Below are 57,671 nucleotides of genomic sequence, written 5' to 3'. Positions count from 1 at the left end.
CCATTGGTAGCGAGCGATGACGAGGTTGGCATTGGCGTTGTCGAGCTTGTTTTTAGCTATCAGGTATTCCACGGAATTGATGGCGCCGGCATTGAAGCGTACTTCGGCAATGCGGAATGACTCGGCGTAGTTTGCGACCTGTTCGAGCAAGTTTTCGTACTGTGTTTTGGCAGCATCAAGGTTAAACAACGCTTGGCTTGTGGTTTGTTGCAGCTCATTCCGGCGCGTCCGTGAAATGTTTTCGGCATCGAACAGGTTAAGCTTGGCCCGCGCGACATTGTTGCGTACTTGAAATCGATTTAATATTGGTATTGAAAGCGTAAATCCCAGATTTTGTCCAACGCGATCACGTACCTGGTCGATGTAAATGCCGTTGCCGTGTATGTAGCTGCTCGTCAAACCTCCGCCCACGGAGAGCGAGGGGAAATAGGACGAACGAGCCGTTTTCAATCCGAACTGGGCTTCTTTTACCCAGTTATCGGCGGCTTTAATGACACTTAGCCGCTCAGCCGCGGTTTGGTAGAGTGCGTCATCCGTCAAGGTACCTCCGTTTGCCGGCAGTTCCTGGAGAGAAACGAGCTGGGTCTCGGCGTCAAAAGGGAGATTGATCAGCTGGAAAAGATTAACCAGTGCTTCATTGAAACGGGTCTTAGCGTCGTTCAAGTTGTTGAGGTCATTGGCGTATTGGCCTTTCAAATCATAATAGTCGGCAGGTGCTTCGGCACCCTGCTCAAAAAGCAATGTTCGCCGTTCTACCTGACGGCGGGTGACGGCAACCAGGCTGTCAGTCTGTGCAACCACATCTCGGGCGGCAAGGGTCTGAATGTAGGCGCTCGCCACGTTGAGCGCTATCTGTTCCTTGGCGTATCGTTCATCCAATTGGGTTGCGCGGTACGCATAAGCTTGTTGCGTGATGGCGCGGAACATCCGTAGTCCGTCAAACAAAACCACGGAGCTGCTGAGGCTTTGGTTTCCGTATCGATTGGTCACGTTGTTCAGGTATTGGTTGGTTTCCGGATCGATGGCCCGTCCTACCTCAAAAGAATGACCAAGACGTGCTGTCAAATCAGGTATTAAGTTTTGCCTGGCTTGCCTTAAATTGATGGCTTGGTTTTGGGTCCGAATTTCGCTTTGCTGGACGTCCAGGTTGTTTTCAAGAGCCAATTCGATACAGCGTTCCAAAGTCAGGGTGTCTTGTGCAATGGCGGCATGGTTGCCCAATCCAAGAGCCACGCCTAAATAAATTATATAACGTATTCTGTCAAACATTTCGTTGCGCTATTTTTGGCATAGGGTACACATAGTCTGCGCCAAAGTTATAACTACAAGATTATAAGTAGATTGTGAATAGCCTTTTTGGAAAGGCTTGTCCGATATCGGGCAGTGAGTGTTCGGAAACGAACAGTTTGCCCTATGGTTTGGTCGAAAGCTGCTTAATCGTGGCCATATAGGATGAACCCACTGGCAGTATGCTGTCGCCTACAGTCAGTTGATGTCGTTCGATTTTCTGTACTTTATCAATAGCGGCGATAAACGAGCGATGTATACGGATGAAGCGGTGCGCAGGTAATAACTCCTCGCACTCGGTGATGGTCATCCGGCTGAGGATATGGCGATCGCCCAGTACAAAATTGACATAGTTGCCGGTAGCTTCCAAGTAGTCGATGTCGGTAAATGCTATTTTCACCTGTTCATACCCCGTTTTGACAAAGAGGTATTCCGGCTTGCTGCCATTGGTACCCCGCAATTGAAGCCATTCCTGCGCCTTATTGCACGCCTTGAGAAACCGGGCGAGCGAAAATGGTTTGAGTAGGTAGTCCACCGCATCAAGCTCAAAACCGGCCACTGCATGTTCAGAATAAGCGGTGGTGAAAATGACCAGTGGCTTTTTGCTGAGGCTTCTGAAAAATTCGATACCTGAAATATCGGGCATCTTGATATCCAGAAAGAGGAGTTCAACGGGGTGTTGCCTCAAGTAGTCCATCGCCTCAAAGGCGTTGATAAACGTAGCCTTTAAATCCAAGAAAGGTACCTTGGCAGCATGGCTACGGATGACCTCTAAGGCGAGGGGTTCGTCGTCAATGGCAATGGTGGTCATTGGTTAAGATATTTGTCTAATTGAGCATACAACGCTTCTTTTTCACTGGGCCGTCTAACGGGCTCGGCTACTAAGTTACCGTTTTTATCGAATAAAAAGTAGCTGGGATAGTAGCCATGCCGACTTTGATCAGCAGGCAGCAACTCGCTCCAAATGGCTTGTATGTCGGCATTGTTTTTGCGCAGATGTACCCCTGTTAGCGCATTTATCCGGATGTATTCCCGCCATTCAGCATCTTTCTTATCGTCGTCCATATCAAGGTACAAAAATACGATGTCCTTGCCCTCGAAACGTTCTTTCAGCGGTTGTACATGCCTCATTTCCACCTTGCAGGGCCCACACCATGTCCCCCAGACATCCAAATACACCAGTTTTCCTGCAAACTGCTTGACAAACGCGTTGATGCTTTGAAAACTCCGGTAGTCAGCGGGGATGACGATTTGGTCGTTCTGTACCACAGACCGTTCTATTAAGCTGTCCATGCTGCGTTCCAGGGTGGATAGGTAGCCGCTTTGGCCAAACGAAGTACGTAGTGCATCCAGCAGGTTTTTCCCTTCGGTAAGCTCGCCACCATGGAACTTGGTTTTAACTTGTTTGGCGAGATAGTGCTCGGCGGTTTTGGCATCGAACGTTTGCTTTACGGCCAGCCAGTTGATGTACGTTTCGCCATATTGCTCATAGATGGCATTCAAGCTGTCAAAGCTCTCTATGCCATAGGTGGCATGCAGCAACGTCTTGAACAAAGGCAGCTTATCCCTCGCCGAAAACGCACGCGTTTCCAGAAAATCGACGTACGTATCAACGAAAGCATAGTACATCGGCCCCCGGAGTGCCGACTTGGGCTCCGGTGTCTCCTCGCTGATAACGTCTTGTATGAGTGTGCTCCAGGTGTCGGTCGGCCACTTAGCCGTACGCACATACAGGTCGAAGTAAACCACAAAATGATAATGCAACTCGGCCTTCAGAAATTCCTTCTCGCCTGCGCTCAGTGGACTGGCATCTATCAGATTGGTTTTTGTCGTTAGCTGCTCCATGTGGGGGCGGATGATGCTGTCTTTTACCGCCGCCGCGTTCGCCCGTCTATGGTCTATATAGAAAAGCGGAGCCTTCTGCAATTCCAATCGATGAAGGAGGAGGTTGGCATTGGCCATGGTACCACCGAAAACGATTTCGCCGCTGGCAGCATCCAATTCTACGGTCAAGTCTTCACCGGGCCTCATCCACAAAAAAACTTCATGGTTTCCCCATTGGAGATAGCCTATTTTTTCTTCATTCAACGGCAGTATGGTATTGAAGTACCCTGCTGCATCGGTAGCCAGTTGCTTATTGGCATCTTCAAAATACCCAAATGCCAACGGTACATTGACGACCACTGACCCCAGCTTTGGACCATCCGGCAGATTGGAGACATGCCCGCTCAGCTTAAGTTGCGCATAAGACCAGATATGCACGCCCATGGCTATACACAAGAGGAGCTTTTTTTTCATGGCGATTTAGCAAATTACAGTTAAGTGGATAAAAAACTCCTGCGTTGTTTCGCGAATGACCAGATCATGCCTGCCCGGGTATAGCATCGCCAACCGTTGTTTCACATTTTCCAAGCCGATGCCTGAGTGGCGCCGCTCGGGGTCGGAGTCCGGTTTGCGGTGGATGCTGTTGTGTACGTCGAAAAACAGCCGTCCGTCAGCTTCGTAAAGGCTGATTTTTATCCACGATTTTTCCTGCAAGCTAATGCCATGTTTGAAGGCGTTCTCTACGAAGGGGATAAGCAGCATTGGAGCGATGTACGTGTTGCTTAGCGCGTCGTGGATAGTATGCTCTACTGTGATACCCGGGGAGGTTGCTGTACGCAACAGTTGCAGGTCAATATAGTTGCGGAGATATTCTACCTCGTGGGAGAGTAAAATCTTGTCCTGGTTGTTTTCATGTAGCATGAAACGCATCATGTCGCCAAGCTTTTGGATGCTCGAAGCGGTGCGATCGGCTTTTTCTTGCAACGCCGTGCCATACAGCGTATTGAGGATATTGAACAAGAAATGCGGGTTGATCTGTGAGCGGAGGAAGCTGAGATCTGCCGAAGTCTGCCCAAGTTCCAGTTGGAGATTAACCAGCTGAGCGATGCGCTCCTTTTGGCGGCGGTAGACCAAATTGGCCAGCGGTATTACGATGAGGATAATGCATATCCATTCGAAAAAAAACACCGCACCGGCCGCCCGCGAGACATTTAGAAAGAAGATACCGAAAGGAATGAAAATCACGAATGACAACCCGATTGCGATAGCGAGGTACAAAACCAACGAATGATGCCGTTTTTCCCGCAGAGGCAGTAACCAGTAGATGTTGAGCGCGTAAATGGTGTATGCGTAAGGGACAGCCGACAGCCATAAGGCCGCCAAGCTTTCCGCTAAGCTCAGCAAGAACAAAAAGATGGCTATGCCGCCGCCGAGTACAACCAGCGATTCTTGAATGATCCGTTTGGAAAGTCCCCTGCCACTGGTTCGTACTAAAACAATACTATGCCTGAGCCCTTCATAGGCAAACAGTGACAGGAAGAGCAACAACGATACAGCGAGGGATTCGCCTCGAGTAAGGTGAGGCCAAAAGGCCGTTGATTGATACACCGCATAATGTCTTATCCACACGCAGACGGAAAGACCTATCCAGGAAAAGAAAAAAAGCAACAGGGTCAATACCGCTCCCAGCTCGATTTTTCTTTTGCGGAAATAACAAGGCCATATCCATTGTGTAAATAAAGCGAAAACACCATAAATTACCGTGGCACACCCCATGTATGACGCAACATAACGCTCGCCCCAGTGATCGATGCTATTGCTGTAAATAAAAATGAGGCTGAATAGATAAATAGCCGTAGCGATGATAAATTCAATGCGATGCCAATTCATAATGAAAAAGATTTTCCGGCAAAGAATGTCAATTCAGAATCCCCGGACAATAAAAAGGGATAAAAAGCGCGAAATGCGTGATTAAGCATAAACCCTACAAGGTCTCATTCTCCCATAGCTGGGCTTTACGTTTTTCGGCGGTTTGCGTTACGTGCGTATCGTAGAGGCTATCAACGATGGCGATTTCAGCATCCCGGTTCTTGCCGGAGCGATAAATATCCGCTGTTTGTTGGTCACGCAGGGCGATATCATAGGCGTCTCGCACGCTCATCAGTTTCACAAAAACCGGCAGGCACTCAAAAAAGATGAAGAGCAGCATAATAAACGTGATGGACCAATAGTTGGCCTCATTTACGGTGCCGTCTGGATGATACTTCAGGTCACCGAGCGCGGCGTTCCGGTCGGCAAAACCGGCCAGATTAACGGCGCTGTCAAGCTGCACGCCGGTGAGTAGCCGTTCATCAAGTAATCCTTCAAATTGTTTGCGTTGTTGGATAAAAGCTTCCTGCAATTGAATGCGGTTGCGGAGCGTATCCAGGTATTGCTCCTGCTTTTCGAGTTCGGCTTGGCGCTGTTTGGCATAGGGGCCATAGCCGACGATGCCGGACGTCTCCACCGTTTTTTCGCCGAATGTCTCCATTTTGAGCTTGATCCGATCGGTCTTAATCATGGCTTCCAGGGAATCCCGCTCGGTTTTCAGTTCGGCAGTCTTTTCCAGTTCAATGGCGTATTTGCTTTCAAAGGCTTTATTGAGCGTATCGATAGCCGCCCGTTGCCTATCCAAATAGGTTACCCGCAGTTGTTCGCGTATTTCCTTGTCAAACACTTTGAGTTCCAGCGGGCGGGCAATGACGATGCCGATAAGTACGGCCAGCAGGATGCGTGGAGTAGCTTGCATCAACTGCTTGAAACCGGACGCATGTTTGTTGATGCTTAAGACGATATAGCGGTCCATATTGAAGATTGCCAAGCCCCACAATAGCCCAAATAACAGTGCAAACAATGCCGCGAACTCACCACCGCTGAATACGAAATACAGTGCATACCCGCCGGACAGGGCCGCAAATAGACCGGTGAAAAAAATGGTAGCGCCAATGCCGACGTATTTGTTATGTTCGGCTGGGTATTTTGCCAAAGTCGCTTGGTGCACACCGCAGCACCACCAAAAAAATCGCATCAGTTTCTCCATCACGTTCGGATATCCATAGATAAGACGGGCTGTATCCCAATTTGTTACACCGCGCTCTTACTTCGTCCCTGGCAAAAGTAGTGCCTGCGTGATTAACGAGAGGATGGTTGGGATGAAACTGCCAAAATGTGGGGTGAATATATGGCAAAGATAGGTTTGCTCATTCGATATCAACCGTTCCAATAGCCATCTCTCAATTGATGACCCGCGCCGCCTATTATGGGTGGCAACGTCAGATTACGTTGTTACAGTTGCCCGCTATGGGTATAGCTCGATCCAATTGTTGTTTTTTGCTGCTTCTATCTTGGCCTTCTCGTAAAGGCGTTGTCTCGTTCCTTCATCTGGAAATGAAATTTTACCAGCTGCTTCATTGATTTGCATCCTATTATCTTTGTAATGCAGTTTGCGTTCGTAAAATTCCAATTTATCCATCGCCTCGGCATCGTTCAGAAAAGCAAGGTCAAAAGTAAAGCTCGGCACCCGCTCGATCCCCTTCAGATCGAACACCCACGAACCGGTCTTGTCCCGCATGCGGATGATCAATCCCGGCAATCCTTGAAATTTATACGGTCCGTTGCTAAGCGGGATGTCCGGGCAGAACCAAGCCTCCCATGACCGGTTACCGTAATCCAGGAGCGCTTTCTGGCATGGCAAATTACTAATCGTCAAGGTATCTCTCATTAATATCCAATCCATGTCGTTCTGTAATTCAGTATACGTACAGATCGGACCTCCCAATAATTCAATCTGCTCATAATAGTAAACCATTTCGTCAGCGCGGTCTTTGATGATGCGGTATCTCGCATTAGTGTGGATGTATGGCCGTATCTCTAAATGCTTATGGAATTCATTGGTGTCCTTTTCGCCTTGTGCTACGGTCCGGAACAGTGATTTATCTCCGCTGATTAGTAGTTCGGTCAATTCAGAAGTAGTGGCTGAATTGGTACTGTCCTTCCGGAATGTCATCTCGTAATAAATTTTGTAACCCTCATCACTTTGCCGCGCCTCAACGCAAAAGAGTAGCAGTAAACTGTTAAGTGTTATAAGTGTTGCCTTATTTTTTCTACCGGGCATATCAGCTGGTTTATTGACTATAAAGTTAGCCAGCAAATCACCAGCCAGTCATAAGGCTGGTGGCTCGAGATCGATGGTTCAGCCAGAGACTAGATATAACGATGCGTCCTAACCTAGTTATCTCCAGAGCATCCGAAACAGTTTTCGCCATAAACTTCGGTACATTCTTCTACGCATACACTTGAGCTGTCGTGAGAGCAATAGTAGCTATCACCGTCTACAAGATCACATTTTGGTTTAACATTTCCGCCTATAATAAGTCTCATTTGGTCCCTATCAAGGGGCTTTCCGAAATTAAAATTCATGATACTCATTTTCTGGAATTTTAGTTGGGTTCCAATGTTGATCGAACTACGGAACCAATACGATTTAAACCCCACTTTTTATTTTTGTTCGCGTGAAGATAAGATGCTGGTATTTGCTTAGCAAAAACTTTACGAAAACCTTGCGGTTTTTTACGAAAACTGACATTCATAAAATGTCATTTATCTGCTGTCTGAGCGTCGTCCACGCAAGCAAGGTCAAATGTGAAAGACGACACATGCCTTTTAGCCAAAGAACTCGGATTTACAAACTCAGCCGTACCTTTATCATTTCAGCATGCGATCGGCTCGACTTGAAGCGCGGGCTATCAGCAGCTTCCATCACAAAGGTATACGAGCCATTGAACCCCTTTCGGACTTCGGCGATGCCATCCATGTTGATAAGCGTGCTTCGATGTATACGCAAGAAGTTAGCCGGCAATTGATTCTCCAAATCGGCGAGCGTGTAGTCCGTTAGGTGGCGTTTGCCATCTTTGGTGTGTAGCATGACGTATTTGTCTTCGGCCTCGGCTGCTACAATGTCAGCCGTCTTAATGAGCAGTATCCGATCCCCCAATTTGACAGTAAGGCTCAGCGTTTGTTTTGCCGGATACAAACCTTCCAATAACCGCTGCAGGTCGAATATCGCTGCGGCAGCCATGTTGGGTTGCGTGATTTTCTGGATGGTTTTCTTCAGCCGTTCGGCTTCCACCGGCTTCAAGAGGTAGTCGATGGAGTTTTCTTCAAAGGCCTTCAGCGCATATTGATCGTAGGCCGTCACAAAGACCACCTGCGGCTGTTGGCCCCTCAACTGCTTGAGCATATCGAACCCATCTGACACAGGCATTTCGATGTCCAAGAATAGTAGGTCCGGTTTAAGCGATTCAATAAGTGACAGCCCTTCTACGCCGTTGCCAGCCTCGCCTACCACGTTGATAGCCGGGTATGGCCTGAGCAATTGGTGGAGCCGGTGCCGGGCGAGCGGCTCGTCGTCGATAATCAGGGTGTTGTAGGTCGTCATGCGTCAACGGGTATGTTAATGCTTAATTGCTTGTGCGGCGTGTTGCGTAAGCTTATCTGGTAGTCCTCGCCATAGAGCAGTTGCAGCTTATCATAGGTGCTCTGTAAGCCGTGGCCCGCTTTCAGCTCGTCGGGGAAAGGCTGCCCGTTGTCCGCCACGGTAATGACCACGCGTTCGCCTTGCCGTTTGATTTGTACTTCGAGCTGGCCGCCCTCGGTGACATCCTTCAGCCCATGCTTAAGCGCATTCTCCACCAACGGCTGGATAAGGAAACGGGGTACACGGACTGCTTCCAGCCCGTCTTCCGCCCTCGCCGCAAAGCGGATGCGCTCACCAAACCGTACCCGTTCAATGTCCATGTAGGTGTTGACAATATCCAGCTCACTGGCCACTGTACCCCAATGCCCTTGTTCTTGGTTGATGCTCTGCCGGAACAAGCTGGACAGTTTCACGGTCATTTCTTCGGCCTTCACCGGATTGGAAGGAATAAGACTGGCGATGGAATTGAGCGCGTTGTACAGAAAATGTGGATTAATCTTGGATTGCAATGCCGCTAGCTCCGCCTCGGTTTTGAGTTTGCCCATCCGCATGATGTCCATTTCTTTTTGTTGCAATGCGGCCTGCTGCCGTTCTTTCATGCTGAAATAAATATAGACGATCGTGCAGATAATCAATACGATGATTGCGTTGAATTGCAGGTCTGCCCAATGGAAAAAATGGAAAGGAATATCAAACAGCCAGGAGGCTAATAAGTAGGTAAACTCCACGCCCACGACCATGGCCAGCAAGCTCACGCCGTAATAGACTACGAGAAACCACCCCCAGCTATTAGCGGTCTTCCGCTTGTTGAGTAACCCCATGATATGGATGCTGTTGGCGATGCAAAGGCTGATGATGATGCCGAACATCAAGCTGATGAGCATGCTTCTGGACGAGGGCCAATGGCCCTGCACCACTGCAACGCAAGTGGATATGATAAACGAGATTAATATGCCCAAGAGCACGGAGGCCAGGTTGAGCCCCAGCCAGTAGTAGCGGCTCTTTGTGAAGTCTGTTGCGGTTTTCACTTTAACACAATTGGTTTTTCAAAAGGTCTCGTGGAACCTGTATCTACAGCCTTTTTTGTGAAGCGTTTTAAATTACAGGTTCGTAGACTGTTGCAAGATACGAATGATTGTGGATTATTGATTTGTGTTTTTACCTGCTTCCGCAAGCTGGGATCCGCTGCGCGTTGCTCGCGTCTCGGCAAGGCTTGCTCACAGCAGGTAAAAACAGCTTATTGTGTGTCGGTGTTAGCGGCCTGCTGTAATAAATATGCGCATTGTTCTTTTCCCCAGTTGGGCGCAAATTTTTCCGTTCGCTTAAAGGTGTCAAACTTCTCCTTTGCTTGCTCCAGCAGCGGTTTGGCGGCTTTGGCGCCGCCGCCGAAAAATTCAGGCGTATAGAATGTGTTTTGCCCTTTGATGAAATAAGGTCGCGGGTTTGACGGATCCAATTGCATGGCTTTCCCTAATGCGGCCTCAGCCTCGCTAATCAGGTCGAGCCGGTTTTGCGGGTCTACGCTCATCTGCATGAATTGTGTGTATCCTTTGAGTGCATAGATTTCGCTGTTGTCTGCCTGACGCTTCTCAGCCGACTCAACCAGGTTAAGCGCCTTCTCAAAAAAGCGGTCTTTTTCATCAGCGTTTTGTTGGCTTATACCGGCCACCAATTGGCAGTAGGCAGCATAATAGAGCGGCGTCCATTGATCGGTAGCGGTATTGCCGATTTGCTCAAAGCGGTTGCCCAAGGCAGTGAAGTCTGCAGGCTGCAGCGCTTCAGCCAGCGTCTGAAGGGCGGCAGCCATGGCCGATTCGTAGTTGTCCTGTGCGCGGGCCGTCCAGTGCAGCACGCAGGTGAGTAGCATGATTGCCGAGGTTTTGATGATGGTGTTCATGACAGTATTGATTTTATAGTTAACGAATAAATGTATTGTCGCCAATGGTCAGCAAGATGCCGACGAAGAGATCACGACGGGCACCAGGGCGGATAGCCCGCCGGTGTATGCCGTCTTTACTATAGCGGTAGCCATAGATGTTGTCGATGCCCAACAGGTTGCCCGCCGAAAAATAAAGCACCGTAAACTGCCGCAGGATATGCGTGAGGTAACTCACGTTGACGCTGAGGTTATGGAAGTCTTTGGTCCGGTCAGCCAGATAAACCGGATTGTTGGGATTGACATAGGTGCGGCCGGAGGCGTAGGTATACGTTGCGCCGACTTGCGAATTGATAGCCGTAATGAAGTGCTTGTATACCGCGTTAAGCGAATGTGCAGCGGCAAAGGGCGGAGTAGCAGCAGCGGGATAGTCTGCGAAATCGCGTTTGGTGTCGAGGTACGAGTACGAGATCCAGTAGTCGCCATCGCGGATGCTCTTGCGGTCGCGCCAGAAAATATCGATCCCTTTGGCGTAGCCATAGCCATTGTTGTTGAAGCCCTCGGCCGTTTTTTTCACCAGCTGGCCATAGTCTTTATAATAAGCCTCTATCCGGAAGGTGTAGTGGTTGTTGAGGTATTCGATGTTTGCCAGATAATGGGCCGCCTGTTCAAAACCGATGTCCTGCTGTGCCACCCAGTAGCGGTCTTCCGGATTCTGGTAAAACCGGCCGTAGGCCAGTGATGCCTGTAGCGTACGGCTGATTTTGTGGCTCAGTGCCAGTCGCGGCGCCACGTTGAACTGCCGGATGTAGTCTGAATACTCGGTGCGGATGCCCGTGCGCAATACCCATCTTCGGCCGAAGAACCAGTCGGCCTCGGCAAACAATGCACCCAAAAGGTGCGCATACTGCCGGCGCAGGTCGTTCCACGATTCGCCGAACCGCCCGTGAGCCACTTCGCCGCCGACGACAAACCTTGAGTACGTGCCGAAAAAATGGGTAGCGCTGCCCCGCCACTGGAGATAACTGTCCGTACGGTTGTAACCATCGGTATTTTGCTGACCATCATCGCCGGTGATATTCAGGGAAGCACCCGTATGAATTTTCCAGCCGTCATTCAGGTAATTCTGATAGCTGGTGTTGATGAGGGTGTTCCGGTTGCGGTTGCTGAAAAAGAACGGTTGCCCCGGGTTGTCCATGTCTGCATCAAGGAGCGCCATACGTGAGCGGCTGTGGTCGCTGTACCATTTGAATAGGCCGCGCTCGCCCACCTGCGCTTTGTACTGCAGCCGGCCTTCGTATTGTTCCGGTTCGCGCTGCCAATTTACCTGTTGATTAATCAATGAAAATGCAGGGGCAAGGTTGTAGTAGAAACCATCAATCTGCAGCGCGCTCGTTTTAAACCGATGGGTATGGCCCAATCCAATGCCTACCGACATCAATGATACAGCGGAAGTGGTTTTAGCAGGCAAGTCCTTGCTCTCGAGCACCAAGGCCGAGCTGAGTGCCTGCCCGTACTGTGCGGAGTACCCGCCTGACGAAAACGCCGTTTGCTTAAACATAAACGGGTCGAGCCGGCTGCGGCCGGCCAGGTTGGGGGCTTGTGCATTCAGGGGATTTTTAATAATGAGCCCGTCAAAAAAAGACTTCGTCTCAGCCGCTGACCCGCCGCGTACAAACAAGCCGCCCTCGGCAAAAGCCGTTTGTGAACCAGGCAGCGTTTGGTAAGCCGCGAAGATATCGGCGAAGGCTCCGGCGGTGGTGGCCACATCAAGTGCACTGAGCGAGATACCTTTAGTATTGACGCCCGATTGGAAGGTACCTACGGTGATGGTCACGACGTCCAGCTCAGCGGTCTGAGCAGTTAACCGGAGTTCCAATATCATTGAATCGCCGGCCAGCATGATGGCCGTACTGTCACTGCCATGGCCCAGTGCGGAGAAACGCAGCCACTGCTCGCCCGTGAGTGCCGTCTCAAACGCGAAATAACCGCTGCTATCGGATGAGGTGCCGTCAAAGCTCCCTTTGATCCATATGCTGGCCATGCCGATTGGCAGCCCGCGCGTATCCGTGACGGTACCCGTTATGCGGCATTGTGCCCAGCAAGGGTGTCCGGCACTCACCAGCAGCGCAAGCAAGAAGTAAAGGACGGTGTTCACGCTTTTCATGCCGCAAAGATGAACACCGCAGATAACTCGTTAAAGGAATCTCCGACGAGTGGTAGGATTGGTGGGATGAATGGTTACAACCTCACTTAAAAGTCGGAATAGTCTGTCGGGTATAAAAAGATTTGTTGGTTGCGGGATACGTTGTGCTGGTATTCCGGTTTCGCGGATAGTTCTTTCCAGTATGCATCCTTGCTAAACGCTTCCCAATGTTCATCCCGCGACTGTTTATTTTCAAACGTGGTGAGGTACATCAAATTGGGCATTCGGCTTCCCGCAATGACTTCACCATAGAAAACGGCATTGAATCCCAAACGTTTGAATAGTCCGATTTCATCGCCTTTGTTAAACATATCCACCTTATTGCGGTAATACGCCTCGGTAGCGCTCTCATAACTTCTTAGTTCATACACACGTTCGGCCCTGGGTGAAGTTAGGTTGGGGACCTCAAAGCGAGGACTACCCTCAAAGGCGTCCATAAGGATCGTCTCGATTCGGTCGTAGGGCGGATTGTTGTATGGTGCATGCAAGTAGTCCTTTCCGGCTTCCTGATATGCCGGATCATTTTGTAACGTGGCTTCCAGTGATGCAAACTGATCGTATGACGTGAAAGGAATAAATACATAAGTCAACCATTCATTTGCGGCCGCTGCATCAGCGATGGGCTTGAATACACCCACGTTGGTTATGCCTGCCCGATGCAGCGCAGGAAGGTAAGCCGTTTCAAGGAAGTTATCCAACTGCGCCACCTGTTGCGACGTTTTCAGGTGGTAGATTTTTAATTGATAGAAATCGCGGTCCGCTGCTACAGCGGTGTAGGATAAGAAGGCCAATGCGGCAATGATGAATCGTGTTTTTATGCTCATGGTTCGAATTTATAGCAAATAATTGATTATACTAAATACGTGCATTTGCGGCTGATATTACGTAACAATCCTGCAATGTTTAGTTACTTTTGCTACTCATTATTTAAGGAGTCGTTGAAAATGCTATGCAAAAGAGTCATTTTTGCATACAATAAACCCATGTATCCGAGGTCTTTACATGAAATTAACTGAATTAAGATATGGCAAATCAATTAAAAAGCAACTGGTTTCTCGCTTGTATCACGGCATGTGTTTTCGTCTCGTGCAGTGAGGGCGGTTACCGGATTTCGGCTGATGCAGACAACGTCGGCCTGGCACTTCCTGAAGGCTTTGGCGCTTTGAAAGTCGCAGACAGCGTCGGCGCAGCGCGGCACATTGCGGTCAATTCGAAAGGTGATGTCTTCGTCAAGCTGCAACGTGCGGTAGACGGGAAAGGGATTATCGTGCTAACGGACACAGACGGTGATGGCCGGGCCGATGAGCAAACCGGATTTGGTGATTATGGCGGAACGGGTATTTTCATCAAAGACAATTTTCTCTATGCTTCATCCAACAGCGAAGTGTTTCGCTATGCGTTGGACGAAAATCAACGTGTAACTAACCCCGAAGCGCCGGACACCATCATTACCGGCTTGATCGACCGCCGCCAGCACAATTCCAAGTCCATAGCCTTGGATGGAGCTGGAAATATCTATGTCAATATCGGCGCGTATTCCAACGTATGTCAGGAAAAGGATCGTACGCCGGGCTCGCCGGGCATGCAGCCATGCCCCATCCTGGATTCGGCGGGCGGCATCTGGCGGTTCAAGACCGATGGCATCCGGCAGACCTACGGTGACGGCCAACGTTATGCGACGGGGCTGCGCAACGTCGTGGGGCTTGACTGGAACCAAGAGGCCAGCGCGCTATTTGTCATGCAGCATGGCCGTGACAACCTGCATGATTTCTACCCCGAACTCTACGCAGAAGGTGTGGGAATTGACTTGCCTTCCGAAGCCATGTACCGATTAAGTGAAGGGGCGGATGCAGGTTGGCCGTATATTTATTATGACCATCACCAAAAGAAAAAGATCGTCAACCCCGAGTACGGCGGCGATGGCAAGCAGGAAGGCGGGGCGGACGCCCTGGATCCTGTGGTGGCGTTTCCCGGTCACATTGCGCCCAACGCATTGTTGTTCTATACCGGAGATATGTTTCCGGCCAGGTATAAAAACGGGGCGTTCGTGGCCTTCCACGGCTCCTGGAACCGTGCACCCGATCAACAAGGGTTTATGGTTGCGTTCGTACCTTTTGAAAATGGCCAGCCCAGCGGCGATTGGGAGGTGTTTGCCGATGGGTTTGCCGGCATAGATACGATAGCCGCTCCGGGTGATGCCCGGCACAGGCCCTGCGGACTGGCACAGGGACCAGATGGCTCATTATATGTATCCGATGACGTGGGCGGTACCATCTACCGGATTGTCTATGCAGGAGCGAAATAGTCGGAAATACAGTCAAATCGGCGTTGCGATCCTGTTTTTGTTACTGGTGGCCTGTGGCGGCCATCAAACGGAGGGACAAAAGCAGCCGGAAACAGCTAATGGACAGGAGGCGGCCCTTCAAGGAAAAAGCGCAAGTGCCCCTTCGGAACGGACGGCAGGCATGCGAGCAGGGCAAGTAGTGTACGACCAGTATTGTGCCACCTGCCACCAGACCAATGGCGATGGTGTGCCAAACCTCAATCCACCATTGGCTAAAACCGATTACGTGACGGGTGATAAAGAGCGGCTTATCCGGATTGTGCTCAACGGATCTAACGAAGGGCTCGAAGTGAACGGCATGGTCTATAGCAATGCCATGCCGGCACACAGCTTCTTAAGCGATGAAGATGTGGCCAATGTCCTTTCTTATATCCGCAATAGCTTTGGCAACCATGCTGATACTGTTTCGGTTGGTGAAGTGAGGCAGGTGAGGGCTACGTTGGAATGAGGTGATTAATCCGGGAAAACCATGCGATTTTCCGCAAATTTGCACAAGTGATCCAACAGTTCGCTAAGCTGGTCGCCCGTGTCGGTAAGTGCATATTCTACCCGTACGGGCACACTATCCGTATCCTCGTGGCGCTTGATAAGACCGTAGTGCTCCAGCAGTTTGAGCCGGTCGGCTAAGATATTGTCGCTGATATATTTCAAATCTTCTTTTACGCTCGAAAACCGGGTGTTTCCTTCTTCGATGCTAAACAGCACATCGGTAAGCCAACGCTTACTAAGCAGGTGGATGAGTTCATTCAACGTGCACTTGTCTTCGAGATAAAGCTGATTGTAGTAGTTCGTGGATGTCAATTTTCGCATGGTATAGTTGTTTGTCGGTGCGTTTATCAATAACTCATTATTTCAGTAGGTATTGCCATTGCTTAAGCATATGCGTTATTTTGCAAATGCCGAAAGGCTGCTTATGATGTGCTAAGATACAAGTTTTACAGTTAAAAATTAATCGTTATGCAATACAGAAAATTAGCCGGAACAGAATTAGACCTGTCTGTAATCACCTTCGGTGCTTGGGCTGCCGGAGGGTGGATGTGGGGTGGATCCGAACGGAAGGATGCCGTAGAAGCTATCAGGGCGTCGTACGATTGGGGGGTGAATACGATTGATACCGCGCCCATTTACGGCCAAGGTACCAGCGAAGAGATTGTGGGAGAAGCCATCAAAGGCATCGCCCGGGACAAGGTATACATCCTTACCAAATACGGGATGCGTTGGGATTTGGCCAAAGGTGATTTCGGTTTTCATAGCAAGGATAATACAGGTAAGGAGATAGACATCTACAAATACGCCGGTAAGGAGAGCATCATCAAAGAATGCGAAGATAGCCTGCGCCGTTTGGGCACCGATTACATCGACCTTTATCAAATTCACTGGCCTGATAGTACCACTCCCATTCAGGAATCTATGGAAGCGGTTGCCCAGCTTATTCAGCAGGGTAAGGTGCGGTATGCCGGGGTATGCAATTACAGCGCGGCCCAGTTGGAAGAAGCCAACAGGTACGTAGACGTAGTCTCCAACCAGGTGCCCTATAGCATGGTCAAACGCGGTATCGAAGCTGAAGTGGTACCTTACTGCCTGGAGCATGGAAAATCCATCTTGGCCTATAGCCCCATGGAACGTGGGCTGCTTACCGGAAAGCTACAGCCCGGGCATGCCTTCGGTGAGGGCGATCACCGTGCTGGACTCCATTTCTTTACCGATGAGAATATCCGGCGGACAAACGCTTTTCTGGGTCGCATCAAACCCATAGCCGATAGCAAGGGCATCTCTTTGGGCCAGTTGGTTTTGCTGTGGACGTTGGAGCAGCCCGGCATTACCATTGCGCTGGTGGGGGCGCGGAATACCGAACAGGCCATCCAAAATGCCAAGACGACAGCCACCAGCTTGAGCGCAGAAGAAGTGGCTACCATCACGGCCGAGCTGGCGCAGTTGGAGCTGGTAAAGCCATAACAGCTCCGGTTCTGGATCATACTTGCTTCGTGCCATCGTCGCAATTGGGGTATGTTTTATAAACATAAAACCAAAAGTTGACAGGGATTGACAAAGGCCTCACCTTTGTCAATCCCCTGTCGATAGCGATATTGGTATCGAACTATCGCGACGACGGGACTAACAAGCAGCCTACCTGTAACGTTCCGGCTGTTATTTTTGCTTTTGTGCCCCGTTTTCAAAAACATCCGTACCTTTGGCCAAAAATAGATTAAGCAAGCATGAATAGCAAGCAAATTATACCATTACTGATGATTTCAACCGCATTTATCGTATCGTGTGGAGAAACCAAGACAACTACTGAAAACCCTTTTCTAACCGCTTATGATACGCCGTTCGGTGTGCCGCCGTTTGATAAGATCAAAAACGAACATTTCAAGCCGGCACTTGAAGCTGGAATGGAGCAGCACGAGGCCGAAATCGACGCGATTGTCAACAATGCAGAAGATCCCACTTTTGAAAATACCATCCTTGCGCTTGAAGACGCCGGCCAGTTGCTAAGCAACGTGAATACCGTACTGGGCAACCTGAATTCGGCCAATACCAATGATTCCATCCAAGCTATTGTGAAAGAGATGGCTCCGGTGCTTTCCGCGCATCAGGATAATATCCGGTTGAATGAGCGGCTGTTTGCCCGGGTCAAAACCCTTTGGGACAACAGGGCAGACTTGGACCTGAATCCCGAGCAGCTCCGGTTGCTGGAAGACAATTACAAAAGTTTCGTCCGCGGTGGTGCCAATTTGCAGGGCGAAGACAAGGACAAGCTCCGTAAAATCAATGAAGAGCTTGCGGTGCTGACCGTCCAATTCAATCAAAATTTACTGGCCGAGACCAATGCTTACGAACTGATCATCGAAAATGAACGCGACCTGGCCGGGCTTCCGGAAGGACTGATTGCTGCGGCTTCCGAAACGGCAAAGGAACGTGGCAAGGACGGCAAATGGGTCTTTACGCTTTCCAACCCCAGTGTGATGCCATTTTTGCAATATGCCGATAATCGCGACCTGCGCAAGCACATTTGGGAGGCTTACAAAAGCCGGGGTGATAATGGCAATACGCACGACAATAAGGAAATTCTGGTTAAAATCGCCAATCTTCGCTTACAACGGGCTAACCTTTTGGGATATCCAACCCACGCCCATTACGTGCTGGAAGAGGCTATGGCCGAAAATCCTGACAATGTATACAAATTGCTCAATGATCTTTGGCGTCCGGCGCTAGCCAAGGCCAAGGTCGAGGCGGCAGACATCAAGCAGGAAATCGCTGCGACGGGGCAATCCTTCGCCCCAGCGCCTTATGACTGGCGCTATTACACCGAAAAAATCCGCCAGAAGCGCTACGCGCTGAATGAAGATGAAATCAAACCGTATTTCAGTCTGAAGCATGTCCGCGAAGGCGCTTTCGACGTAGCTAACCGCTTGTACGGGCTTACATTCAAAGCGCTGGATGATGTGCCGGTGTACCACCCCGAGGTGGAGGTTTATGAAGTGTTTGACGCCGACGGTAGTCACTTAGGTGTTCTCTATGCAGATTTTTTCCCGCGTCAATCCAAACGCGTAGGCGCATGGATGACTTCCTACCGTAGGCAAAAGATGGAGGATGGCAAGCGTGTAGCGCCGATCATCTCCATCGTATGTAACTTTACCAAGCCGGTTGGCGACAAGCCGGCCCTATTGACGTTTGACGAGGCTAGTACCCTGTTTCATGAGTTTGGGCACGCCCTGCATGGTCTCTTGTCAAATGTGACTTATGAACGCCTGTCAGGTACGTCGGTGTCGCGCGACTTTGTGGAGCTGCCGTCTCAGATTATGGAAAACTGGGCGGCAGATCCCGCGGTATTGAAGCTGTATGCGCATCATTTTGAAACCGGAGAGCCGATCCCCGACGAACTGATTGCCAAGTTGGAACGGGCAGGTACGTTTGACCAAGGCTTTGCCACGGTGGAGTATTTGGCAGCATCATTGCTCGATATGGATTATCATACGCAGACGGCGGAGATAACGGACGACGCGACCACCTTCGAAAACGCTTCAATGACCAAGTATGGCCTTATTGACGAGATTATCCCCCGGTACCGGAGCACGTACTTCCAGCACATCTTCAGTGGCGGTTATTCGGCCGGCTATTACAGCTATATCTGGGCGGAGGTGCTGGATGCAGATGCCTTTGCGGCGTTCAAAGAAAAGAGTCTTTTTGATAAGGAGACCGCCGATGCTTTCCGACAAAACGTCCTTGAACGCGGAGGTACGGAAAAGCCTGCGGTGCTATACCGTAATTTCCGCGGGTCGGATCCCAATCCGGTACACTTGATGAAAAAACGAGGGCTGGATTAAGCGACCGGCTGTAAACGCGTAAAGGGCTGGCCATTGGCCAGCCCTTTACGCGTTTAGCGACAATGCTTCGGTGCAGGCGCGCGGCGCGGTCAACGGCCGGCGTTACGGTTTCACACGAGACTGTTTGCAAGCGATGACCAAGTGCTATTAAATACCTGCCGAATGAAACTGCAAATCATACAACCGCTTGTAGTACCCATCGATCCGCAACAACTCCTGGTGGGAACCTATTTCTTTCATCTCGCCTTTGTCCAGCACGATGATTTTATCAGCCTTCTGTATGGTAGAAAGCCTATGGGCAATGATGATGGACGTGCGGCCCTTCATCAGCGTGTCGATAGCCCGTTGAATCAGCCCTTCGGTTTCGGTATCTACCGATGAGGTAGCTTCGTCCAATACCAATATTTTCGGATCGTGTACCAGCGCGCGGATGAATGAGATAAGCTGGGCCTGCCCGGAGGACAGTGTAGCCCCACGTTCCTGTACTTTATAGTCGTACCCGTCCGGCAACCGCATGATGAAGTCATGTGCGCCCACCTGCTTGGCGGCTTCAACAATTTGCTCACGGGTGATGGCCGGGTCATTGAGGCTGATGTTGCTGGCCACGGAGTCCGAAAATAAGAAAACATCCTGCAGTACGGTAGCGATAGTACGGCGCAGGTAGTTAAGCTCGTACTCACGGATGTCTGTACCATCCAGCCGTATAGCGCCTTTGTTTACTTCATAGAAGCGACTGAGGATATTGATGGTAGAAGATTTCCCAGCGCCTGTAGCGCCCACCAACGCCAGCGTTTCGCCGGGGTTGACTTTGAAGCTGATGTCCTTAAGTACCCACTTTTCTTCGTCGTACGCAAACCATACGTTATCAAAGACAATTTCCCCCCGGATGGTGGTGGGCTGTTTGGTGCCCGTATTGGGGGTTTGCTCGTTGGTATCCAGTACGGAAAAAATCCGCTCAGCGCTCACCATGCCCATTTGGAGCGTGTTGAACCTGTCCACCAATTCACGTATCGGGCGGAAAATCATGTTGATGTACATGATAAATGAGACAATGACACCGGGCGACAGTTCGTCTGCCAGTACCTGTTTGGAGCCGTACCATACCAGCAATCCCAATGCGATGGCCATGATGATTTCAATGACCGGGAAAAAAATTGAAAAATACCAGTTGGCCCGGATATGCGCATTGCGATGTTCTGCATTGGCCGTCTTGAATTTGCGTATTTCCTGGTCTTCGCGGGCAAAATATTGGATAATGCTGATACCCGAAATGTGTTCTTGTAAAAACGTATTCAGGTTGGATACCCATTTTCTTACATCTTGAAATGCCGACTTCATTGCTTCCTTGAAAATGTAAGTTGCAGCAATCATCAAAGGCATCGGAATCAATACGACGAGCGTGAGTCTCCAATCCGTGTAAAACATCACGCCCAGGATAACGACCAATTGCAGGATATCGCCGATGATTTGGATAAGCCCCTCGGAAAAGATGTTGGCAATGGTTTCCAGATCCGATATGGTGCGGGTGATGAGCCGGCCAATAGGCGTATGATCGAAATATTTAAGGCGCAGCCGCGTAATATGATTGAATACCGCAATGCGCAAATCACGGATAACCGATTGGCCCAAGGTGCTCGTCATCAGGGTATGGTAATAGCGGATGACTGTTTGAAACACTAGTAGGCCAAGCATGAGCATCAGCATAAGCCGGAGGCCGTTGGCATCATGCTGGAGGATGAATCGGTCGAGGGTATATTCGACCAGCATCGGTAGCGCCGGGGCAATACCTGCCATGAGGATAGTAAGCAACACGGATATGATAAAAATGCCCTGATAGGGCCTTACATAGCGCATCATCCTGCGTAGCAGTTGCGCATCATACGTTTTGCCAGTTATTTGGGGTTCGCTCATGGGTTAGGTACAAAAGTACGATTTTGTGGCGTATCTTCGTTCATGATTTGTCAAACGGCGCGCCGTGCCGGTGCTTATTCCGTTGAGGTAAGTAGCCTGTTGAGCGCGTCCAATGAGACATCGGCATCAACGACCTCCCCACTGGGGCGGATGAGTACGTAACGTGGCAGTTCTGTAAGGTATAAGGAGTCTATCAGGGGTTGCTGAATCTCTTTTCGCAATTTATAATTGTGTTGCAGGCCTAAGGGCGGGCTCCATTTTTTCCATTGGCTGAATCGGCTGTCGACCGACAAATGGATGAGGGCTATTTCTTGTTGCTTAAGTGCGGAGGCCTGTTCATCAATCCGTTTGATAGCGGCATATCCAGCCTTATCCGCGCTGTTCCAGAAACAAAGAAGGAGGTATTTATACGTATCAAAATCCGGCCATGTTAATTGTTTCAGTCCCTCGTCGACCGCGATCACCTGTGTTGCCGGATTTAATTGCTGAATGGGATTCATGATACGGGTTAAACGTTGGATGAGGTCAATGCCATATTTGGTTCGCCGAGCACTGTCGGGCATCGCCTGATACAATTCGTTATAAGCGATTGCATACGTCCGGTGTGCATTAGTTGTATAGGCCAGAAATAAGGATGCTACTAAAGGCTTTTTTTGTTGGATAAAACGTTGCGTGACCGTTGATTCCTGGTCGGCCGTCTCACCGGCTGTGTCTTGCTTCTGGGCGGCCATGCCACTGCCGAACGTATAATGTAGGGCTTTTCCCTCGGCCTCGGCTTGCTGTTCATCCAGCGCTTCCTGCCAATCGTTTAATAACGCCTGTTCGTTGCTGCCCCCTTGGATCGAAAATTTGGCTTTGCTAATGGAACCCGGATGATCAAAAAAACGATGGTCGAGCATTAACTTGGCATCGCTTTTTTCTAAATATACGGGGATGTACGCTGTCCAATCCAAACCATCAGTACCCCTGCGGGTGGATTTGCCGTAGATTTCCAAGAAATAAACCTCATGCATGGGCAATTGGTTAACGACGAGTGTAAATTTGCCGTTTCGGGGGGCAACTGCAGCTAATGAGTCTTTTTTCTTGTCATTAAGCAATTTTACGCTGGTTATTTCGGGGTTTTCTACGTCACTCAATATTCGCAGCGTACCCATTGCAGGCTCATACGTGGTATACGCGGCACTTGTGTCTTTTTTGTTTGACCCGGACCGGCAACCCAAAAAAAAGGCAAATAACGCAATGCTGAAGGGCAGTAGCGTAGGTAATACACTCAGGGTTAATGATTTCATCCTCAAATTTAGCAAAAAAAATGAGTAGGAGATCCTAAAGGAAGGGATACATCACTTCAGTAAGATACAGACCGCACGCCGGGACAGAGGTGCCCGCCACCGAGCGGCTTTTGCTACGGATGACGGTGTGCATGTATTCCGGTGGGTGTTCGCCCCGTCCGACGTCCATCAGGGTCCCCACGATAGCCCTTACCATATTGCGAAGAAACCGGTTCGCGGAGATATAAAAGACCAACCGTTGTTCATCGGCCCATTGCCATTCTGCCCGCGTTACGCGGCATATATTGGTGTGCACCTGTGTATTGGACTTACTGAAGCACGAGAAATCTTCATACTGCTGCAAAATTGCTGCAGCTTCGTTCATTGCGCCGACGTCAGGTACACTGCGCAACTGCCACGAACGGCCACGTAGAAAAGGATCCTTTTTAAAATGAGTATGGTATTCATAAGACCGTTGCACCGCATCAAACCGTGCATGGGCATCCGGAGCAACGGCGATAAGTCTTTTTGCAGCGATATCATGCGGGAGCAATGCATTGATACGGTAAAGCAATGCATCCGCATCGCCGATGGTGGCCTCATGCGCCACATCGAAATGTGCAAAAAGCTGTGTCGCATGTACGCCGGTATCCGTACGGCCACATCCTACTGTGCCGATGGGTTCGCGTAGCAGCGTGGTCAATGCCTTATCCAGCAGTTCCTGCACGGTCAACGCGTTGGGTTGGATTTGCCAACCATGATAAGCCCCGCCGTCAAAGGCGATTTCGATGAAATAACGTCTGCGCGTGGTTTCCACGAGGCAAAGGTATGAAATTAGCTTTATGCCGTAAGTCTCAAGTGGCAGGCAGTAAGCGATAAGTCTAAAACGAACAGTAATCCAGCAAAAAAAGAAACAGCAAATTTACGAATCACCAAATTAACGTATCTTTGCAACCTATGATATATCTGACACGGCGCGAACGGTTTAACGCGGCGCACAAATTATACCGCGATGAATGGACGTTGGAACAAAACGAGGCGGTGTTTGGCAAATGTTCCAACCCGAATTGGCATGGCCACAACTATGAGCTTTTTGTAACGGTTAAGGGCGAAGTCAACCCCGAGACCGGGTTTGTCATTGATTTGAAGGAGCTGAAAAACATCATCATGTTTTATGTGATCGACAAGCTGGATCACAGAAACATCAATATGGATGTGGACTTCATGCAAGGTAAAATGGCGTCTACGGAAGTGTTGGCCATTGAAATATTCAATCAATTGAAGCCGCATGTAGAGGCGCATGACGTTATTTTACACTCGGTGCGGTTGGTTGAAACGGAAAACAACTCCGTTGAATACTTTGGGGAATAACGCTCCGTTGACGAACTAATGCATACGAATATGGAAAACAATTTTCCACTCAACGAGGAAGAAATTGACGGATACGTCAAAATCGATCGCTATAATCCTGAAAAGGTAGCCCGTATTGCAGCGCATTACGCGGAGATTCTCGAATTATTGGGGGAAGATCCCTCCCGTTCGGGACTGGTGAAAACGCCCGAGCGGGTTGCAAAGGCACTTCAGTTCCTTACCCATGGCTATGACCTGGACGCAGCAACCGTATTGCGCAGTGCCATGTTTGAGGAGGAATATAGCCAAATGGTGGTCGTCAAAGATATTGAAGTCTATTCCATGTGCGAACACCACATGTTGCCCTTCTTCGGTAAAGCCCATGTAGCATACATCCCCAATGGCCATATTGTTGGCTTAAGCAAAATCCCACGGGTGGTGGATATCTTTGCGCGCCGTCTACAGGTTCAGGAGCGCCTTACCAATGAGATTCGTGATTGTATACACAAGACCTTGCAGCCGGCGGGGGTGGCCGTGGTTGTCGAATGCAAGCACCTGTGTATGTGCATGCGCGGCGTGCAGAAGCAGAATTCCGTGACGACGACGTCTGCCTTCACGGGTGAGTTTGTGCATGAGCGTACCCGTAACGAATTTCTCCGGCTGATTACCGCGTCGTTAGGCTAACGATGCAGCGGGCTTAAAACAGCCGAAGCCCAATCCGTATCGCGTCTTTCCCGCGCATTCCCGGTCGGGCACCGAAAGAACGGGCATAGATAATCCGCAGGTTTTGCCACTGCAATCCGACGTGCGCTTCGCCATAATGGGACACCTCTTTGGTGTTAAGGTAATGCAGCCCGATGATTTCCTGTAGCTTGAGTTTGCGGAGCAGGGGCACCTTGCTGGTCAACAACGTAGACAGATTGTACTCACCATGTGCCTCCGCGAAATTTTCCGTTGTGCTATGCTGGTAATAATCCAGCAGCAGGAACGTACTCAGTTGCTGATCGCTGATGAGCGTACGCGTACCGTTGAAATGGCGGTAATCCGTGTAGTACAGTTGTTTGCTGCTCAAAAACGTGCCGGCGATAAGGTCGACGGACAGCTGGCCGTACAACCCCATAGCAATTTGTGTTTTGTACAACCGGGCTGTCAGCAAGTCATAAGCTGCGTCGGCCCCGAAAACCCCCGGTATGGCCTTGGTGTAATTTAGCGATAGCGTGGGCCATTTGGATGGCAAGTACACCCGCCTGTTCGGATAGGTTTCGTACCGCGTGCCAAAGTCGTAGCTGACACCCAACGAGACCTTAAACGCCTGGTTTTCGTCAAATAGTGGTATGTCTTCAGCGGGGACAAACGGATTGTTTGAGGTTAGGTACTGTTTGTTGTGCTCCCAGAAGGTGTAGTCGGTGCTGTTGGGCAACCAAACGCGGTTTTCCCATATCGCCGAAGCGGACAACTTCACATTCGCAGGCAGCGTATATTGCCAAGAGGCCCCGCCGAAGGCGCGCTCATACACTTTCATGTAGTTGCGGCCGAAGAAGGTGGTGCTGATGGTGTTAAATAGTGGCGGCAGCGAGCCGCGGTTGTTCAGGTCCTGCACGGTGCTGCCCCCATAGAGTCCAAAGGTGCTTTTTCCCCACGGAAACGACGTGCCCAGATAGCCGTTGAAGCGCTGGTTGGCAAAGCCGTAGCGGACATTGCCGTATAGGGTGAAGTTGCGGTTGCGGACGGTGTCTACCTGCTTGACATATTGAGCACCATAATGGAGTGCCAACCCTTCCACACTGTTGAAGAGCAGCGACGTGGCAAGGCCATCGAACGAAAGGCGCCAGCGTTCTGCACGATTACGGTAAGTATACCCCCCCGCGAGAAAGCCCATAGGTTTAAACCGGTTGGCCCGTCTATCCACCGAGTCGAGGTATTCCTTTGATTCACGCCGCCGTTGTATGCTGTCTTTGCGGACATAATCCAACTCTTCCTCCTCCGTAAGCAGTAAGGGGCGGTGTGCTGCCCAATAGTCAGCGTCCCGCTTATTGACCCCCTCCGTAATGCGCAACGCTTCGTTGAAAAGGCGCTTTTTGATGGTGGGCTGCAGGTTGTAATCGCTGTATACCGCGGCGAAGTAGCCGCCTACGCGAAAGCCTAGCAACCCACCCACGAAATCGAAGCGGATACTTGAGGGTTGCCATTGCTGGTTTTCGAGCGGGATAAATTCCTGCCTGATGCTGAGTGTATCGAGGATATTGACGCTCGATTCCTTCGTGAGCTGGAGGTTGACTCCATAGATGCGCCAAGAGCCATCTATGATGTAAATGTCGCCCGCATAGAGCGGTTCCGCCTTGCGACGGGGGATGACCTGTATTTTGTTGATCGTAAGTCCGTTTTCTTCCGTGGTCCCTGACAGGCGATAGCGGTAGTAATTCAGTGCGTTGTCAGCGATGGGCGATACAAATGGCCGTGCGCTCAGCCCTTCAATAATGGGCTGATGATTTTCGTAAAAGTTCAGCTTTAAGTCGGCTGCCCGGTTGAAGCTGAACGCTTGGTTGTTGCCCGAAAATTTGGAGCTGATCATCTCCTCATGGAATTTATCCGGCGGCTGCACGGTGATGCGGGATTCGGATTCGGAGAGGTATACAATGCCGGTCCGGTTGGAGTCAAGCCCCATCTCCCGCGCCACCTGATCGACATCAAACCCCAAGAATTTCTTCGGCGCCTGCAATAGGCGCTGCACGCCTTTGATATACACCTTGGCAGTGTAAGGTGAGGCCTCATTCAAGTGCTTCTTGCGGTTGCGGATAGCCTGCCGGATAATGGCATAAGCCGGATCTTCTCCATGGCCGATGACCACTTCGTCCAGCAGGTAAGCCTCGGTGTGCAAGGCAACAGTGAGGTGTGTGTCGCGGGGTACCGTCACCTGTTGGGCGGCCTGCCGGTAACCAACGGCCCGAATGAGCAGTGTGTGCTCACCGGACGGCAGCTGAAGCTTGAACACTCCTTCGCTGTTAGCCGATGTACCGGTGGTGGTGTTCGCTTTATAAATGCTGGCAAAGGGTACCGGCTGGCCGTGTTCATCCCTGACCTGCCCGCTCAATGGATACGTTTGGGTATGGGCGGGTAAAATAAAGCAATAGGTGAAGATGGTGGTGACGGCGATGATTTTCAGCATGATACGGCAATCCATATAGGTGATCGGTTATGATTCTGACGTCCAAACTTACGAAACGTTACATCGTTATCGTTGTTAAATTGTGTTAAGTTTGCTTACTTTGCGGTTACGATGGATATGTTCGATGACATATTGACGAGCTATCTGGAGCGGACGTGTGATGCTGAGCCTGCTTTATTGCAGCGCATCAACCGGGAGACCTACCTCAAGGAAACGAGGCCTCACATGCTGTCGGGCCATTATCAAGGGAGGTTCCTCGCGCTGCTGAGTAAGCTGGTCGCACCCCGTTATGTGCTGGAAGTGGGCACGTTCACCGGCTACGCGACGTTGTGTCTTGCGGAAGGCCTTGCGCCGGGGGGCGAAATCCACACCATCGACCATAACGCAGAGCTGGAAGCCCGTGTCCGTGGGTATTTTGAGCAATCCCAATGGCACGATGCTATTCATTACCACATTGGCGATGCTGCCGCCGTTATCCCCGAGTTGGCAGGCCTTTTTGATTTTGTTTTTATCGATGCCGATAAGAAAAACAATCACCTGTATTATGAGCTTGCACTCGAAAAAAGCCGTAAGGGCGGCTTGATTTTGATTGACAACGTACTTTGGAAGGGGAAAGTGGTGATGGATGCCGGCGATCCCCAAACCCAGCAATTTGTTTCACTGAACGAACGGCTTGCAGCCGATGAACGTGTAGATAAACTGATTCTTCCCATTCGCGACGGGTTGTTTCTGTTGCGTAAGCGGTAAAGGGAAGCTAAAACCATACGATATGAAAGGAATAAACAAGACGACCATTGCCTTATGCCTTGCCATGTGGTTGACCGCAACGTCAGCTATACACACGATAGCCCAAGAATCACCCCAAGCTTATATCGAACAATACAAAGATGCAGCCATCCAGCATATGGAAGAACACGGATGCCCGGCGAGCATCATCTTAGCTATAGCGATGCATGAGAGCGCACACGGTACCAGTCGCGTCGCCCGCCACCTCAACAATCACTTCGGTATTAAGGGACCGAACGACAGTAAGGAAATCCGTTCGGCCTACAAGGGGTATTCGTCGGTAGAAGAATCCTATCAGGATTTTATCGATTTTTTGAAGCGCCGCAAGCGTACCGTGGAGCTGTTCGACTTGTATGAGCCTCATGAATACCAAAAGTGGGTGCAGGGCATAGCCCGTTCCGGGTATGCGCACAGTACCTCTTGGTCATCCAAGGTCATCAACATCATCCGGAAATACAACCTGCATGAGTTGGATAAAAAACCAGAAGGAATGGTACTTGCTGCAGCTGAAATGCCGGAGGAAGCAGCGTGGTACACGGTAAAACGAGGAGACACCTTATATGACATCGCCCGGAAGTATGGCACAACGGTACAGACCATTCAGCGCAACAATGGGCTGACCGACTCGCGGTTGCGCATCGGACAACAATTGCTCCTCTAAATGAAAGGATACCTATACGCCATTCTCGCTGCCGTCTTCTTTACATCGTGCCTATCCAAGCATGAAGTGCTTCAGAACCCGCGCGTGAGCAGCCGGCCGGTACCGGCGCGGCCAGCTCAGCCGGCACGCAACGCTCCTACCAAACCTGCACAGCCGGCCGCTTCCTACACCAGCACATCCGGTTACGAATACATTGAGCGATATAAAGATATCGCCATTGCTGAAATGGAGCGGTATGGTATTCCGGCAAGCATTAAGCTGGCGCAAGCTTTACTCGAATCCGGAAACGGCAACAGTACACTGGCCCGCGAAGCAAATAATCACTTCGGCATCAAGTGCACTCCGGAATGGATAGGGGGGAAAACCTACAAGGACGATGATCGGCATAACGATTGCTTCAGGGTATACGAACACGCGGAAGAGTCGTTCAAAGACCATTCGCAGTTTTTGCTGCGGAAACGCTACGCGGCGCTTTTTGAACTCGATAAGGACGATTACAAGGGATGGGCGAGAGGCCTTAAATCCGCTGGTTACGCGACGAACCCGCGATATGCTGATCTGCTGATCGACCTCATCGAACGTTACGAACTGCATCAGTACGACCGGCCCGAAAGCCGCACCGCCAAAATCGAACGTGAAAAAGTAGTCCAGACTGAAATCGTCGAAAATAAACCAGAAGAGCTCCAAGTCGCGCAGGCCAAGGCGCCGGTACGTATCGATATCCATGAGGTCAAGCAAGGCGATACGCTGGCTGCTATTGCCCGTAAATATGGCATGTCCACGACAGATCTGATGGATCTAAATGGGCTGAAAACCGAATCGCTGTTTGTCGGCCAGCTTATCTTAGTGTCACAATAAGCTATCACCATCTGCAAAATGGTGTTAAATTTTTCGCCAACTGCAAACTTAACTGTAGTTTTACGACAGTGAAATGTTTGGTTCGTTTTCTATCCGGATTATTCTTGGGCGTATGGAGTCCCGGCTTCACGATGGCGCAAACTGCCGTAGAGGGTATTGTATTTGATAAGCATACGAAACAGCGCATATCTCAGGTATACGTTTACAATACCGCCAACGACGAAGGAGGGTACAACAACACGCGTGGTGAATTTTCCATCCAGGCCTCGCCCGGCGACATTCTGATCGCTGCGGCCAAGGGCTATCATCCCGATACGTTGATGGTAAAAGATAAAAAGATCGTGCTGTTTAATATGGAGCGTTCCACAATATGGCTTGATGAAGTATCGGTCATTGCGCGGCGTAGTCCCGAGGAGCGGCTGGAGGAGAATAAGCGGGAGTATAGCACGGCCTATAGCCGGGGAGATGCGGGGTCGATTTTTTCGGTGGGCCCCACGGGAGCAGGATTGAGCATCGATGCATTATACAAGCTCATCAGCCGGGAGGGTAAAAACTCACGCAGGCTTCAGGAGATTATCGAGCAAGATTACCGGGAAACGGTCATTGACTACCGGTTTACCCCTGAATTGGTAAGTAGCATTACCGGCCTTAAAGGCGAGACCTTGGCTGATTTCATGCGCCAGTACCGGCCTTCTTACTATTTTGTGCTCAGCGCCAATGATTATAACCTCGCGTTTTATATCCGCTCGTCGCTGGTTCAGTACCGGCAAAACCCTGCGGCCCGGCGATTACCCCCGCTTCCTGAAACGGAGAAATAGGGAGGGATGCACCGTTGGATACGCGGCGCAACTGGGAGACTTGCTCCGCTCGTCCCCCTAGGTTGCTTATGCGCATCCAAGGATGCCTTGGAAGGAGAGGAGAAACATAGCGGGTGGCACCGTTGGATACGCGGCGCAACTGGGAGACTTGCTCCGCTCATCTCCCTAGGTTGCTTATGCGCATCCAAGGATGCCTTGGAAGGAGAGGAGAAACATAGCGGGAGGCACCTTTGGATACGCGGCGCAACTGGGAGACTTGCTCCGCTCGTCCCCCTAGGTTGCTTATGCGCATCCAAGGATGCCTTGGAGGAAGAAGGGAAAGCACACACGGGTGCGCGGGATCCCTAAGTGGAGCAACGGCGCAAAACTAATTTGCTAAGAGCGAAATCGAAGGAGAAATAGGTCGCTTAATGAAAAGCAGCACGATATTTGCTAATTTAGCGGCAGCTATGAGACAACAGTTTTACTTTTTGCTTACACTCCTGCTTTTGGGCGTTTCGATAGGAAAGGCCCAAATCTATGATTTAGACGAGTTGCGGCGCAAGCCGGATTCCAACAGCCTCAAAGTCGAACGGCCGGAATTGGATATACGTCCGGTTACGTTGCCTGTATCCGCCTTGGATTTGCAGGTGATCTACTGGCGGCACTGGTCGTCCTTTGGTATCAACGCCAACCAGGCATCGTTCAGCGAAAACTGGCAGTCGGGAGGTGTCAACTCCATCTCGGTAGGGGCTCTGATCAATCATAAGTCCGATTATACGCGCAACAACACCAACTTTGTCACCGAGCTGAACCTGCAATACGGAAAGATGAAAAACAGGGATCAGCTGCCCCGGAAAAACAACGACCGGATTTTTTGGGACAATAAGCTTTCATTGAGGATAGCCAAACACTGGTCGCTGTTTACGTCGCTCACGTTTGAAAGCCAGTTTGATATTGGCTACCATTATGGTGTAAGTTCCAGTGGCCAAGATAGCATCACGGGTGTGCGTTCCAATTTCATGGCTCCAGGCTACCTGACCGAATCACTTGGTATCGAGTATAAGCCGGACAACACTTTTTCCCTGCGTATCGGCACAGGCACGGCTCGGCAGACGTTTGTGTGGGACGACAACGTGGTGCCAACGGCGGGCGACGGGTCGCGGTATGGGGTCGAGCCCGGCAGACGCTTCCGCAATGACCTGGCGTTCCAGCTCACGGCCAACCTGGATCGCAACATCGGGCAAAACCTCAATCTTAAGAGCCGTTACAACATGTTTGCCAACTATGAAGAGCTAAACGATCCGGCCCACCGCCTGGATGCGACGCTCATCGCTTCGGTCACCAGGCTGATCAATGTGTCGCTTACCGGTATCTTGGTGTACGATAGTCGCCAGCATACCGACATTCAGACGAGCCAGACCCTGGCACTGGGCCTGCTTTATAAAATCCCAAAGTAAATTAGCCTATAAAAATTTCACTATATAAATTTAAACAGGCTCTTCGTGTGTATGGCAAAAGCAAGCATTCCTCCCGTACGTACCGTCATTTATATTGTGTTTGCAGGGCTTGTTCTTTCGGCGTGCAGCACTGATCGCTATGCGAAAACCAACAAACTGCATAAACAGCAATTGAAGGCGCTTACCGAGCAGCTGCGGCAGCCATTGCCTTACGCCACACCCCGCCTGGTGGTCTCGTATGACACCGCTGGCAACACCACGGTCTTAGAAGATCAGCAGGCAAAGCGTGACGCCCATTGGGTTGGTGCCATTCATTTCAACCTGCGTAAACCCAACTACGTTATTATCCACCATACCGCGCAAGACAGCCTGGCGCAGACGCTGCGCACTTTTACGGTGCCCCACTCGGAAGTGAGCGCCCACTATGTGATTGGCCGTGACGGTGAGGTGTACCAGCTGCTCAACGATTATGTGCGCGGGTGGCATGCAGGGGCCGGCAAGTGGGGCAGCGTGACGGATCTCAATTCGGTATCATTGGGTATCGAATTGGATAATAACGGAAATGAGCCATTTCCCGAGGCTCAACTATACAGCTTGCTGAATGTGTTGGATACGCTCAAACGGAAGTATAACATCCCTACCGCTAATTTTATCGGGCATTCCGACATTGCGCCTGCCCGGAAGGTCGACCCCAGTGCTTTCTTTCCCTGGAAACGGTTGGCTGAACGCGGATTTGGCCTTTGGCCGGATAACGAGCTGGTGGAGCCACCGGAACATTTCAATCCCGTGGATGCCCTACGCATCATCGGCTACGACACATCCAATCTGGATGCCGCCATCGGCGCATTCAAGCTACATTACGTCCAAACCGATGTCAGTCCCAAGCTGACGGACTACGACCTCCGTGTATTGTACAGTCTGTACCGGAAACTCTGAAAAAGCAGCGCGAACAGCACGACGCCGGCGCAACCTACCAAATTAAGCCAGAGGAAGGCCATGGCATCGGACCACCACAGGGCAATGACGATCGCTTCGGTGAGGATGGCTGCCCATAACACAGCTCTGCCACCCGCTCGCTTGACATAGAAAGCCACGACGAAGATGCCGAGTATGGTGCCATAGAACAGCGAACCCAGGATGTTCACCGCCTCCAGCAGGTTACCCAATTTGCTCGCATATAGGGCGATGATGACGCAGAATATACCCCACGCCAAGGTAAACGCCCGCGATGCGGAAAGGTATCCGCGCTCGCTGGCTGTCTTACTGACAAAGCGCTTATAAATGTCGATGACCGTTGTGGAAGCCAACGAGTTGATGGCACTGGCTGTAGCGCCCATGGACGCCATAAAAACGATGGCTACCAACAAGCCGATGAGCCCTTTGGGGAAATTTTCGGTGACGAAAGACAGGAAGATGTAGTTGTTGTCATTCGTGTCGGCCAAGCTGTCGTTTTCCTGCATCAACGCTATCAAATCCTGCCGCACCTCCTTCGCCTGTGCGTCGGCATGGCGTAGCTGTTCACGTACATCGGCGATGACCGCTTCATCACCCTGGTCAAGCGCTTCGGTAAGCCGGTGTATCTGCTGCTGCTTTTCGCGGAAGATCAATTCGTGCTCGGCCTTCAGTTCGTCTACCTGGGCAGCGTATCCGCTGTTTTCGATTTTATTGAGCTCATACTTATTGAAAAAGATGGGGGGGCTGTTATATTGATAGTAAGCAAACACCAATATCCCAATGAGCAGTATGGCAAACTGCATGGGCACCTTGAGCAAGCCGTTCATCAGTAAGCCGATGCGGCTATCGCGGATGGAGGAGCCCGTGAGGTACCGCCCTACTTGGCTTTGGTCGGTGCCGAAGTAAGAAAGTTGCAGGAAAAAGCCACCGATAAGGCCGCTCCATAAGGTGTATTGGTTGTTCCAGTCGAATGTCAGATCAATGGCATTCGCCTTGCCCGATTTGCCTGCAATATGCAACGCTTTTCCCAAGCCGATATCGCCTGGCAGCATGTATACAACCAATACGCCGGCCGTCAGCAGCCCGCCGAAAATGATGGTCATTTGCAGCATCTGGGTATATGATACCGCCTTCGTGCCGCCATATACCGTATAGAGTACGACCAAGGTGCCGATAAACAAGGTGGTATAGACCACGTTGATTTGGAGGATGCTGGATAAAATAATCGCGGGTGCATAGATGGTGATGCCCGTGGAGAGCCCTCGTTGTATCAAAAACAGCAGCGCTGTGAATGCACGTGTGCGGACATCGAATCGTTTTTCCAGAAACTCATAGGCCGTAAAGACCCGCAGGCGGTGAAAAATAGGCACGAAGGAGATGCTGAGCACGATCATGGCTAATGGTAAGCCAAAGTAAAATTGCACGAAACTCATGCCCGACGAATACGCCAGTCCGGGTGCGGAAAGAAAGGTGATGGCGCTGGCCTGCGTGGCCATCACGGATAGTGCTACGTGGTACCAGGGCAAAGATTTGTTGCCCAGCAAATACCCATCGATATTCCGGATACCCCTGCTTTTGTATACGCCGTAAACGACAATCAGTAACAGCGTGCAAAACAATACCGCCCAGTCCGTCGTACTCATTCGAAATAAACGGTGAACAAGTAAAACAGTAGGATTAATACCAGCAACCAAGCGGCTACGATCCAGTAAAACCGCTTCCAGTTGCGCACAAAGGGAGGCAGTCCCTTATCGGTCATGCTCGCGGCCTTTGAGCAGGTTGCCAACGAAGAAGCCGGCAAATGCTAGCCCTACTACCGCACCAATAAGGGCGGCAAGAACGCTTTCCTGTATGAAGCCGCCAGTCAAGCCGCCAAACAGTGCGCCAAGCAGGTAGAAGTAGTTGTTAACCTTTGTGTCCTTCGTGGGCTCTTCAATATGTTTTTCCATGTTCAATTAATATAGCTGTTTGATCAATTGGGTTTTGCAAGCAAATTTACAAATAATCTATATGCGCCCGGCACGCCGGCAGGCAATTGCCTGAAAAAAGCCAGGGATGTATAAACAAAGTTACCTTTGCCGTAAGGCGCTACGAGCAGCGAACCATCGCTGGGCGTTTCACCAGGGTCGGCCATCCGAAGCGGCTGCTCATAATGTTTGTCTGCAACGCCGGCAAAATACAATCCGCGCTCCTGTATCCACCCGTCAAAATCGGCGGCCGTAATCTTGTTCGGGTAGTTCAATATCCGGCTATCAGGGCTTAGGATGGTTACGGGCGCTGTCTCATCTGTTACCCGGTTGCGGGAAAGCTGCAACGGGTAAGGTCCCAATTCCACGGGTTGCAGCCCGTTGCTCACGTTGTACTGTACCACCAAGGTGCCTCCGTTTTTTACGTATTCCAATAGACGGGGTTGCAAGTGCCGGATACGTTCATTGACGTTGTAGAGCCGTACGCCCGTGATGACGGCATCATACTGGCCAAGCTTTCCCGAAAGAACGTCCTGTTCGGAGAGCACGTCTACCTGCAGCCCGATTTCACGCAGCGCTTGCGGAATCAGATCGCCAGCTCCGGGCAAGTAACCAATGCGGGTAGCCGACACGCCGGTCTCCACTTTGCTGAGGCGCGCAGCCGCGGGGGGAAACCACGTAATGCGGGGAATGTGTTCGTATGCGATGGTCCGAATGGCGTTAGCCTGTGCCGTGGTATCCCCGTATTGCAGGACAACACGTAGGGAATCCGTGAGCGATGTTTGCGGCGCGGGATAGATGGTGAATTTAGCGACAGTTTCTTCAGCCTTGGCCGAAAACGCCAAAGGAAATCGTTCCGGTTCGGCACGCCAACCCCCGGGGAGGTGTAGTGCTGCGGTTGCGGACACCTCTTCTTGGGTGTGCGCGGTAAATACCACTTCAAGCGTTTTAGGTTCTGATCCATTGAATACCAGCGCTTTTTGGCCGAGGTTGGCCGTAATCTTCGGTGCAATAGCAAGTGGCTCATATACCTCGCCACGCACGGGATGCGTGTATTTGTAAACGATTGGGCGCTCGAACGTCAGTTCCTGCCCGTTAATCCGCAGCGCGACAGTTGTCGTGGGATTGTCACTGTTTCCGGGGCGCCCTACGTCCTCTTGGCGGTCCACCACAAAGCGGCCCAGCCCATGCGGCTGGCGCAGCCAGTAAGGCTGCGTGATGGCGGAGGCGTCAAAAACGGAAGACTCCTCATGCAACTCATTAAACGAAAGTGTGGTCGGGCCTACCGACACCTCAATGCCGGGCCGACGTACAATGAAAGCTGTGCGGACAGGAATTTGCTCATCCACCGCAAACATGGCTGCAGGGGCATAACTTTCAAACCATATGCCGCCGCAAGCGAGAATGAGGTCTTTGATTTCAGCTGCCTTTTGTGTTTTCCAATACCCATCGGTTAGCTTTTCCACCTCCTTGAGCAGGGCCAAGAGGTCATTGATGGATTTTTCAGGGTGTTCCATATCAAATCCCTGGTTGATCGTTGCAATCAGCGGCGGGATGTTGTCACTACCTGGAACCCGCTTCCATGTTGTTTCAATCCCGTCGAACAAGTCTTTTTCCGGCGCGTCGCCCCGCAACACTTCAAAACGTTCCACGCTATTGCCTCGCTGGCGGGCCGATCCGAAACCCTGGCTCTTATGGTTTGAGCGGCTTTCTGCTGCAATCTCCCCATAGGACTGGCCAATATACGGGTTATATTCGCCGATATTGGTCAGGAAATGGCTTGAAGACGGAGGCGATCCCTGGAAAAAGCTTGACGTATTCCAAAGCAATCGTTTGGCTTGCCATACCGACACCTCGGCGAGCTGTTCCGGAAAGCGCTTTGGATCCGCAGCCGCACTGAAAGCCTCGATTGCCAGTAAAGCAGACGCCTGATGGTGCCCATGGCCGGCCCGTTCGTCCGGCGGGAAGCGTGTGATAATAACGTCAGGCCGGAATTTGCGGATGACCCAAACAGCGTCAGCCAGGATTTGGTCCCGCCCCCAAATGCGGAACGTTTCATCCCATGTTTTCGAAAACCCGAAGTCGATCGCTTTCGAAAAGAACTGTTCGCCGCCGTCTACGCGCCGCGCAGCAAGCAATTCATTGGTGCGGATAAGCCCGAGTTCCTCGGCCTGTTCAGTACCGATAAGGTTTTGTCCGCCATCGCCCCGGGTGAGCGAAAGGTAGCCCGTCCGGTAACGCTTCTCTTTGGCCAGCCAAGCAATCAGCCGGGTATTTTCATCATCAGGATGCGCAGCAAAGTAAAGCACCGATCCGAGGGTATTTAGCTTGTTGATGGCCTGCTTGATTTCGCCGGCATGCTGCGGCTGCATGGTTTGGCCAACGGATGGTAAGGTCGTGGTCAGAAAAATTAGGAGATTGACAATGATTCTTACGTTCATGGCACTAAAGATAGGGCTTTGGGATGAACAAACAAAAGCCGTCCCGACAACATCGGGACGGCTCCTGCAAATTAACAATTAAAAAATCATTTAAATCTTAAAACCGCAGCATTCAATGCTTATGCATAAGCGTGTGGATTATTTCTGCCAACAGATAGAAACGGCTTTAAGAAGTTAACCTTTAACAACGGTAAAGATACGAGATATACCTGACATAAGACCAGCTTTCTGCAACAAGTTTTCCACAAAAGACTCGTTATGAACATCGTTTTGTGGAAAGCCAACGGGCGGACTTACGCCTTATCAATAGCGTCCAGCACGCGTTTCATGAAGGTATTTAGCGCTTCCTTACGTTCCATTCCACCCTTTACGAGCTTATCCACTTCAATCGCACCGTACATGTTTGAAATCAACTCACCGATGACATCAAGTTCCTCGTCTTTCAGCGAGAGCACGTCAGTCAGCGATTCGAGCGTCTCAATGGCTTCGAGCACGTAGTCCTGGTCGTTTTGCTCAATGAATTCGACCAGGTGTTTAATTATGGGTAACTTCATTCAGCAATTCAATTAATGGGTCAAATTTATTGGTCTGTACCTGATTTACCAACTGGCCACCCTTAAATGCCGCAAAGGTAGGCAGGTTGCTGACATTGGCCAGCTGCCTGGATTGCGGAAAACGTTCCGCGTCGGCGATGACAAAAGGGATTTGCTCGTTTTCCGAGGCCAATTTTTTAAACTTCGGTTTCATAATTTTGCAATTGCCGCACCAGGTGGCTGAATATTGCACTAATACCACGTCGTTATTTTTTACGATATCGGCGAGGTTATCGTTTTCTAATTCCTGTAACATACTAATCTTGTTTTTTTGTGTAGATCCTTACTGGAAGGGATAAGGATGCCCGAAAAGCCGGATGACGTTTTCGGGCATTCGCCATAATGAGCCTGTGTTAGCTCAATGAAACTTGACTGGCAAGGTAGCTGGCTACGCCGTCGCGGGTGGCGTGCATGGCTTCTTTGCCTTCTTCCCAGTTGGCGGGGCATACCTCGCCGAATTTCTGAACGTGTGCATAAGCATCGATCAGGCGGAGGTATTCCTTTACGTTACGTCCCAAGGGCATGTCGTTTACACTTTCATGGAAGACTTTGCCATCTTCGTCGATGAGGTAAGTGGCGCGGAATGTTACATTCGAACCTTCGAAAATGTATCCAAATTCGTCACTTTCCTTTTCTTCACCTTCCAAGATGCCCAATACGCGAGAAAGGTTACGGTTGGTATCAGCAAGGATGGGGTACGTTACGCCCTCGATACCGCCATTGTCCTTTGCAGTGTTTAACCAAGCAAAGTGTACCTCGTTGGTATCGCATGATGCGCCAATAACGATGGTGTTGCGTTTTTCAAATTCGGGCAACGCTTCCTGAAATGCATGCAATTCAGTAGGGCACACAAACGTAAAGTCCTTTGGATACCAGAACAACAATACTTTCTTTCCTTTTTTAGTTGCCTCTTCGAAAACATTGATGGACAAGTTATCGCCGAGGTAATCAATCGCGTCAACTGTAATACTGGGGAATTTTTTTCCTGTAAGACTCATAGTTAATTTGTTTATTTTTTGACGATGCAAAAGTACGCTTTATCTGCGTGAAGCGGTATCGTTTTTATCAATGGCCTATATAAAAAGTTTATGTCAGCTCAATTTTGAAATTTCCATTACATACTATCGGCGAAATTGCACGGCAAAATGACATCCGTCACTTTTCCGTGCCTCATCGGGAGGGCGGAAATCATTTTCAATTATTCGCTGAAAATTGTATTTTTGCCGAGCGTTTAGGCCTCGTAGTTCAATGGATAGAATAGAAGTTTCCTAAACTTTTGATACAGGTTCGATTCCTGTCGAGGCTACAGAAAGGATTGCTTTCAACACATAAAGGGTTGCTCTTTGCGGGGCAACCCTTTGTTGTATAGGCAAGGTGTCATGACATTACTGTTCGGCTCCGAAGAGTCGAATTTTAATCGTCTCTGAGTCTGTGGCTATTGTCCAGCCTGGGATACGCAGCTCGATGCGCTTCAGCCCTGGAATATGACGGTCAAGCTCGAGCGGAGCGGGATCCAGCGAGACGACGGAAAATCGGAGATGTGGGTGAGAAAGGTTTTGGATACGCAACTCCTTACCCGCCTGCCGGAGCAGCATTCCGTCCGGTTGGAGGATGATATCTGCAGTCGTCATGAGTTGCCAGGTTATCTCTGTGGTTTTTTCGGAAGGTACGATTTTATCCTCAATGGTCAGTGAGGTCGGACTATCTTTGATGAAACGCCGGTGAGCCGAGGTCAGTAAATCACCGAACGCTGCGGTGAGATCTACAGTGGCCTCGGGCATGGGGCCATCCTTGAAGTCGGTGATGGTAGCCATTCCGTCTACACGATGTAACTGGCCATTGACACTCAGGGTACTGTGTCCAAAATTATTTTTGGTGAGCAGTGTCCAACGTGCACAGTCCTGACAACTTCCCCAAAGGTCAAAACCTGTTTTTTCGAGTTCCTCATAGCCCTGGTTGCCGGGGTCTATCGCCCAACGTACCCCATCCAATTCGAATATGAACGAACCCCCATCCATGTTGCCGTGGTTGACCTTGCCGTAGCCCCCTTTACCGCCGAAGTAATAGCCCCGGGCATCATTTTTCTCACCGGTGAAGAATACCACCGGGTTAGGGCCGTCTCCCTTCCAGGCTGTCGGGACTTGTGCTTCCGCTTTTTCCTCAAATTGCGCCGCCCATACCAGGCCGGCTCCATCCAATCGCGACAAACGTCCCATTTGCGCTGCAGGTATCAGGAAGCGTTCCTTCTCGAAATAAGCAGCATTACCTGTCCGCTGGGCACACCAAGCCAACACCATGTCACCATTAGAATTGCGTTTGTCGCCACAATCCGCGAAATTGTAATACATGCCCGAGGGCGCATTGGTGAGTACGCGGAAGGTGGCGCTTTGAAGAAATCCCGGATAGTTGCCATAGCCGAAGTCCGTACCAAAAGCGCTTTCCAGCATGGCAATTGCGATGACCGAAAAGCCCGTGCCATAATCCCAATAGGTGGAGCCTTCGGGATAAACACCATGGGGCATGTACGCATGTAACGCGTTTGGCAGCCCATCGAGCGCCCGGTGAAGGGTTTTTGCCGCCAGTGCCGGGTCGCGCTCAGCAATGGTAATGGATGCGGCAATCATGCCGCCATTGCACACTTGGTTCCAGTTATTGTTGCCATAGGCCCACCAAGGCTGGCTGCCATCTGCCGGCCAGCTGGGCAATATACCTTTTTCGATAAGGGCATTCTCTGCTTCCCCGATTGTGGACTTGGGGAGAGCGCCCGCCGTCCAGTCCAACGCGAGGGCGACTGCCAGGGCCATTTCGCCGACATCCAGGTAGTGCGAAGGATTCCAGTCCGAAAACCGGCAGACGGCTAGCACCTCGTCGTTTATGCGCTGCAATACAGCGGGATCTTTTTCAATCCGGTAGACGATGCCCAGCATATTCATCCGGCGGAGCATCTCCCGTGACACTGCGAGCAGCCTGCGGCCAATTTGCCGGCGTTCCAGTAGCGGTTCCTGGCGGATAGCCATTGCATCCCGTTGGATGGCTGCATAGATATTCCGTATTACGGAGTCCGTTTTCAGTTTTTGCTTCAGGTGCTTTTCGATATCGCTGTTGAGCACCAAGCGCGGCTTTGACTTCCGCAGTTGTTTATTCAGATACGCTACCGTAATGGGGTTTTGCAGTTTAGGCACACTGTCGGCCGCCGGTCCGGTGGCCAATGCCTGCGTTGGTGCTGCGAATCCCAACGACAGCAATAGGCCGATAAGGAAAAACAATTTTGCCTTCGTATCCATACTGTATCGATTTACTGGTTCAACAGATGTTGATATCGCATGAGCGCTTCAACGTAATAATAATCCGCATAGGACAACGGCACATCGATTTCACTATTTGCCGGGAAATGCCCCGTGGAGTGTTCGAGGATAAAGCCCCCGTTCGAGCCAATGGACGCTTTGTAGGCCGGCGAGGAAAGGCTGGTTAAGATACGTTCGGCATCCCGGAGGTAACGCAGGCTTTCGGTACCCGTGGTCAATTCAGACAGCTCAAGCAGCGCCGATGCGGTAATGGCTGCGGCAGAGGCATCCCGAGGTACGTCGGCGCCTGATACGCTGTAATCCCAATACGGGATGCCATCTTCCGGAAGCGATGGGTTATCGAGAATGAACGCAGCAATTTTCCGCGCTTGGCCCAGATAATTCTCGTTTTGTGTATCGCGATACATCATCGTGTAGCCATATAGTCCCCAGGCCTGTCCGCGTGCCCATGCGGACTCATGATCCGCTCCTTGGTGTGTATGCTTGTTGCGTACAACACCGGTTTCAGGGTCGTAGTCAATGACATGATATGAGCTGTTATCCGCGCGGAAATGGTGCTTTAGTGTTGTATTGGCATGAATTGTTGAAATCTCGGCGTATTTGGGGTTTCCTGATACGCGCGACGCCCAATTAAGGAATTCCAGGTTCATCATGTTGTCGATAATAACCGGAAATTTCCATTTGTCGCCATTGTGATCCCATGAGCGTATGCAGCCCACCGTGGCGTTGAAGCGTGAAGCCAGCGATTCCGCGCCGGTAAGCAGGACATCCCGGTAGTGTGTGTTACCTGTAAGCCGCAGTGCATTACCGAAGCTGCAATACAGCATAAAGCCAAGGTCGTGGGTGCCTTTGTTGTCCTTTTCTTTCTCCAAAAGGCGGAGTCGTTTTTCAGCCTCCGCGAGTAAACCATCCGCTTTGCTATATTCATAAAGGTACAGTAGCGTACCCGGGTAAAATCCAGCTATCCACGTATTGCTCTTTGCGGTGACCAAGGAGTCGTTGGCCTTTATGTACGTGCGGGGCAGTACGTCACCCGGTACCCGCTTTATCAGCGTGTGATATTGCGCTATAGCCTCGCGCAGATTTTTGTCTATAAATGTTTTTGTTAATGTCAATTTGCCAGTTTGCTGAGCATTTACGGTTCCCATTATCATGAGGGCTACTCCCAGTCCCCACACTTTTCTTGTTGTCGTTCGGTTTTTCATGTCGTTATTCATTTTATATCTAAAGGAAGCTTCCAGTTAGCCGATTGAAGCTGGGTACGCCGTCCCCAATGCGCTGATCAGTCTGTCTATCCATGTAGCGAAGCCCTTCTGTTGCCATCAATTTGTCAAAGCCGTTAAAATCCATTCCCCCCAATTGTGGGTAAGGCCATTCCTGGCGGCGCAACCCGTATGGAAGCAGGTAGTCGAACGCCTTGCCAATGGTCTTTCCTTGCTGTGTTCGGTAATCCCATAAGTCGACACCTACGTTTTCACCTAGCCGGGCCAGCATAAAGAAGCCGGTGAGGTTCATCAACGAATAACTCCAGGAACGGGTGCGCGCCAGCTCATGTGGTTGCCTTCCATCAGCTTCCAGCTGGCTTTCCAAGCGAGCCTTTGTCGCTCGCTCAAGCGTCTGTTTGGCTAACGCCGTATCACCGACAAATAGTGCATAGCTGGCGATCTGCACATCGTAATACGTGCCATGGTTGTTGTGCTCATCGGCTTCATCTTTACCAATCTCACTTTCGAGCATCCAATGCAGAAATTCCTTTACCCATGTCTGTAACTGGGCGTGTTTTTCAAATCCCCAATGCGGGGAGACCGTCAACAATTGCGTGGCATCCAGTAATTTAGCAAAGTGCCACGTGTCAATCAACCCGATGCCTCTTCCATCGGTGACACCCGGTATTGACTGGCCGAAGTTCAGGTTCGGGTTCATCTTTGTCTGCTCATCGAGAAACCATGTTTCCAGTAGTTTGGCTGCATGCTGAGCATATTTTTCATGTTGCGTGAAATAATAACTCGCGGCAAGCAGTTGAACATCAGCACACAATTCCTTGACATATTGCGCGTCCTTGATAGCGAACCGTTCTGGGTTGGTTTGTCCATCCTTACGGATATAGGGCAACCCGTCAGGCTTAGTCGTGTCCGGCCACCAGTATGGGCCGACACTCATGTAATCATGCTTGTCGCCGCTGGGCGGCACTTTGGACTTTTCGGTCACCGAATAGGGTTTGCGCGCTAAGGCGAGGTCAGCTAGACGCAACACGGTATCCAAGTCGGCCGTCAACAGTGCATCGCCTTCGGTGATACGCTGCTGATGCGCCGCCAGTACGTCTTCTCGTAACAGGAAAGGCGTGTAGCCCGCTTTCAATGGACCTATTAGTAGCGATTTTCCGGCGAATTGATTCCGGGGCAACGCCACTGTTAAGGCGGTATCCCTCCCGTCCGGCAATTGTAGGCGGAAGGATAGCTTCTCCAGTTTGCGGGTAGGATCTGCCACCGAGATCCGTTCGATTCCTTCGGCTGACACTTTTAACGTAAACAATGCAGGTTCCGCCGAAGCAAGCCGCAGCCCACCTGGAAAGTCAATCGCTCCGGGTTCGTAAAACACCGCGTGATGAACACCAAGCCCCGTGTGGGATACCGCCTGTACGGCTGTCGTATTGCTCACCACCTCCACTGGTCGTTGCTGGGCATAGGTGGCGGTTTCATGTTCGCCGACCGCCGGCAGTACCACGTATGCATATGCAGCGTCTCGCGGGCGAGCACCATGATCTACGGTCAATGTGAAGATCTGTTGAGTGACAGGCTCATCGGTCGCCGCATCTTGGTGGCTGATGCTTCGCCACGTGCCGGTAGATTTACCCTGCCGCAACCACACTTCCCCGGTATCTAAGAGGATATATCCGATACTATCGTGATTGACCCAAAGGGGGCCTTGTAGCTCGAGCTCCAGTTCTTCTGTTTTACGGCTGCCATTGACCCACGTTGGGCCGTATGACAGCGATTGGTTCAATGTAGTTACCACGGGTTGAGGCGCGTCCGCTGTAATGCCCGCGCCTAGGCAGACGATTTCGTCATCGAAGAAAAACCACGATTTACGAGCGCTGACCCCTGAAAACGGACTGTGGAAGTCGAAAGCAGTAGCGCCATATTCCCCATCGGATACACCGCCGACGAATGAAGTCGTTCCCTTTTTGACCAATTCCTCCCAACGGGGGAATGAATCAACCTGAACCACCGTCGTACCAGGGATCTTCCGCCAGTCCCACGAAGGATAAATATTGATGTATTCGCGACCGGTACGACTGATGAACTGGCTTCCGTCTGCGTAGAAGTGGTTTTTCAACCCCTCTTCATTATGGGGCCACTCCATGTTGTTGGCACGGTCGGAGTACATCCGTACCGAAGCAAAATAGGCTGGTCGCTGGTGGGAATGATAGTGGGAATACCAGAAATACCTATTGCTACGAAGGTCGGGCTGTACCAATTCAGCTTTCCGGTAGTCTCCAATCTGAGCCAGCGATGAGGCGATTCCATCGTCTCGCCATTCCCCAGGTGAAGACCTTCGGGAGACGTCGCGATTCTTGATGCCTGGGTCGGTAAAGCGGCCGAATGGCATAGCCTTACGAATTCCGTCAAGGTAAAAGTCCGTTATCAGTGCGAGTGCACGAGGCTCAAAGGCAAAGCGTGTGCCTCGAAGCACGTGGCCCCAATAGACGAACGTGCTGGCATATTGGCGGCCGTAAGACAAGGTAGATGGTACCCAGTCTACCCGATGGTGGAAGCTCATATCCGGCTTTATACCGCGCTCTTCGGTAATATAGATTTGATCGGCCATCGTCTTGATGGCCATTGCGAATTCTGCTGTATCCTGCGCTACCAACTCACCTATGGCCTTGATGGCCGCCATCTTGACGAAGTCGCCGCCCGGGCGGGCACCGAAACCGTCAAAGTTCGACCGCCCAACGATGGCTAGCCCTCCGGAAAGCTCATCGATATCCAGTTCATTGCGCATGAGCAAAAGGATGTTTGCCATTGCGCTGGGCGTGCCAATCTCGTTCCACCACCAGTTTTCACAGCGGTAATCTTTTCGCAGCCAGTGGCCAAAGGCTTTCTTAAAGGCTTCCAGCACGCGAGCATCGTGGTTGTATTTCCCGCCTCCCTGATGGTAGGCTTTTGCCATTGTCAAGAGGTTTTCGAGGTGGATGCGGTGTTCAAAGCCAGTCTTGCTCGTATCGCGATAGTTGATGGACGGCCATATGCCGTCGTCAGTCATTTCGGTGATGATGCCTTCCACCTGTACGGAAGTTACTGGGGCGGCTAATAGCGTGGCCACTAACCGTTCACGGATGGTCAGGAAGTCCTTTTCCGGCTGGCCTTTTCCGGCAGTCGCAAAGACCAATATCAGCAAGAGGCACCCAATACCGCGGAAGTTGCGAACCAATTTATAACACATAACGTTTGATGCTAATGGTGGCATTGCCCACACTGTTGTCCAATTTATTCAAAAAAATGTAAGCTCGGTACCGTCCGTCCTGTGTTTCTACCCACAAGCCAGCTTCTTCTCGGAGGTTTACGGCATAATTTGGCGCGTTGGATAGATCAAGCGTTTGAAAATCGACATCGTCAACAAAGACACCGAATTGCAGACGTGCCAATTGACGATCACGAATATTCCATGCCTTTTGTACCTTAGTACTATTATTTACTCCAGCTGGCAAGGCTACGTCCGGGCGGTACGTCTCATCCGAAGCAGGCGAAACAATGGCGTGTCCAAAGGCAATATTGGGTATAGTTCTGTAAAGATAAACCAGGTCAATTTTGTCTGGAACCGCGGCCGCTTCTTCAGCAGAATAAATGGCCATGTCCTCGATAGAGATGTAGCTTTCGGTGTCGCTTACCACAAGGTCAAGTGCCATATCCATGCGGGATACTTGATACGGTCCGGCGTCATAGGAGACTGTGCGGCCGGATCTATCGGTCACCCGGAAGGTAAACGAGACAGTCTGTCCACGGGCGGCTTCGGGCACTCGGTAGTAATACCTTAATGTAGCGGCGTTCGTGTCTGTGGAAAATGAGACTGTTGTCTGATTGCCCGTGGTCACAGCGGGCGACCCTATTGGGATACCAATGTCGTTGCCTCCGCCGTCCGTGTGATAGGAGCGATGTTCCAGCCATGTTCCTTCCGCGCCCGATATGGATGCTTCGACCGTTGCTTCAGCCAGTTGTGCATCCTTATTGGCCATGGCATAGGCAAATTCGATGAATTCCCCTACCATATTCGGTCCGATAGATCGTTTAATCACGTCGTTCTGTAAGCCTCCCGGTGCTTCGGGTACCTGATAAGGTTCATCTTCGCAGCCTGTGAGCAGGGTAGCGATAGCAATGAAAAGGGTCAACTTATTGAATAGTGCGTTCATGTTTCAAAGTTTAAGTTCACTACGGTTGTTGAACAGATACGTGTACCGTATAGGTTTTCCGTACTTTGCGGTTGCCCGAAACAACGGTCCAACTTTTGGGATTGTTCAGGTCAGAGAAATCGACGAAGCCGGTGATTTTCGGTTCCAATTTTGCGTCGGTGACCAATGAAAATTGTGGATAAAGATTCTTGAGGTCTGTTCCGAAAAAGACCTCCACCTCGATGGTACACGCCACGGTGTCAATAACGGGATTCCGAGTCCGCACGGTTTGGTAGTCCGTGCCAAGTAACTCGAAGTTGCTCACGTAGCAATCTGCCCGGGACGTAATGAGCAGTCCGTCTTCATCGATGGGATAGTCCGAGCAGCTTACTGTGACGGCTATCGACAATACCGCCAGGCACAAGGTACTGGCATATTTTCTTAATCGTTCTATTAATAGGGTCTTCATATGTTCCAAATCTACTGATGTGTTTCTGTCTACAGTTCAATTGTTATAGCCAAGGCGTGTTCTGCGTCAAGTTCGGATTGCGGTCGCGTTCGCTTTCGGGAATGCGGAAAATATAGTTCCGTTCGTACTCCCGTTCAGGTGTATTCTGGTAGTAACGTTGTTGATTGGCGCCATGGGTATCCCTGCGCCAAACGCCCGGCCCGTAGGGCTCTCCCCAGACCCGTTCGATTGCCCGCCAACGGCGCAAGTCGAAGCCGCGATGTCCTTCGCCCAATAATTCGACGATGCGTTCCTGCTCGATTGCATCAAAGAACGCTTCTTTAGAAGCCGTTTTTTCGCCATTTAAGGGCGGCAAATTGCCGCGGTGGCGAATCTTGTTCACCATGTCGATAGCATCAGCTGTCGGTCCGGACAACTCGTTGGTTGCTTCGGCATACATCAGGTATACATCAGCAAGGCGCATCACGGGGAAGTGATAGTCTCCCTCGCTTCGGCCAAGGCCCGCCTCATTCCGTAGGAATTTCCGAAACACATAGCCCGAATTTGTCCCATCGGTATTGTACGAAATGTAGGTTTCGCCGCCTATGGTAATCGGCTGGGCCCATGTTTGATAGATGAAGGGAACCCAACCTGTAGATTGCCTGTTGACCATTCCCACGCTCATCTCATAGTCCCACATGATGGATGCCTTCATTCGGTAGTCGCGATTTTCGTAGCTCTGAGGGTTCACGGCCGATCCGGGAGTTGTGCGGGCATCGGGGTTTGAGGGATTCATGGGGATTAGCGGATCCACGAAATCACCAGTGATGATGGATTGGTAACGGTCGGCGATTTCATACCGTGGCGATACCCAGCATTGAGAACCCTCGTGCGAGCGACCAGCCACGTCGCGCATGAGCTCTTCACCTTGGTTGGTGCCGATACCGCCGTGGGTAAAGCCCATGATGATCTCGGGATCGCCATTCGCTACGGGAGTAAACAAGTAATAATAATTGGGGAGGATTTCCGCCCGCCCAAGGGTATCGATGTCGCCAGGCTCGCCACCGCGGAACAGCATCAGGCCATAGTCTTGGATAACGCTCCGGAAATCCTCGGCCGCAGCGGTGAATGCCTCAGTAGCTTCGGATGCGTGTGGTGTAAACGTGTCCAGCTCTGGCCAGCCGTTTTTGTTCCAACAGGCCCAGTACAGGTTTAGTTTTCCACGGAATGCCAACGCTGCCGGTTTTGCGGCCCTTCCCATTGCGGGTGGTGAATCGGGCAGTCGTTCAAAGGCGTCGGTAAAATCGGCCAGAATGGAGTCTTTTACCTGCGCTATGGGCATTCGTTCAATATTCGCCACCTCGGCATTTCCGTTGACGATTCTACCGATATACGGTACGTCGCCCCACATGGAGATGAGTCGGAAATATACCATGCCGCGCAAGAGCTTAGCTTCCCCGATGATGGCGTCAAGGTCGGCCGCAAGATTAGGATTGCTTGCAGCCATTTTTTCGGCATTTTCAATGACGTAATTCGCCCGGTTGACCCCTCCATAGAGGTAGCGATACATCTTGTCAAAGCTGCCGGCGTATCCTGTGGGATTATAGTTTGCGCCGTGGTAGGCGTCGCCAAGGCGAAGGTTGCCACTTGTGGCGCTGGTACCACGGGCACGTACATATTCGCCATGCCCATCGAGGTAATAATCCCGGTCGAACAAGGGTCTGACAGACGAGTACAATCCCATTAATGCATATTCTGCGTCGTCGAGATTTTGCCAAAAAGCGCTTTCGCCCAATTCGGTCGTGGGCTGGCGGTCCAGCAAGTCCTTCACACAGCTGGTCAATAACACCACGGGTGCCAACGCTATCAACAATAAAGACCTATAGTTTCTTTTCATAATGTGTTATCAAAAAGGTTACAAACTCAAGTTCAAGCCAACGGTGTACGACTTGGTCAGCGGATACATATCATTGCGCGTAGCGGTGCTCTCCGGATCGACTCCACGATACGACGTAAACGTTAGCAGGTTTTCGGCGGAGAGGTAGACGCGGAAACTCCGTATCCGGAGCCGCGATAGTAAGTTGTTAGGCAACGAGTAGCCCACTTGAATATTTTTAAGTCGAAGATAACTCATGTCATCCAGCCAAAACGTTGTTTCCTCCCGGTTGGCATTGCCCGCTAGGCGTGGCCACTCGCCATTACGATTTTCCACGGACCAGGGGAGGTACCAGTGGTCCCAGGTGGACGCATAGCGGCTGTTACCGAAGTTGACGTTGTTGTAATTGTTAATCCAATAATTCTTACGCCCTGCTGCTCCCTGGAGCAGGATAGCTAAATCAATGCCTCTCCAGGCGACTGCAGAATTCATCGCAAAGTTGGTCGTCGGCATGTCCAGTTGCGAATGCGGATAAGCGACGCGGTCATTTGCATCAATGCGGCCATCACCGTTGACGTCGCGGCGGAGTATATCGCCGGGAGAAGCACCCTGTGGCGTGTTCGAATAAATATCTTGCCAAGTCTGGGCAATGCCGATGTCCTCAAAGGTGTAGACAAAATGGTAGGGCATGCCGATGAAGGTGGTGCCGCGTCCCAGAAACTCATTCCACTTCTCCAGCACCGTCGTGTTGTACGAACCGTTGAGGTTGATTGAGTAGTTGAAGCCACCGCGCGTCTCTGCCCAGGTGATGTTTGCTTCCACTCCCCGATTACGCAGGTCGCCGATGTTTTGTCTCGGGGCGTCATAGGCACCGGTTAAGTGGATGGACATTTCCGATGGCCGGTTCATCCCGGTGGTCAAGCGATCGTAGTAGTCAAGCTCGGACGTCAGCCGGTTATTGAACCATCCCAGATCCAATCCCAAGTTGAGTACAGTGGTCTTTTCCCAAGACAACAGCGGGTTGACCATTTTCCGGTTGACGAAGCCGCGCGATATCTGGTTGCCGATGATATAGGGGCTGGATGCTAACGTAGGTTGTTGTTCGTAGCGGCCCACGCCGCTGTTATTTCCCAGACCGCCATATGATGCCCGAAGTTTTCCCGAATTGAGTACCCCATTCTTCAGCGCGGAAAGGAACCCTTCTTCGGTAAATCGCCAGCCGATGGCTGCTGAAGGGAAGAAACCGAATCGGCTTCCCTCCAAAAACTTGGACGAACCATCGTATCGGAAGTTAAACTCAAAAAGGTACCTATCAAATGCTTGATAGTTTAGGCGGCCGATGAAGGAGCGTAGCCCTTCGTTGTTGGAATTACCTCCAGCCGTTTGGATATCCGTCAATGCTGCATCGATTTCATGAAGCGAAGGGTGGAGCCGGTCGTTTCGCGATCCCGATTGTACCCGATCATACCAAAATTCTTCGCTGAATACGAACAAAGCGCCGATCCGATGGTTTTGGGCGATGGTTTTGTTGTAATTTAACTGTGCATTTAACAACGTTTTGTAGCCCGTGGCCGTTGCATTGCTGACCCCCGCGTTATTGCCTACATACACACGGCTGCCGAACCGGTTTCCCTGGAAGTTGTAGGCCGTGTTTGGCATATTGGCACTCCATGAAAATTGATTGTAATAGTTAAGCGAGCCATCCACCTTGGCCTTCAAGCCTTCGAAGAACTCCCATTCAAGAAATACGTTGGCGTTGGTCTCCTGCCGGTTGTTTCTATTTAACATGTTTTGGTATACCGTGTAGGGATTGTAGGCTTGCGGGTCTTCGTTATAAGCCATCACGCCACCATAGTAGCCCGAAACGGGGTCATAGGGCGTAATCCCTGCAATGGCATATTGCAGGTCAAAACCCGCGGTGTTTGATGCATTGTCGTCTGTGAAGCCTTCGTCGAGCGCGTATGTATACTTACTCCAGTTGCCCTGTATCCGGGCGCCGATGTTGATGTTGTCCCGAATTTTATAATCGTAGTTTAAGCGGGCATTGTAGCGGGTATAGTCATTGTTAATTTGCAGACCTTTCTCATCCATCATTCCGCCGGAGAAGAAGAAGCTTGATCGGTCATTGCCCCCGGTGGCGGAAAGGTTGTAGTTTTGAATGGCACCGTCACGGAGAATGATATCCCACCAGTCTGTATTCGGATAGCGTAGCGGGTCTATCATTCCCAAGGCCATCCACTGGTCGATGGTACCATTCTTGAACAACAGGTTTGCATCGAGGGTATTGACACGCTGGGATAGCTGGTGCAGCGTCAGCGCACGGGGGTAGTCGGCCATAAATGAAAATGACTTTGTAGGCCGTTGCATTGCAACTGTACTGTTAAACGTGATGCTGGCTTCCTTACCCCTTCCGGATTTGGTTGTGATGAGAATGACACCATTTGCTGCCCGCGATCCATAGACAGAAGAAGACGTGGCATCCTTCAATACGGATATGCTCTCGATGTCGTTCATGTTCAGTCGGTTGATGTCTACATCGGGCATTCCATCCACGACGATCAACGGGCTGCTGTTGTTTACTGTCCCTAATCCGCGGATCATCAAGTTGGCGTTGTTATTGCCTGCCATTCCCCGCGACTGGTTAGCGGCAAGCCCTGGGAGCATACCGGCAAGTCCGGAGGAGACATTGGAGAGCGAACGGCTCGTCATTTTTTCGTCTACCGTCAGCGTTGCGATAGAACCCGTTACGTTGGCTTTTCGTTGCGTACCGTATCCCACCACGACCACTTGGTCGAGGATTTGCTCATCGGACTCCAAGGTGATCGTTATTGGAGTTCCGGCAATTGCCTGAACCTCCTGAATCTTGTAGCCGACCGATGAGATGACCAACCAGTCATCCGGTTGTGCGGCGATGGAAAATTGGCCCTCGGCATCTGTTCCAGCCGACACGGTCGTCCCTTTGACCAGCACCGTAGCCCCTTCGATGGGTATACCTTCAGCGTCGACCACCTTCCCCGTGACGTTACCCTGTGCTCGAGCCGAGTGGACGGGCACAACAACGGGAAAGCATAATAACAATAGTCTCAGGAATTGTCTTATGTTTACCATAATTCATAAAATTGGTTAAAAAAACTATAATTGGTTATTTGTCAAATACCACGCACTGCGGATGCACCGTACTTGACGGGGGTGCCGCTCTAAATGAAAAGAAGTTTTATTTAAATCTATAATTGTCGAACGCAATTATACAAATAAGCGAGTCATTAATGCAATCGTTTACGCAATTAAATTTACGAAAACGTTGTAGTTGTTTTAGCTTATAATATAAGAGGTTAGGATGCTTTTTTAGCCGGAGAAAAGTACTTTTGCCGTCTGCATCACGCTTAATTGTGAAAACGTTATCCAAATAACCTGCAATAGTCTGGGGCAGTATAGCAGTTCCTTCTATACTTGAATACCTGCAGCAGAAGCGCGATAACGTTCATATTCTTCCTGTTGCTGCAAGATAAAGGCATTGTTTTCCAGGCTGCCTACCACGGCTTTCATTTCATCGAGGTTTTCGTAGACCATCTGGCGGAAAGGGTTACTATAATCTTTCGCACGTGTTTTATAAATCTCTCTGCAAATCCATTCCTTAGTCTTTACACTTTCATCGATTAGCTGCCGAATAAAATCACGGGTTAGCTCCGTTTTTTCCATGCCGTTAAGCTCCAGCAATGAAGCGATGGCGTGCTCAAGTTTATGCGCGGGATAGTTGTTGCTCAACAGGTGATAGCGCTGGTGTACCTTATCCCAATCCGCGATTTTTCCCGTACGGATATCGTCGAGCAGCGCGTCCATGTCGGGCTTACGCACGAGCTGGCCCCCCATGTTTTCGAACGGCATCCGCCCGAATTGTACGGCGGGGTCAAGGTATTCCGCTTTGAATTGTTCAAATGTGTGGCCATCGAAATAGTGCTTGAGCTGGGTTGCCGCATAATATTCAACCATCCGGCGGTAGGCAACATAGCCTTCGCGCACTTTAATGAGCACCACCTTGCGTTTGGAGTTTTCCACGCCTTCCAGCAAAATTTCGTGGTCTGCCAGATTGATGGTAGCGTCATCGATGATTTTCCGGCCCAGCGTTGCCCAATCGGTATTTTGAACATCTGGGTAGAACGCCTTTCCAACCGCCGTTTCGATTTCGCGGAGGGCCGCGAATGCCTCATTGATGGTGTCGGGCGCCAGCACGTCGTATTCAAAATGCTGGTTTTTAAGCGTGCGCCTATCGCGGTTGAGGAATTTCGTATTGTTGCGCATCAACGCATACATGTTGTACAAGAACCAATAAGCCGGCAGGATGACGAGGCGGTCGTTGGCCACGTCGTGGCTCACCATCGCGAACGGCAGGCGGACGTCCAGCTCGTGGAGAAAATCGCCTTTGACGATGAGCGTGTACGAGGCGAAGCGCGAGTTGTGCTTGAGGCTCACGCACAGGCCGGGCCAGAAGCCCCTGGCGGCGATGATTTCACCATCCGCGCCCCGGGAGTTGTGGTTGGAGCCCACGGTAGCGCCCGCGGCCATGTTGCTTTGCCCCATCACCAGCGCCGCGCAGAGAAACGAATTATTGTGGTGCTGCTCATGCGCCGGGAAGATGAGCGAGTTGAGCACCTCACAGCACGATATGGTGCTGTTGTCGCCCAAGAAAGAATTGATGAGGCGGGCACCGTACTTGAGTTGCGAAAACGACGACAGTATAAAGCGCACGGCCTTGACACCATAGAAGATGCGGCAGCCATGTCCGATGATGCCATTGACCAGTTCGCACCCCTCTCCGATTTGGGTATAGGCTCCGGTTATGGAATTGACCGTTACGTTCTTCAATTTATTTACGCCCTTGATGTAGGCGTCCGTGCCTATCTTCACATCCTTGATGGTGTGGGAGTTTTTGATGACCGTCCGGTGGCCCACGACGCTGTAATAACCGCGGAAGGTATCAAACCGCTGGAAGGTCATGGCACTAAACCTATCCTGCAACTGACGGTCATGCCGGTGGCGTGTCCAGAGGTACACATCCGAAGCCTGCATGCCATCGAAAGGCAGTACCCCGCGGCCACCGTTTTCGTTGCACAGCTCCAACTCGATGAGGCTGCTTTCGGCATCGCCATCCCGGAGGATGCCGTTGCCGAATTTGGCGTTGCTGCTCGTCTCCATCTCATTGATGTTGAAGAGCACCACCTCATCGCCAATAACGAAGTGTGCGAGGTAGCGCACGTTATGTACAGCAGTCCGCCCCCCGATGTCGCAGCTTACGATTACGCTGTTGTAAATGCCCGTGGGCAGCTTCAGGTCGCGGTACTCCAAATAGATAGCCTCCATATCGCCGATGCGCACCCGTCCATAGAATTTGCTGTGCTCAATCTGCTCGGGCAGGAAACTGTCCGTCACCCACACATCAGCCCAGTTGGGCGAATAGTTGCCGTTACGCATAAGACGGTCAATTTCAGTTTCGGAAAGAGGCCGGTAGCTGTATGCCGACAGTTGCTGCCGGTTGCGGAGGTAATATTCATCCGCGCCCTGCGGCAGGTATTCGCCGGGGATAAAATCATAACCCAGCGTATGAAGAGGTTTTTTGTGAATGATCATGCGTTTGGTTATTCTACAGTGACCGATTTGGCCAGGTTGCGCGGTTTATCCACATCCAACCCCCGCTCTACGCCAATGTAATAGGCCAACAATTGCAACGGGATGACGGCCACCAGCGGCGCCACAATTTCGTGACAAGCAGGTACAACCATCACCGCTTCGGCCATGTCATTTATCGCATCGTCTCCCTCGGATACCACGGCCACCACCTTGCCCTTGCGGGCGTTGATTTCCTGAATGTTGCTCACGATTTTCTCGTGGTACACATCCTTGGTTGCTACAAACACCACGGGTAGGCTTTCGTCCACCAGGGCGATGGGTCCATGTTTCATCTCCGCCGCCGGATACCCCTCAGCATGGATATACGTGATTTCCTTCAGTTTCAACGCACCCTCCAGGGCGATTGGGAAGTTATATCCACGGCCCAGGTAAAGGAAGTTTGCCGCATCCTTATAGCCGCGCGCGATGGCTTTGATGTTTTCCACTTGGTTTTCCAACACCCACTCCACCTTGGCGGGTACGTCATCCAGTTCGCGGAGCAGCGTCTGGAACAATTCATTTGATATCGTACCCCGTATCTCGGCAAGTTTCAGTGCGATGAGCTGCAGTACAGCAAGCTGTGCAGTGAACGCCTTCGTGCTTGCCACGCCGATTTCCGGCCCCGCGTGGGTATACGCCCCCGCATCGGCCAGCCGGGCGATGGATGAGCCCACCACATTGACGATACCGAAAATTGTTGCACCCTGCTTTTTGGCATTTTCCAGCGCTACCAATGTATCCGCTGTTTCGCCGCTCTGGGAAATGGCAAGGATGACATCTTTTGGTGACACGATTGGATTGCGATAGCGGTATTCCGACGCGTATTCGACTTCCACGTTGAGCCGGCAAAGCTCCTCGATCAAATATTCGCCGATAAGCCCCGCGTGCCAGCTTGTGCCGCAGGCCACGATGACAATGCGGTTGGCCTCACGCAGCTTGTCCTGTATTTTTTCCAGGCCGCTCAATGTGATGGTCCCTTGTTCGGCGTTCAGCCTGCCCCGCAGCGAATCTTGGATGGTCTGAGGCTGTTCGTGTATTTCCTTAAGCATGAAATGGTCGAAGTTGCCCTTTTCAATAGCCGCCAGCTCCATGTCCAGCTTTTGCACGAAAGGCGTGATGCGTTCGTTTCCCAGGTTTTTCAGGATAAGCTCATCGGGCCTTACGATAGCCAGTTCGTAGTCGTTGATGTACACCACCTCCTTGGTATAGGCAAGCATGGGCGAGGCGTCCGAGCCGAGGAAGTGCTCGTTTTTCCCCACGCCAATGACTAACGGGCTGCCCTTCCGCGCAGCGATAATGGTGTCAGGAAGATCTTTGTCGATCAGCAGGATGACATATGCGCCGGTGACACGTTTGAGCGCGATACGTACCGCTTCTTCCAGCGAACACACGTTGTTGATCTTGATATCTTCGATAAAGTTGAGCAGTACCTCTGAGTCCGTATCACTGTTGAAAGCATACCCTTTACTAAGCAGCTCATTTTTCAGCTGCCCATAGTTTTCGATAATGCCATTATGGATGAGGGCGATATGCTTGGATGAAGAATAATGCGGATGTGCATTGCGGTCGGAAGGTTCACCATGCGTGGCCCATCGCGTATGGCCGATGCCTGTTGTCGCTGTGAGCGGTTGCGCGGCAGCAAACGTTTCCAGTGCCGCTACCTTGCCCTGCTTCTTATACACGAGGACGTCATCCCCGCTATGCAATGCCACGCCGGCGCTGTCATAGCCCCGGTATTCCAATTTTTTCAGTCCGTCGATTAAGATGGGATACGCCTGTTTCTGGCCCGTATAGCCTACAATTCCGCACATATATGATGTCTTTGTTGTTTGGTATGACGGCAAAAATAGGATTTTTGCGACTAATCAATCGATTGCGGACGGTTTTTTTTACGCTATAAAAGCGGCAAGTGTACCATTCGATTGACCTTACCGTGTCCGCCCGTTCCGCCAACGCTTTACCGAATGCTTAGTATAGCTTTACCATTTGCTTACCGTTTGCTTACCCCTGGCTTACCCCTGGCTTACCTCTTCCTTACCCCTGGCTTACCCTTTCCTTACCCTTTCCATACCCTTTCTATACCGTTTCCTTACCCTTTCCATACCGTTTCCTTACCCTTTCCATACCGTTTCCTTACCCTTTCCATACCGTTTCTATACCTTTTCCTTACCCATTCCTTACCCTGAAGGTAGTAAAAGGGTATAAAATGGGTAGTGCGGAGGTAAGGGAAGGCTTTTGTTGTAGCGGGGTTGGCCTATCGCCGATTTACAGGGAGTACCGCATCTTCATATTGGCCGTAAACCACAAAAACTTGAACGCGGTTAGCGTAGAAACTTTGGCTTGCCTTTACTGCTTGCTAAAACGGCGCGTAGATTAGTGAATGTATGGGCAAAAAATTATCTTTGCCCGCATGATTTACGCGTGCATAGCCGCCTCGTTGTTTGTGTCCATATTGTTGTATTTTCGAATTGCTGATCGCTACAACATCATTGATAAGCCTAACGAGCGTAGTAGCCATACGCAAGTGACGATTCGTGGTGGCGGGGTAGTGTTTTATTTAGGGGTATTGGCGTGGTTTGTCTGGAGCGGAGGGGCTCATCCGCTCTTTTTCGCAGGCCTCACACTGATTACGCTTATCAGCTTCCTTGACGATGTGCTTACACTATCAAACCGGCTGCGAATCAGTATCCATTTGATTGCCGTATTATTGCTGTTTGCCGATGTGCTGCTTTTCGACTATTCCTGGTATCTGATTTTACTGGCGTTGGTGTTGGTTATCGGTACCATCAATGCCTATAACTTTATGGATGGCATCAATGGCATTACGGCAAGCTACAGCTTTGCCGTTTTATTGCTGCTCTGGCTGGTCAACCGGGATGTGGGCTTTATCGACGACCGCTTGTTGTATTGCACGGCCATTGCCAATGGGGTGTTTGCCTTTTTCAACTTCCGGAAGCGCGCGAAGTGTTTTGCCGGCGATGTTGGGAGTGTAAGCATGAGTTTTGTCTTGATTTTTGCGACGCTAAGCCTGATTTTAGCAACGGGGAATCTTATTTACATCATGTTTTTTGCGGTGTATGGGGTGGATAGTGTACTCACCATTATCCACCGGTTATTCAAGCGGGAGAATATCTTTAAGGCGCACCGGACGCACTTGTACCAATATTTGGCGAATGAGGGAGGAGGGAATCGACTGGTGATAGCGGCTTGTTATGGCGTGTTGCAGGTTGGGGTGGGAGTATTAATTATGATAGCGACGGACTATTCGTTCGATGTCCAATATAAAGTCGGGGTATGTGTTTTGGCCTTGCTTATATTGGCGTACATCGGGATAAGGCGGTATATACTGGGAGGGTTGCTAAAAGCTGGATAAAATTTCGATGCTGTCCCCCATAAC

At 50.8% G+C, this 57,671-nt stretch carries 45 protein-coding genes and 1 tRNA gene (1 of these 46 running past the window's edge); 15 read left to right on the top strand and 31 right to left on the bottom strand.

Annotated elements, in window-relative coordinates; translation table 11 throughout:
• From JHJ32_RS18855 to JHJ32_RS18805, 11 genes are all read right to left on the bottom strand, one after another.
• Positions 1–1,269 carry the 5' portion of a TolC family protein gene (locus JHJ32_RS18855; RefSeq protein WP_079718477.1) on the bottom strand. 57 nt of this gene lie to the left of the window's left edge, so the window shows 1,269 of its 1,326 coding nt (coding positions 1–1,269); the start codon lies at positions 1,267–1,269; its stop codon lies off the left edge, out of view.
• A gap of 142 nt (positions 1,270–1,411) precedes the next feature.
• Positions 1,412–2,098, bottom strand: coding sequence for a LytTR family DNA-binding domain-containing protein (locus tag JHJ32_RS18850; protein WP_200122029.1), 687 nt, complete (start codon positions 2,096–2,098; stop codon positions 1,412–1,414).
• Complete coding sequence (locus JHJ32_RS18845) at positions 2,095–3,585, bottom strand: TlpA disulfide reductase family protein (RefSeq protein WP_200122028.1); 1,491 nt, start codon at positions 3,583–3,585, stop codon at positions 2,095–2,097. The genes JHJ32_RS18850 and JHJ32_RS18845 overlap by 4 nt, the downstream gene beginning before the upstream one ends.
• Positions 3,586–3,591: 6 nt before the next feature.
• On the bottom strand, positions 3,592–5,001 hold the full coding sequence (locus JHJ32_RS18840) for a sensor histidine kinase (RefSeq protein WP_200122027.1): 1,410 nt from the start codon (positions 4,999–5,001) through the stop codon (positions 3,592–3,594).
• A gap of 94 nt (positions 5,002–5,095) precedes the next feature.
• Positions 5,096–6,190: a DUF4407 domain-containing protein gene (locus tag JHJ32_RS18835; protein WP_200122026.1), complete on the bottom strand. Its 1,095-nt coding sequence runs from the start codon at positions 6,188–6,190 to the stop codon at positions 5,096–5,098.
• A gap of 258 nt (positions 6,191–6,448) precedes the next feature.
• Positions 6,449–7,264, bottom strand: coding sequence for a GLPGLI family protein (locus JHJ32_RS18830; RefSeq protein ID WP_200122025.1), 816 nt, complete (start codon positions 7,262–7,264; stop codon positions 6,449–6,451).
• Between the two features lie 567 nt (positions 7,265–7,831).
• Positions 7,832–8,587, bottom strand: coding sequence for a LytTR family DNA-binding domain-containing protein (locus JHJ32_RS18825; protein WP_200122024.1), 756 nt, complete (start codon positions 8,585–8,587; stop codon positions 7,832–7,834).
• Positions 8,584–9,654 (bottom strand): histidine kinase, encoded by a 1,071-nt coding sequence (locus JHJ32_RS23245; RefSeq protein ID WP_200122023.1) that lies wholly within the window; start codon positions 9,652–9,654, stop codon positions 8,584–8,586. The genes JHJ32_RS18825 and JHJ32_RS23245 overlap by 4 nt, the downstream gene beginning before the upstream one ends.
• Before the next feature lie 209 nt (positions 9,655–9,863).
• A complete protein-coding gene (locus tag JHJ32_RS18815; RefSeq protein WP_200122022.1) occupies positions 9,864–10,523 on the bottom strand; it encodes a hypothetical protein in 660 nt (219 codons plus the stop codon).
• 19 nt (positions 10,524–10,542) lie between these two features.
• Positions 10,543–12,669: a TonB-dependent receptor gene (locus JHJ32_RS18810; RefSeq protein WP_200122021.1), complete on the bottom strand. Its 2,127-nt coding sequence runs from the start codon at positions 12,667–12,669 to the stop codon at positions 10,543–10,545.
• An 86-nt stretch (positions 12,670–12,755) separates the two neighbouring features.
• Positions 12,756–13,532, bottom strand: coding sequence for an NIPSNAP family protein (locus JHJ32_RS18805; RefSeq protein WP_200122020.1), 777 nt, complete (start codon positions 13,530–13,532; stop codon positions 12,756–12,758).
• Between the two features lie 200 nt (positions 13,533–13,732).
• Between JHJ32_RS18805 and JHJ32_RS18800 the strand changes: the two genes are divergently transcribed.
• Positions 13,733–15,013, top strand: a complete 1,281-nt coding sequence (locus JHJ32_RS18800) for a sorbosone dehydrogenase family protein (protein ID WP_200122019.1) — start codon at positions 13,733–13,735, stop codon at positions 15,011–15,013.
• Positions 14,997–15,500, top strand: a complete 504-nt coding sequence (locus JHJ32_RS18795) for a cytochrome c (RefSeq protein WP_233632757.1) — start codon at positions 14,997–14,999, stop codon at positions 15,498–15,500. The genes JHJ32_RS18800 and JHJ32_RS18795 overlap by 17 nt, the downstream gene beginning before the upstream one ends.
• A 5-nt stretch (positions 15,501–15,505) precedes the next feature.
• On the opposite strand, the gene JHJ32_RS18790 is transcribed toward JHJ32_RS18795, so the two are convergent.
• Complete coding sequence (locus JHJ32_RS18790; RefSeq protein ID WP_079718464.1) at positions 15,506–15,862, bottom strand: helix-turn-helix domain-containing protein; 357 nt, start codon at positions 15,860–15,862, stop codon at positions 15,506–15,508.
• A gap of 147 nt (positions 15,863–16,009) precedes the next feature.
• Between JHJ32_RS18790 and JHJ32_RS18785 the strand changes: the two genes are divergently transcribed.
• The gene (locus JHJ32_RS18785) at positions 16,010–17,008 is read left to right on the top strand and encodes an aldo/keto reductase (RefSeq protein WP_200122017.1); all 999 of its coding nucleotides are present in this window, start codon (positions 16,010–16,012) and stop codon (positions 17,006–17,008) included.
• Between the two features lie 260 nt (positions 17,009–17,268).
• Complete coding sequence (locus JHJ32_RS18780; protein WP_200122016.1) at positions 17,269–19,380, top strand: M3 family metallopeptidase; 2,112 nt, start codon at positions 17,269–17,271, stop codon at positions 19,378–19,380.
• A gap of 147 nt (positions 19,381–19,527) precedes the next feature.
• Here the strand turns inward: JHJ32_RS18780 and JHJ32_RS18775 are convergent, their stop codons facing one another.
• From JHJ32_RS18775 to truA, 3 genes are all read right to left on the bottom strand, one after another.
• On the bottom strand, positions 19,528–21,291 hold the full coding sequence (locus JHJ32_RS18775) for an ABC transporter ATP-binding protein (RefSeq protein ID WP_079718461.1): 1,764 nt from the start codon (positions 21,289–21,291) through the stop codon (positions 19,528–19,530).
• Between the two features lie 74 nt (positions 21,292–21,365).
• Positions 21,366–22,580 carry a thioredoxin-like domain-containing protein gene (locus JHJ32_RS18770; protein WP_200122015.1) on the bottom strand — a complete coding sequence of 405 codons (1,215 nt, stop codon included), beginning with the start codon at positions 22,578–22,580 and terminating at the stop codon, positions 21,366–21,368.
• A 34-nt stretch (positions 22,581–22,614) separates the two neighbouring features.
• Entirely contained in the window at positions 22,615–23,376 is a 762-nt protein-coding gene (truA, locus tag JHJ32_RS18765) for a tRNA pseudouridine(38-40) synthase TruA (protein ID WP_200122014.1), read from the bottom strand.
• A 140-nt stretch (positions 23,377–23,516) separates the two neighbouring features.
• Here truA and JHJ32_RS18760 point away from each other — a divergent pair, with 140 nt between their 5' ends.
• A complete protein-coding gene (locus JHJ32_RS18760; protein ID WP_079718457.1) occupies positions 23,517–23,930 on the top strand; it encodes a 6-carboxytetrahydropterin synthase in 414 nt (137 codons plus the stop codon).
• A 30-nt stretch (positions 23,931–23,960) separates the two neighbouring features.
• Positions 23,961–24,593, top strand: coding sequence for a GTP cyclohydrolase I FolE (gene folE, locus JHJ32_RS18755; RefSeq protein ID WP_079718523.1), 633 nt, complete (start codon positions 23,961–23,963; stop codon positions 24,591–24,593).
• Positions 24,594–24,606: 13 nt separating this feature from the next.
• Here the strand turns inward: folE and JHJ32_RS18750 are convergent, their stop codons facing one another.
• On the bottom strand, positions 24,607–27,090 hold the full coding sequence (locus JHJ32_RS18750; protein ID WP_200122013.1) for a DUF5686 and carboxypeptidase regulatory-like domain-containing protein: 2,484 nt from the start codon (positions 27,088–27,090) through the stop codon (positions 24,607–24,609).
• A 96-nt stretch (positions 27,091–27,186) separates the two neighbouring features.
• On the opposite strand from JHJ32_RS18750, the gene JHJ32_RS18745 reads away from it, so the two are divergent.
• From JHJ32_RS18745 to JHJ32_RS18715, 7 genes are all read left to right on the top strand, one after another.
• Positions 27,187–27,822, top strand: a complete 636-nt coding sequence (locus tag JHJ32_RS18745) for an O-methyltransferase (RefSeq protein WP_200122012.1) — start codon at positions 27,187–27,189, stop codon at positions 27,820–27,822.
• Between the two features lie 22 nt (positions 27,823–27,844).
• Positions 27,845–28,522, top strand: a complete 678-nt coding sequence (locus JHJ32_RS18740; RefSeq protein ID WP_079717487.1) for a glucosaminidase domain-containing protein — start codon at positions 27,845–27,847, stop codon at positions 28,520–28,522.
• Positions 28,523–29,380: a glucosaminidase domain-containing protein gene (locus JHJ32_RS18735; protein ID WP_200122011.1), complete on the top strand. Its 858-nt coding sequence runs from the start codon at positions 28,523–28,525 to the stop codon at positions 29,378–29,380. It begins immediately after the preceding gene.
• A 104-nt stretch (positions 29,381–29,484) separates the two neighbouring features.
• Positions 29,485–30,198 (top strand): carboxypeptidase-like regulatory domain-containing protein, encoded by a 714-nt coding sequence (locus JHJ32_RS18730; protein WP_233632756.1) that lies wholly within the window; start codon positions 29,485–29,487, stop codon positions 30,196–30,198.
• A 6-nt stretch (positions 30,199–30,204) separates the two neighbouring features.
• On the top strand, positions 30,205–30,546 hold the full coding sequence (locus tag JHJ32_RS18725) for a hypothetical protein (protein WP_200122009.1): 342 nt from the start codon (positions 30,205–30,207) through the stop codon (positions 30,544–30,546).
• A gap of 101 nt (positions 30,547–30,647) precedes the next feature.
• A complete protein-coding gene (locus tag JHJ32_RS18720) occupies positions 30,648–31,637 on the top strand; it encodes a DUF3078 domain-containing protein (protein ID WP_233632755.1) in 990 nt (329 codons plus the stop codon).
• Between the two features lie 51 nt (positions 31,638–31,688).
• Entirely contained in the window at positions 31,689–32,573 is an 885-nt protein-coding gene (locus tag JHJ32_RS18715) for an N-acetylmuramoyl-L-alanine amidase (RefSeq protein WP_200122007.1), read from the top strand.
• On the opposite strand, the gene JHJ32_RS18710 is transcribed toward JHJ32_RS18715, so the two are convergent.
• The 6 genes from JHJ32_RS18710 to JHJ32_RS18685 form a co-directional block, all read right to left on the bottom strand.
• Entirely contained in the window at positions 32,531–34,234 is a 1,704-nt protein-coding gene (locus JHJ32_RS18710; RefSeq protein ID WP_079717482.1) for a sodium:solute symporter, read from the bottom strand. The two genes, JHJ32_RS18715 and JHJ32_RS18710, sit on opposite strands and share 43 nt — an antisense overlap.
• A gap of 105 nt (positions 34,235–34,339) precedes the next feature.
• Positions 34,340–34,540, bottom strand: coding sequence for a hypothetical protein (locus JHJ32_RS18705; protein ID WP_200122006.1), 201 nt, complete (start codon positions 34,538–34,540; stop codon positions 34,340–34,342).
• A gap of 23 nt (positions 34,541–34,563) precedes the next feature.
• Positions 34,564–36,999: a PIG-L family deacetylase gene (locus JHJ32_RS18700; RefSeq protein ID WP_200122005.1), complete on the bottom strand. Its 2,436-nt coding sequence runs from the start codon at positions 36,997–36,999 to the stop codon at positions 34,564–34,566.
• Positions 37,000–37,292: 293 nt separating this feature from the next.
• Entirely contained in the window at positions 37,293–37,553 is a 261-nt protein-coding gene (locus JHJ32_RS18695) for a hypothetical protein (protein WP_200122004.1), read from the bottom strand.
• Positions 37,534–37,848 carry a co-chaperone YbbN gene (locus JHJ32_RS18690; protein ID WP_079717506.1) on the bottom strand — a complete coding sequence of 105 codons (315 nt, stop codon included), beginning with the start codon at positions 37,846–37,848 and terminating at the stop codon, positions 37,534–37,536. The genes JHJ32_RS18695 and JHJ32_RS18690 overlap by 20 nt, the downstream gene beginning before the upstream one ends.
• 97 nt (positions 37,849–37,945) lie before the next feature.
• The gene (locus JHJ32_RS18685; RefSeq protein WP_079717478.1) at positions 37,946–38,590 is read right to left on the bottom strand and encodes a peroxiredoxin; all 645 of its coding nucleotides are present in this window, start codon (positions 38,588–38,590) and stop codon (positions 37,946–37,948) included.
• A gap of 236 nt (positions 38,591–38,826) precedes the next feature.
• Here JHJ32_RS18685 and JHJ32_RS18680 point away from each other — a divergent pair.
• A tRNA-Arg gene (locus tag JHJ32_RS18680) sits at positions 38,827–38,898 on the top strand.
• A gap of 79 nt (positions 38,899–38,977) precedes the next feature.
• Here JHJ32_RS18680 and JHJ32_RS18675 read toward each other — a convergent pair.
• The 9 genes from JHJ32_RS18675 to glmS form a co-directional block, all read right to left on the bottom strand.
• The gene (locus JHJ32_RS18675) at positions 38,978–40,876 is read right to left on the bottom strand and encodes a heparinase II/III family protein (RefSeq protein ID WP_200122003.1); all 1,899 of its coding nucleotides are present in this window, start codon (positions 40,874–40,876) and stop codon (positions 38,978–38,980) included.
• A gap of 11 nt (positions 40,877–40,887) precedes the next feature.
• Entirely contained in the window at positions 40,888–42,102 is a 1,215-nt protein-coding gene (locus JHJ32_RS18670; protein ID WP_370584543.1) for a glycoside hydrolase family 88 protein, read from the bottom strand.
• 19 nt (positions 42,103–42,121) lie between these two features.
• Positions 42,122–45,343, bottom strand: a complete 3,222-nt coding sequence (locus tag JHJ32_RS18665; RefSeq protein ID WP_200122002.1) for an alginate lyase family protein — start codon at positions 45,341–45,343, stop codon at positions 42,122–42,124.
• Positions 45,333–46,307: a DUF4466 family protein gene (locus tag JHJ32_RS18660; protein WP_200122001.1), complete on the bottom strand. Its 975-nt coding sequence runs from the start codon at positions 46,305–46,307 to the stop codon at positions 45,333–45,335. Before JHJ32_RS18660 ends, JHJ32_RS18665 begins: the two co-directional genes overlap by 11 nt.
• A gap of 19 nt (positions 46,308–46,326) precedes the next feature.
• Positions 46,327–46,755 (bottom strand): hypothetical protein, encoded by a 429-nt coding sequence (locus JHJ32_RS18655; RefSeq protein ID WP_079717474.1) that lies wholly within the window; start codon positions 46,753–46,755, stop codon positions 46,327–46,329.
• A gap of 43 nt (positions 46,756–46,798) precedes the next feature.
• Complete coding sequence (locus JHJ32_RS18650; RefSeq protein WP_200122000.1) at positions 46,799–48,631, bottom strand: RagB/SusD family nutrient uptake outer membrane protein; 1,833 nt, start codon at positions 48,629–48,631, stop codon at positions 46,799–46,801.
• A gap of 18 nt (positions 48,632–48,649) precedes the next feature.
• A complete protein-coding gene (locus JHJ32_RS18645) occupies positions 48,650–51,718 on the bottom strand; it encodes a TonB-dependent receptor (protein ID WP_200121999.1) in 3,069 nt (1,022 codons plus the stop codon).
• Positions 51,719–52,054: 336 nt separating this feature from the next.
• Positions 52,055–54,235 (bottom strand): DUF4954 family protein, encoded by a 2,181-nt coding sequence (locus tag JHJ32_RS18640; RefSeq protein ID WP_200121998.1) that lies wholly within the window; start codon positions 54,233–54,235, stop codon positions 52,055–52,057.
• 8 nt (positions 54,236–54,243) lie between these two features.
• On the bottom strand, positions 54,244–56,085 hold the full coding sequence (glmS, locus tag JHJ32_RS18635; RefSeq protein ID WP_200121997.1) for a glutamine--fructose-6-phosphate transaminase (isomerizing): 1,842 nt from the start codon (positions 56,083–56,085) through the stop codon (positions 54,244–54,246).
• Between the two features lie 599 nt (positions 56,086–56,684).
• Here glmS and JHJ32_RS18630 point away from each other — a divergent pair.
• Positions 56,685–57,647 carry a glycosyltransferase family 4 protein gene (locus JHJ32_RS18630; protein ID WP_200121996.1) on the top strand — a complete coding sequence of 321 codons (963 nt, stop codon included), beginning with the start codon at positions 56,685–56,687 and terminating at the stop codon, positions 57,645–57,647.
• Positions 57,648–57,671: the final 24 nt, after the last annotated feature.

Source organism: Parapedobacter sp. ISTM3 (assembly GCF_016533505.1).
In the GTDB taxonomy this organism is placed as follows: Bacteria; Bacteroidota; Bacteroidia; order Sphingobacteriales; family Sphingobacteriaceae; genus Parapedobacter; species Parapedobacter luteus.
Note: the sequence above shows the minus strand (reverse complement) of the source record. Positions and strands in the feature narration are given on the sequence as shown.

What these genes read in the sequence shown, in the direction of transcription:
- JHJ32_RS18780 (WP_200122016.1), top strand. Translation starts at nt 17,269, where the DNA reads ATGAATAGCAAGCAAATTATACCATTACTGATGATTTCAACCGCATTT.
- JHJ32_RS18745 (WP_200122012.1), top strand. Translation starts at nt 27,187, where the DNA reads ATGGATATGTTCGATGACATATTGACGAGCTATCTGGAGCGGACGTGT.
- JHJ32_RS18785 (WP_200122017.1), top strand. Translation starts at nt 16,010, where the DNA reads ATGCAATACAGAAAATTAGCCGGAACAGAATTAGACCTGTCTGTAATC.
- JHJ32_RS18835 (WP_200122026.1), bottom strand. Translation starts at nt 6,190, where the DNA reads ATGGAGAAACTGATGCGATTTTTTTGGTGGTGCTGCGGTGTGCACCAA.
- JHJ32_RS18735 (WP_200122011.1), top strand. Translation starts at nt 28,523, where the DNA reads ATGAAAGGATACCTATACGCCATTCTCGCTGCCGTCTTCTTTACATCG.
- JHJ32_RS18775 (WP_079718461.1), bottom strand. Translation starts at nt 21,291, where the DNA reads ATGAGCGAACCCCAAATAACTGGCAAAACGTATGATGCGCAACTGCTA.
- JHJ32_RS18750 (WP_200122013.1), bottom strand. Translation starts at nt 27,090, where the DNA reads ATGGATTGCCGTATCATGCTGAAAATCATCGCCGTCACCACCATCTTC.
- JHJ32_RS18725 (WP_200122009.1), top strand. Translation starts at nt 30,205, where the DNA reads ATGCACCGTTGGATACGCGGCGCAACTGGGAGACTTGCTCCGCTCGTC.
- JHJ32_RS18690 (WP_079717506.1), bottom strand. Translation starts at nt 37,848, where the DNA reads ATGTTACAGGAATTAGAAAACGATAACCTCGCCGATATCGTAAAAAAT.
- JHJ32_RS18810 (WP_200122021.1), bottom strand. Translation starts at nt 12,669, where the DNA reads ATGAAAAGCGTGAACACCGTCCTTTACTTCTTGCTTGCGCTGCTGGTG.
- JHJ32_RS18630 (WP_200121996.1), top strand. Translation starts at nt 56,685, where the DNA reads ATGATTTACGCGTGCATAGCCGCCTCGTTGTTTGTGTCCATATTGTTG.
- JHJ32_RS18815 (WP_200122022.1), bottom strand. Translation starts at nt 10,523, where the DNA reads ATGAACACCATCATCAAAACCTCGGCAATCATGCTACTCACCTGCGTG.
- JHJ32_RS18695 (WP_200122004.1), bottom strand. Translation starts at nt 37,553, where the DNA reads ATGAAGTTACCCATAATTAAACACCTGGTCGAATTCATTGAGCAAAAC.
- JHJ32_RS18720 (WP_233632755.1), top strand. Translation starts at nt 30,648, where the DNA reads ATGAGACAACAGTTTTACTTTTTGCTTACACTCCTGCTTTTGGGCGTT.
- JHJ32_RS18845 (WP_200122028.1), bottom strand. Translation starts at nt 3,585, where the DNA reads ATGAAAAAAAAGCTCCTCTTGTGTATAGCCATGGGCGTGCATATCTGG.
- JHJ32_RS18770 (WP_200122015.1), bottom strand. Translation starts at nt 22,580, where the DNA reads ATGAAATCATTAACCCTGAGTGTATTACCTACGCTACTGCCCTTCAGC.
- JHJ32_RS18660 (WP_200122001.1), bottom strand. Translation starts at nt 46,307, where the DNA reads ATGAACGCACTATTCAATAAGTTGACCCTTTTCATTGCTATCGCTACC.
- JHJ32_RS18830 (WP_200122025.1), bottom strand. Translation starts at nt 7,264, where the DNA reads ATGCCCGGTAGAAAAAATAAGGCAACACTTATAACACTTAACAGTTTA.
- JHJ32_RS18685 (WP_079717478.1), bottom strand. Translation starts at nt 38,590, where the DNA reads ATGAGTCTTACAGGAAAAAAATTCCCCAGTATTACAGTTGACGCGATT.
- JHJ32_RS18710 (WP_079717482.1), bottom strand. Translation starts at nt 34,234, where the DNA reads ATGAGTACGACGGACTGGGCGGTATTGTTTTGCACGCTGTTACTGATT.
- folE (WP_079718523.1), top strand. Translation starts at nt 23,961, where the DNA reads ATGGAAAACAATTTTCCACTCAACGAGGAAGAAATTGACGGATACGTC.
- JHJ32_RS18825 (WP_200122024.1), bottom strand. Translation starts at nt 8,587, where the DNA reads ATGACGACCTACAACACCCTGATTATCGACGACGAGCCGCTCGCCCGG.
- JHJ32_RS18760 (WP_079718457.1), top strand. Translation starts at nt 23,517, where the DNA reads ATGATATATCTGACACGGCGCGAACGGTTTAACGCGGCGCACAAATTA.
- JHJ32_RS18675 (WP_200122003.1), bottom strand. Translation starts at nt 40,876, where the DNA reads ATGGATACGAAGGCAAAATTGTTTTTCCTTATCGGCCTATTGCTGTCG.
- glmS (WP_200121997.1), bottom strand. Translation starts at nt 56,085, where the DNA reads ATGTGCGGAATTGTAGGCTATACGGGCCAGAAACAGGCGTATCCCATC.
- JHJ32_RS18805 (WP_200122020.1), bottom strand. Translation starts at nt 13,532, where the DNA reads ATGAGCATAAAAACACGATTCATCATTGCCGCATTGGCCTTCTTATCC.
- JHJ32_RS18645 (WP_200121999.1), bottom strand. Translation starts at nt 51,718, where the DNA reads ATGGTAAACATAAGACAATTCCTGAGACTATTGTTATTATGCTTTCCC.
- JHJ32_RS18705 (WP_200122006.1), bottom strand. Translation starts at nt 34,540, where the DNA reads ATGGAAAAACATATTGAAGAGCCCACGAAGGACACAAAGGTTAACAAC.
- JHJ32_RS18795 (WP_233632757.1), top strand. Translation starts at nt 14,997, where the DNA reads ATGCAGGAGCGAAATAGTCGGAAATACAGTCAAATCGGCGTTGCGATC.
- JHJ32_RS18790 (WP_079718464.1), bottom strand. Translation starts at nt 15,862, where the DNA reads ATGCGAAAATTGACATCCACGAACTACTACAATCAGCTTTATCTCGAA.
- JHJ32_RS18700 (WP_200122005.1), bottom strand. Translation starts at nt 36,999, where the DNA reads ATGAACGTAAGAATCATTGTCAATCTCCTAATTTTTCTGACCACGACC.
- JHJ32_RS18740 (WP_079717487.1), top strand. Translation starts at nt 27,845, where the DNA reads ATGAAAGGAATAAACAAGACGACCATTGCCTTATGCCTTGCCATGTGG.
- JHJ32_RS18650 (WP_200122000.1), bottom strand. Translation starts at nt 48,631, where the DNA reads ATGAAAAGAAACTATAGGTCTTTATTGTTGATAGCGTTGGCACCCGTG.
- JHJ32_RS18715 (WP_200122007.1), top strand. Translation starts at nt 31,689, where the DNA reads ATGGCAAAAGCAAGCATTCCTCCCGTACGTACCGTCATTTATATTGTG.
- JHJ32_RS18665 (WP_200122002.1), bottom strand. Translation starts at nt 45,343, where the DNA reads ATGTGTTATAAATTGGTTCGCAACTTCCGCGGTATTGGGTGCCTCTTG.
- JHJ32_RS18655 (WP_079717474.1), bottom strand. Translation starts at nt 46,755, where the DNA reads ATGAAGACCCTATTAATAGAACGATTAAGAAAATATGCCAGTACCTTG.
- JHJ32_RS18800 (WP_200122019.1), top strand. Translation starts at nt 13,733, where the DNA reads ATGGCAAATCAATTAAAAAGCAACTGGTTTCTCGCTTGTATCACGGCA.
- JHJ32_RS18840 (WP_200122027.1), bottom strand. Translation starts at nt 5,001, where the DNA reads ATGAATTGGCATCGCATTGAATTTATCATCGCTACGGCTATTTATCTA.
- JHJ32_RS18850 (WP_200122029.1), bottom strand. Translation starts at nt 2,098, where the DNA reads ATGACCACCATTGCCATTGACGACGAACCCCTCGCCTTAGAGGTCATC.
- JHJ32_RS18670 (WP_370584543.1), bottom strand. Translation starts at nt 42,102, where the DNA reads ATGAAAAACCGAACGACAACAAGAAAAGTGTGGGGACTGGGAGTAGCC.
- JHJ32_RS18640 (WP_200121998.1), bottom strand. Translation starts at nt 54,235, where the DNA reads ATGATCATTCACAAAAAACCTCTTCATACGCTGGGTTATGATTTTATC.